Source organism: Acidisoma sp. S159, assembly GCF_009766125.1.
GTDB lineage: Bacteria > Pseudomonadota > Alphaproteobacteria > Acetobacterales > Acetobacteraceae > Acidisoma.
The window spans coordinates 1-57,671 of the sequence record NZ_LMUG01000017.1; the positions used below are offsets into that span (position 1 = coordinate 1).

46 protein-coding genes and 6 pseudogenes (1 of these 52 running past the window's edge) are annotated in these 57,671 nt (G+C 59.2%); 35 read left to right on the forward strand and 17 right to left on the reverse strand.

The window, feature by feature from the left end; all coding sequences use genetic code 11:
- The first annotated feature begins 465 nt into the window (after positions 1–465).
- The 3 genes from GSQ92_RS06845 to GSQ92_RS06855 all read left to right on the forward strand — a co-directional run bounded on the left by GSQ92_RS06845 (position 466) and on the right by GSQ92_RS06855 (position 2,547).
- Positions 466–1,173, forward strand: coding sequence for an ABC transporter permease subunit (locus GSQ92_RS06845; protein ID WP_256367082.1), 708 nt, complete (start codon positions 466–468; stop codon positions 1,171–1,173).
- A 77-nt stretch (positions 1,174–1,250) separates the two neighbouring features.
- Positions 1,251–1,487, forward strand: coding sequence for a TOBE domain-containing protein (locus tag GSQ92_RS06850; RefSeq protein ID WP_158801648.1), 237 nt, complete (start codon positions 1,251–1,253; stop codon positions 1,485–1,487).
- Between the two features lie 79 nt (positions 1,488–1,566).
- The gene (locus GSQ92_RS06855) at positions 1,567–2,547 is read left to right on the forward strand and encodes a sugar phosphate isomerase/epimerase (protein WP_158801647.1); all 981 of its coding nucleotides are present in this window, start codon (positions 1,567–1,569) and stop codon (positions 2,545–2,547) included.
- A 148-nt stretch (positions 2,548–2,695) separates the two neighbouring features.
- Here the strand turns inward: GSQ92_RS06855 and GSQ92_RS06860 are convergent, their stop codons facing one another.
- Genes GSQ92_RS06860 through GSQ92_RS06875 form a run of 4 tightly spaced genes read right to left on the reverse strand, consistent with a single transcriptional unit; the run spans position 2,696 to position 7,077 of the window.
- Positions 2,696–4,081, reverse strand: coding sequence for an ABC transporter substrate-binding protein (locus tag GSQ92_RS06860; protein ID WP_158801646.1), 1,386 nt, complete (start codon positions 4,079–4,081; stop codon positions 2,696–2,698).
- An 18-nt stretch (positions 4,082–4,099) separates the two neighbouring features.
- Entirely contained in the window at positions 4,100–5,257 is a 1,158-nt protein-coding gene (locus GSQ92_RS06865) for an ABC transporter ATP-binding protein (RefSeq protein ID WP_158801645.1), read from the reverse strand.
- Between the two features lie 39 nt (positions 5,258–5,296).
- Complete coding sequence (locus GSQ92_RS06870; RefSeq protein ID WP_158801644.1) at positions 5,297–6,181, reverse strand: carbohydrate ABC transporter permease; 885 nt, start codon at positions 6,179–6,181, stop codon at positions 5,297–5,299.
- Positions 6,178–7,077, reverse strand: a complete 900-nt coding sequence (locus GSQ92_RS06875) for a carbohydrate ABC transporter permease (RefSeq protein ID WP_158801643.1) — start codon at positions 7,075–7,077, stop codon at positions 6,178–6,180. The genes GSQ92_RS06870 and GSQ92_RS06875 overlap by 4 nt, the downstream gene beginning before the upstream one ends.
- A gap of 515 nt (positions 7,078–7,592) precedes the next feature.
- On the opposite strand from GSQ92_RS06875, the gene GSQ92_RS06880 reads away from it, so the two are divergent.
- Genes GSQ92_RS06880 through GSQ92_RS06895 form a run of 4 tightly spaced genes read left to right on the forward strand, consistent with a single transcriptional unit; the run spans position 7,593 to position 11,391 of the window.
- Complete coding sequence (locus GSQ92_RS06880; protein ID WP_158801642.1) at positions 7,593–8,738, forward strand: mandelate racemase/muconate lactonizing enzyme family protein; 1,146 nt, start codon at positions 7,593–7,595, stop codon at positions 8,736–8,738.
- The gene (locus tag GSQ92_RS06885) at positions 8,641–9,969 is read left to right on the forward strand and encodes an amidohydrolase family protein (protein WP_159013242.1); all 1,329 of its coding nucleotides are present in this window, start codon (positions 8,641–8,643) and stop codon (positions 9,967–9,969) included. The genes GSQ92_RS06880 and GSQ92_RS06885 overlap by 98 nt, the downstream gene beginning before the upstream one ends.
- Positions 9,966–10,361 (forward strand): Rieske (2Fe-2S) protein, encoded by a 396-nt coding sequence (locus GSQ92_RS06890; RefSeq protein WP_158801640.1) that lies wholly within the window; start codon positions 9,966–9,968, stop codon positions 10,359–10,361. The genes GSQ92_RS06885 and GSQ92_RS06890 overlap by 4 nt, the downstream gene beginning before the upstream one ends.
- On the forward strand, positions 10,351–11,391 hold the full coding sequence (locus GSQ92_RS06895; RefSeq protein ID WP_158801639.1) for a LacI family DNA-binding transcriptional regulator: 1,041 nt from the start codon (positions 10,351–10,353) through the stop codon (positions 11,389–11,391). The genes GSQ92_RS06890 and GSQ92_RS06895 overlap by 11 nt, the downstream gene beginning before the upstream one ends.
- A 124-nt stretch (positions 11,392–11,515) precedes the next feature.
- Here GSQ92_RS06895 and GSQ92_RS06900 read toward each other — a convergent pair whose 3' ends face one another.
- Both GSQ92_RS06900 and GSQ92_RS06905 read right to left on the reverse strand, forming a co-directional pair.
- Positions 11,516–12,034, reverse strand: a complete 519-nt coding sequence (locus GSQ92_RS06900) for a hypothetical protein (protein ID WP_216856765.1) — start codon at positions 12,032–12,034, stop codon at positions 11,516–11,518.
- Positions 12,035–12,250: 216 nt separating this feature from the next.
- A complete protein-coding gene (locus GSQ92_RS06905) occupies positions 12,251–13,066 on the reverse strand; it encodes an SDR family oxidoreductase (protein WP_159013243.1) in 816 nt (271 codons plus the stop codon).
- A 106-nt stretch (positions 13,067–13,172) separates the two neighbouring features.
- Here GSQ92_RS06905 and GSQ92_RS06910 point away from each other — a divergent pair, with 106 nt between their 5' ends.
- The 10 genes and pseudogenes from GSQ92_RS06910 (at position 13,173) to GSQ92_RS06945 (ending at position 27,547) form a co-directional block, all read left to right on the forward strand.
- The gene (locus GSQ92_RS06910; protein ID WP_158801636.1) at positions 13,173–14,135 is read left to right on the forward strand and encodes a GlxA family transcriptional regulator; all 963 of its coding nucleotides are present in this window, start codon (positions 13,173–13,175) and stop codon (positions 14,133–14,135) included.
- 1,584 nt (positions 14,136–15,719) lie between these two features.
- A pseudogene (locus tag GSQ92_RS31610) lies at positions 15,720–16,019 on the forward strand (transposase); the annotation flags it as partial.
- Positions 16,013–16,210, forward strand: coding sequence for a transposase (locus GSQ92_RS31615; RefSeq protein WP_371417961.1), 198 nt, complete (start codon positions 16,013–16,015; stop codon positions 16,208–16,210). The pseudogene GSQ92_RS31610 and the gene GSQ92_RS31615, both read left to right, overlap by 7 nt.
- A gap of 187 nt (positions 16,211–16,397) precedes the next feature.
- Positions 16,398–17,594, forward strand: a complete 1,197-nt coding sequence (gene repA, locus GSQ92_RS06920; protein WP_159013244.1) for a plasmid partitioning protein RepA — start codon at positions 16,398–16,400, stop codon at positions 17,592–17,594.
- A 19-nt stretch (positions 17,595–17,613) separates the two neighbouring features.
- On the forward strand, positions 17,614–18,591 hold the full coding sequence (repB, locus tag GSQ92_RS06925; protein WP_158801634.1) for a plasmid partitioning protein RepB: 978 nt from the start codon (positions 17,614–17,616) through the stop codon (positions 18,589–18,591).
- A gap of 430 nt (positions 18,592–19,021) precedes the next feature.
- Positions 19,022–19,948 (forward strand): replication protein RepA, encoded by a 927-nt coding sequence (locus tag GSQ92_RS06930; RefSeq protein WP_158801633.1) that lies wholly within the window; start codon positions 19,022–19,024, stop codon positions 19,946–19,948.
- Positions 19,949–21,088: 1,140 nt separating this feature from the next.
- Positions 21,089–22,516 (forward strand): alkaline phosphatase family protein, encoded by a 1,428-nt coding sequence (locus GSQ92_RS06935; RefSeq protein ID WP_158801632.1) that lies wholly within the window; start codon positions 21,089–21,091, stop codon positions 22,514–22,516.
- A gap of 567 nt (positions 22,517–23,083) precedes the next feature.
- Complete coding sequence (locus GSQ92_RS30815) at positions 23,084–23,965, forward strand: efflux RND transporter permease subunit (RefSeq protein WP_254065496.1); 882 nt, start codon at positions 23,084–23,086, stop codon at positions 23,963–23,965.
- Positions 23,962–26,210 (forward strand): annotated as a pseudogene (locus GSQ92_RS06940) (efflux RND transporter permease subunit). Before GSQ92_RS30815 ends, GSQ92_RS06940 begins: the two are co-directional and overlap by 4 nt.
- Positions 26,207–27,547, forward strand: coding sequence for an efflux RND transporter periplasmic adaptor subunit (locus GSQ92_RS06945; protein ID WP_158801631.1), 1,341 nt, complete (start codon positions 26,207–26,209; stop codon positions 27,545–27,547). The pseudogene GSQ92_RS06940 and the gene GSQ92_RS06945 overlap by 4 nt, the downstream one beginning before the upstream one ends.
- A gap of 124 nt (positions 27,548–27,671) precedes the next feature.
- On the opposite strand, the gene GSQ92_RS06950 is transcribed toward GSQ92_RS06945, so the two are convergent.
- Complete coding sequence (locus GSQ92_RS06950) at positions 27,672–28,580, reverse strand: helix-turn-helix domain-containing protein (protein WP_216849923.1); 909 nt, start codon at positions 28,578–28,580, stop codon at positions 27,672–27,674.
- A gap of 166 nt (positions 28,581–28,746) precedes the next feature.
- On the opposite strand from GSQ92_RS06950, the gene GSQ92_RS06955 reads away from it, so the two are divergent.
- The 3 genes from GSQ92_RS06955 (at position 28,747) to GSQ92_RS06965 (ending at position 33,467) form a co-directional block, all read left to right on the forward strand.
- Complete coding sequence (locus tag GSQ92_RS06955) at positions 28,747–29,295, forward strand: carboxymuconolactone decarboxylase family protein (RefSeq protein ID WP_158801630.1); 549 nt, start codon at positions 28,747–28,749, stop codon at positions 29,293–29,295.
- A 505-nt stretch (positions 29,296–29,800) separates the two neighbouring features.
- Complete coding sequence (locus tag GSQ92_RS06960) at positions 29,801–31,501, forward strand: cation:proton antiporter (RefSeq protein WP_158801629.1); 1,701 nt, start codon at positions 29,801–29,803, stop codon at positions 31,499–31,501.
- Between the two features lie 733 nt (positions 31,502–32,234).
- Positions 32,235–33,467, forward strand: coding sequence for an MFS transporter (locus GSQ92_RS06965; RefSeq protein ID WP_254065491.1), 1,233 nt, complete (start codon positions 32,235–32,237; stop codon positions 33,465–33,467).
- Positions 33,468–33,585: 118 nt separating this feature from the next.
- Here the strand turns inward: GSQ92_RS06965 and GSQ92_RS06970 are convergent, their stop codons facing one another.
- Positions 33,586–34,014 (reverse strand): hypothetical protein, encoded by a 429-nt coding sequence (locus GSQ92_RS06970; protein ID WP_158801628.1) that lies wholly within the window; start codon positions 34,012–34,014, stop codon positions 33,586–33,588.
- A gap of 362 nt (positions 34,015–34,376) precedes the next feature.
- The gene (locus GSQ92_RS06975; protein WP_158801627.1) at positions 34,377–35,444 is read right to left on the reverse strand and encodes a LacI family DNA-binding transcriptional regulator; all 1,068 of its coding nucleotides are present in this window, start codon (positions 35,442–35,444) and stop codon (positions 34,377–34,379) included.
- 136 nt (positions 35,445–35,580) lie between these two features.
- Here GSQ92_RS06975 and GSQ92_RS06980 point away from each other — a divergent pair, with 136 nt between their 5' ends.
- The 4 genes and pseudogenes from GSQ92_RS06980 to GSQ92_RS06990 all read left to right on the forward strand — a co-directional run bounded on the left by GSQ92_RS06980 (position 35,581) and on the right by GSQ92_RS06990 (position 39,198).
- Entirely contained in the window at positions 35,581–36,405 is an 825-nt protein-coding gene (locus tag GSQ92_RS06980) for an ABC transporter substrate-binding protein (protein WP_158801652.1), read from the forward strand.
- Between the two features lie 84 nt (positions 36,406–36,489).
- A pseudogene (locus GSQ92_RS32095) lies at positions 36,490–37,101 on the forward strand (amino acid ABC transporter permease); the annotation flags it as partial.
- 171 nt (positions 37,102–37,272) lie between these two features.
- Positions 37,273–37,965 (forward strand): amino acid ABC transporter ATP-binding protein, encoded by a 693-nt coding sequence (locus GSQ92_RS32100; protein WP_216849927.1) that lies wholly within the window; start codon positions 37,273–37,275, stop codon positions 37,963–37,965.
- Between the two features lie 105 nt (positions 37,966–38,070).
- Positions 38,071–39,198 (forward strand): FAD-binding oxidoreductase, encoded by a 1,128-nt coding sequence (locus GSQ92_RS06990; protein ID WP_159013245.1) that lies wholly within the window; start codon positions 38,071–38,073, stop codon positions 39,196–39,198.
- 594 nt (positions 39,199–39,792) lie between these two features.
- On the opposite strand, the gene GSQ92_RS06995 is transcribed toward GSQ92_RS06990, so the two are convergent.
- Positions 39,793–40,248 (reverse strand): MarR family winged helix-turn-helix transcriptional regulator, encoded by a 456-nt coding sequence (locus GSQ92_RS06995; RefSeq protein ID WP_158801624.1) that lies wholly within the window; start codon positions 40,246–40,248, stop codon positions 39,793–39,795.
- A 122-nt stretch (positions 40,249–40,370) separates the two neighbouring features.
- On the opposite strand from GSQ92_RS06995, the gene GSQ92_RS07000 reads away from it, so the two are divergent.
- The 3 genes from GSQ92_RS07000 (at position 40,371) to GSQ92_RS07010 (ending at position 44,131) form a co-directional block, all read left to right on the forward strand.
- The gene (locus tag GSQ92_RS07000; RefSeq protein ID WP_158801623.1) at positions 40,371–40,610 is read left to right on the forward strand and encodes a CDGSH iron-sulfur domain-containing protein; all 240 of its coding nucleotides are present in this window, start codon (positions 40,371–40,373) and stop codon (positions 40,608–40,610) included.
- Between the two features lie 196 nt (positions 40,611–40,806).
- Positions 40,807–41,994, forward strand: coding sequence for a hypothetical protein (locus GSQ92_RS07005; RefSeq protein ID WP_158801622.1), 1,188 nt, complete (start codon positions 40,807–40,809; stop codon positions 41,992–41,994).
- A 1,510-nt stretch (positions 41,995–43,504) separates the two neighbouring features.
- Positions 43,505–44,131 (forward strand): glutathione S-transferase family protein, encoded by a 627-nt coding sequence (locus tag GSQ92_RS07010; protein WP_158801621.1) that lies wholly within the window; start codon positions 43,505–43,507, stop codon positions 44,129–44,131.
- A gap of 1,088 nt (positions 44,132–45,219) precedes the next feature.
- Here GSQ92_RS07010 and GSQ92_RS07020 read toward each other — a convergent pair.
- Positions 45,220–46,155, reverse strand: a complete 936-nt coding sequence (locus GSQ92_RS07020; RefSeq protein ID WP_158801620.1) for a LysR family transcriptional regulator — start codon at positions 46,153–46,155, stop codon at positions 45,220–45,222.
- A 112-nt stretch (positions 46,156–46,267) separates the two neighbouring features.
- On the opposite strand from GSQ92_RS07020, the gene GSQ92_RS07025 reads away from it, so the two are divergent.
- The 4 genes from GSQ92_RS07025 (at position 46,268) to GSQ92_RS07040 (ending at position 49,254) form a co-directional block, all read left to right on the forward strand.
- A complete protein-coding gene (locus tag GSQ92_RS07025) occupies positions 46,268–46,969 on the forward strand; it encodes a peroxiredoxin-like family protein (protein WP_158801619.1) in 702 nt (233 codons plus the stop codon).
- Between the two features lie 28 nt (positions 46,970–46,997).
- Entirely contained in the window at positions 46,998–47,636 is a 639-nt protein-coding gene (locus GSQ92_RS07030; RefSeq protein WP_158801651.1) for a glutathione S-transferase family protein, read from the forward strand.
- Between the two features lie 444 nt (positions 47,637–48,080).
- A complete protein-coding gene (locus tag GSQ92_RS07035) occupies positions 48,081–48,818 on the forward strand; it encodes an SDR family NAD(P)-dependent oxidoreductase (RefSeq protein ID WP_158801618.1) in 738 nt (245 codons plus the stop codon).
- 136 nt (positions 48,819–48,954) lie between these two features.
- Positions 48,955–49,254, forward strand: a complete 300-nt coding sequence (locus GSQ92_RS07040) for a putative quinol monooxygenase (protein ID WP_158801617.1) — start codon at positions 48,955–48,957, stop codon at positions 49,252–49,254.
- A gap of 279 nt (positions 49,255–49,533) precedes the next feature.
- On the opposite strand, the gene GSQ92_RS07045 is transcribed toward GSQ92_RS07040, so the two are convergent.
- Positions 49,534–49,746: a hypothetical protein gene (locus GSQ92_RS07045; protein ID WP_158801616.1), complete on the reverse strand. Its 213-nt coding sequence runs from the start codon at positions 49,744–49,746 to the stop codon at positions 49,534–49,536.
- A 768-nt stretch (positions 49,747–50,514) separates the two neighbouring features.
- Here GSQ92_RS07045 and GSQ92_RS07050 point away from each other — a divergent pair.
- A pseudogene (locus GSQ92_RS07050) lies at positions 50,515–50,746 on the forward strand (transposase); the annotation flags it as partial.
- Positions 50,747–50,851: 105 nt separating this feature from the next.
- Positions 50,852–51,022: a hypothetical protein gene (locus GSQ92_RS07055; protein ID WP_159013246.1), complete on the forward strand. Its 171-nt coding sequence runs from the start codon at positions 50,852–50,854 to the stop codon at positions 51,020–51,022.
- Positions 51,023–51,063: 41 nt separating this feature from the next.
- On the opposite strand, the pseudogene GSQ92_RS30820 reads toward GSQ92_RS07055, so the two are convergent.
- The 5 genes and pseudogenes from GSQ92_RS30820 to GSQ92_RS07090 form a co-directional block, all read right to left on the reverse strand.
- Positions 51,064–51,561, reverse strand: a pseudogene (locus GSQ92_RS30820) (transposase); the annotation flags it as partial.
- Between the two features lie 10 nt (positions 51,562–51,571).
- Positions 51,572–52,219: pseudogene (locus GSQ92_RS30825) on the reverse strand (IS5 family transposase); the annotation flags it as partial.
- A gap of 486 nt (positions 52,220–52,705) precedes the next feature.
- The gene (locus GSQ92_RS31625; protein WP_371418542.1) at positions 52,706–53,728 is read right to left on the reverse strand and encodes a helix-turn-helix domain-containing protein; all 1,023 of its coding nucleotides are present in this window, start codon (positions 53,726–53,728) and stop codon (positions 52,706–52,708) included.
- Between the two features lie 358 nt (positions 53,729–54,086).
- A complete protein-coding gene (locus GSQ92_RS07085; protein WP_216849921.1) occupies positions 54,087–54,704 on the reverse strand; it encodes a response regulator transcription factor in 618 nt (205 codons plus the stop codon).
- 80 nt (positions 54,705–54,784) lie between these two features.
- Positions 54,785–55,156 (reverse strand): response regulator transcription factor, encoded by a 372-nt coding sequence (locus tag GSQ92_RS07090; RefSeq protein WP_216849920.1) that lies wholly within the window; start codon positions 55,154–55,156, stop codon positions 54,785–54,787.
- Between the two features lie 697 nt (positions 55,157–55,853).
- Here GSQ92_RS07090 and GSQ92_RS07095 point away from each other — a divergent pair.
- Together GSQ92_RS07095 and GSQ92_RS07100 are read left to right on the forward strand one after the other, a co-directional pair.
- Positions 55,854–56,486 carry an MEDS domain-containing protein gene (locus tag GSQ92_RS07095; RefSeq protein WP_158801609.1) on the forward strand — a complete coding sequence of 211 codons (633 nt, stop codon included), beginning with the start codon at positions 55,854–55,856 and terminating at the stop codon, positions 56,484–56,486.
- A gap of 1 nt (position 56,487) precedes the next feature.
- Positions 56,488–57,671: the 5' portion of a PAS domain S-box protein gene (locus GSQ92_RS07100; protein WP_159013247.1), read on the forward strand. 1,297 nt of this gene lie beyond the right edge of the window; only the first 1,184 of its 2,481 coding nucleotides appear in the window; the start codon lies at positions 56,488–56,490; its stop codon lies off the right edge, out of view.

Here is a 57,671-nt window from a genome sequence, read left to right on the forward strand (position 1 = left end):
CCATGATCCATGTCGCCATGGGAAGCCTGCTTTTACGCCGGATCGCCCATGACTGACCTTTCTCAAACGGACTGTAAGACCCGCAACGATCCTGGTGGCAGGATTGGCGAACCAAATCTGAGCGGAGAGAACGGCGACTACCTATCTGTCTGACAAGGTTGCGATCCTCCTCGAGGTTCCTGATACGACCCGAAACAAAGGCGGAGCCTACTCGCGCTTCGCGAAGAAGAACTGCGGCGCTGAGCAAAATCCTCACCGCGTATCCCATCAAATCGTGCGCCGACATTTCTTGACGTCGATCAGATTTCGGGTCTCGGCACGCCCAAAGCGAGACCCGCGAGCCCGAGGAAGTCGTCGCCCGCTCCCTGCAGGATCACCTTCCCCTTCGTTCATCCCATAGCGATTTCTAGGAATACGGCGCCGGAACGCTGAAGTGGTTGACGCGGCCTTGCAATCACCATCGGCTTGAATGCGCTTGGGGTCCCCCGCAGGCTGTGGAAGATTATCGCCGGCCACACGATTCTGACCCTTCCGGTCGTGACTCTTCTCGTCCTCGTGCGGCTGGAGGGGCTCGATCGCAACCAGGAGATAGCGGCGTTGGACTCGGGAGCGCGACCATGGCGCGCTTTTCTGACCGTATCGGTGCCGCAAGCCCTGCCGGGCATACTCGCCGGCACGATGATCGCCCTGGCGATCTCGATGGATGAGTTCATCCTCACCTTCCTCGTGACCGGCTCGCAACAGACCCTGCCGCTCTATATTTTTGGATCGCTGCGGATTCGTGTGACGCACGAGTTGAACGCGATTGTCGCGCAGCAGCGCGTGGTGCTCGCTCGTGCGCTAGTAAAGCGGCCGGCGGTCCTCCTGCTCGACGAGGCGCTAGGCGCGCTCGATCTCAGGGTGCGGCGCCAGATGCAGGATGAGCTTGTCCGCATCAAGCGATCCACCGGAACCACGCTGGTCCATGTCACGCACGATCAGGAGGAAGCTTGCGCTATCGCGGACCGCATCGCGGTCATGAAGGACGGGTTGATCGCCCAGGTCGACACGCCCGAGGCTTTATGCAGGGCGCCTCGGAGTTCCTACGTGGCCGGCTTCATCGACGCCGGAACGATCGTTCGCGGCAGGAACACCGTCGCGGAAGCTCCGTCGAGATATCCCACCCCGACATGACGTTGACAGGGAAGATTCCATCATACCTAAATGAGGCGCAAACGATCACTGCAGTGCTTCCGCGCAACAGGATCAAGGTGAGCCTCGCGAAGGGATCGAGCGATCAAGCAAATGCGGTGCGGGGAACTGTCGAGCGTTTTGTCTTCACCGGCTCCGTCTTCAATACGCACGTGCGAGTGATCGAAGGGCTGGAGGTTCGCGCGGCGCTGACGATCGAGGAAGTTTCGATGTTGGGCGAGGAGAGTCTCCACCCGGACTCATACTTGGAGTTGCATTGGCGCCAAGAGGACATCGTTTTCGTGGAAGACTCGTAGATCGCTGTCACCCACCGGGTTGCTCGGCTACTAAGCCGTTCTCAACGGCGAGAGGACTGGATAGAATATGCCAAACGACTTGCGGATCGGCCTCGTCACCGAAGCTCTGATCAAGTGGCCCTTACCCGATGTCATGGACTGGCTCGAGCATGACGTGCCCGAGATCACCGACCTCGAAATCGGGACCGGCGCCTACGCACCCACCCAACATTGCGACATGCCTCAACTCCTGGCGGATAAGAGCGTCCGCGCCGCCTGGCAGCGGGAGATCGTCGCTCGCGGCTTTCGCATCGCCGCTCTCAACGCATGGGGCAACCCGCTGCACCCTGATGTCGCAATCGCACAGGCGCACGACAAGGCCCTTCGTGACACGATCACGCTTGCGGCGGCGCTTGGTGTGGACAGGATCGTAGCGATGGCCGGCTGTCCTGCGGGCGCTCCGGGCGATGTCACGCCGGTCTTCGCCGCCGGCGGCTGGCTTCCCTATCTGGAAAATGCCCATCTCAAGCAGTGGCAGGATGTCACCATGGGTTATTGGCGCAACCTGAGCGAATTTGCGCAACGCACCCATCCTGGGCTTCTGATCTGCCTTGAGCTTCACCCCGGCACTGTCGCGTACAACGTCGAAAGCTTCGAGCAGTTGGCAGGGCTGAGCCCCATGATCGCCGCGAATATCGACCCGAGCCATTTATTCTGGATGGGCATGGATACCGGCGCCGTGGTGGACCGACTCGCTGGACGTGTCGGCCATGCGCACGCGAAAGATGTCGTCTTCAACACGAAGCAGCTTGCGCTGAACGGACTGCTGGACCGCCGCTGGCCGATGCCCCCAGAGGAAATGCCCTGGACCTTTGCGACGGTCGGGAGCGGCCATGACGCTCATTGGTGGCACGGTTTCAAAGCGCAGTTATCCACCTTCGGCCGCGCCCGCACCATCGCGATTGAACACGAAGATCCGTTCGTTGCGCCCGAACTTGGTATCAAGGCCGCCGCGAAACTCTTGGCAGTCAAACCTGCCGCGGGTACTGCTTCTGCCTCTCCTCACCGAGCCATGGAGTGATATGCAGCCTCATGTCGCTTCAAGCGGCGGCTACGCGACCGCACTGGCAATGTAAGCCAGGCGGCCGTGCGCCGGCCCCGAGCGGAAGGGAGACCGGCATCACTCTCGCGGGGGTTTGACGCACGGTTCCCGTAAAAGATAGTAGCTGTTACTGCATGGTCTCCACCTCATCCGCACCAAGTTGATTTACGACCGTGTCATGCAGGGTCTTGAGTGCCGCCGAGACCGATGTCGTCGGATCTTGCGCGATTTGGCCGGTGGCCTCTTCTATACCACGGGCCCAGACAGCGAATCCGTCGTTCGAAGGAAGTAGCTTGTCATAAGGAAGAAATGTCGCGAACTCGCCATTGAATGGCGGCGCATAATTCACGTAGTCGGGCGATTTGGCGACCTCGGTATCGGGCGGAACGAAACCCGCCTTGGTGGCGATAAAGACCATGTATTTTCTTTGTTGGAGGAGATTGACCAAGTCCCAGGCCAGATCGGGATTCTTGCTTGCTTTCGAAATCGCGACATCCCATCCTCCCAAGGTACCACCTTGACCAGGGGACTGACCCTGTGACGTCGGAAACGCTGTCGCGCCCGCCGCTGTCGCCGCCTCGGCCCAATGCCGATTCTTCTCCTTCCAAGCACCGCCATACCAGTTGGACCCAAGTGCGATCGCCAGCTTTTGCTGCGCCATTAGGCTGACCGGTACCGCAACTGCTTTAGGCGAAAACAGATCGGAAAGCTGCGCCCCGAGCCCCGCCGAATACACGTCTTTGTAGAATTGCAGGACGTCCCGCAGACCGGGGCTGTCAATCACGTATTTTTTCGTTTTCGTATCATAGATGATGGGCGTTTTGGACGAAAAGATGACTGCACCAGAACCTTGCAGGACACCGGTCGGTCCCGCGCTGGTGCCAGCGGCGATCCACAGTGGAACAACCCCGGGAACCTTCTCTTTGATCGCCCGGGCCGCCGTCAGAATATCATCCCAATTGTGAGGGCTCCACGGCACGGCAATGCCGGCCTTCTGCAGCATCTCCTTGTTGTAATACATGCCCGTATTGTTCTCGCCAATGTCCGCGGCATAGACACTTCCGTCGATCCGGCCTTCATCCTGGATATTCTTTGGAAATCGGTTCCAAAACGCGCTAGAGCTTAGATACTTATCGAGCGGCAACAAATAGCCGGAGCTTTGGAACTGACCGATATAGGTTGTGGGAAGCTGGATGACGTCAGGCGTTGTGGATGGCGAGCGATACTGCAGGGCAATCGCGTTCATCTCATCGGTGTCGGTGCCGCCGTGCGGCTGCAGTTCCAATGTCACGTTCGGATGTGCAGCCTCGAACTCCTTCTTGATGTCATTCCAATATGAGACCGAGTCCGCATCTTCGTCGAAGACATAGGCGGAGGAGTACCCGACCTTGATGGTCGTTTGGGCCGAGGCGGCGCTCGCCCAGCCATAGGTAGCCAGCAAAGCCGCGACTGCCGTGGCCCCGCTCAACATCGCATTCCGCGACGTCAGCCTACGTGTTCCGAGCATCTTCATCTATCTCCTGTTATGGTTCTAGTTTGCTCTAACCTCAGCAAACACCTCCGGCTGCCACGTCTTCACCGGGCCCGATGTCGTCGGCAATAGTAGGCTTTGCTGTGTTGTCTTATCGAATAAGTGGAGATGCTGCGTATTGATTTGGATCCTAATTCGGTCGCCGATCGCAATCGGAGTACGGGGAGGCACGCGGGCCACTAGCGTTGTGGTCTCGTCACAGCGAGCGGTAACGAGGGTCTCGGACCCCAGCGGCTCGACGACTTCAACATCGCCGTAAATGGCATCTTGTGGATTCCCTGGATCGCATAAGACGTCCTCGGGTCGAATCCCGACAAACACCTCGGCGGATGAAGACGAGTTGGGAGACACAAAACTCGCCGGGTCCATCCGGATCGTCCGGCCCAGGACCTCAAGCACGGGCGAATTGTCGACGCTACCTAATCGTCCCGTCACGACATTCATCTTCGGCAATCCGACAAAGGTCGCGACGAACAGATCCGCTGGGCTATCGTAGATCTGCTGTGGCGTACCCACCTGAGCAAGGTGTCCTTTGGACATCACGGCAATCCGAGTAGCCATCGTCATGGCCTCCGCCTGGTCGTGGGTCACGTAGACGATTGTAGCATTGAGCTTCGTGTGCAGCCGGATGAGTTCGGCGCGCATCTGCGCCCTCAAAGTGGCGTCCAGATTTGACAGAGGCTCATCCATCAGAAACACCTTGGGTCGGCGTAGCAATGCCCGCCCTAGCGCTACCCGTTGGCGCTCACCCCCCGAAAGCTCCGCGGGCCGACTGTCGAGCAAGCGTTTAAGGCCGAGCAGTGTCGCGACCTCGTCCAATTGTCGGTTCATTTCGGCTTTGGGCACCCGCCGCAACTTCATCCCGAAAGCCAGATTCCCACGGACGGTTTTGTGCGGATATAGCGCGTAGTTCTGGAACACCATGGCGACGTCGCGCGCTTTCGATGGTAGCGCATTGACTGTCCGCTGCCCTATCGCAATGCGCCCATAGGTCGGCCGTTCCAGACCCGCTAGCATTCGCAGGCTCGTCGTTTTTCCGCAGCCTGACGGACCGAGCAGAACCAGAAACTCGCCATCTGCAATGTCGAGTGACAGGTCGTTGACCACGGGATGGTCTCCGAACAGCTTATAAACGTGCTCGAACTGCACATCAGCCATCGACGTTCGCCGTCGCTATCATCGCGAAGTTCCATGTCATCAGCCACGCACCCCCCCACCGAAGGCAAAGCCACCCCTGAAGATCCTGGCGATCAGGAGATAGAGAACCACGACCGGAAGTGAAAACAGTAGAGAGAATGCAGCCAACTGGCCGAACTGTATGTAGCCATGCGATCCGAGGAATTGATATATCGCGACCGTTCCAGGCTGGTCGTCGGGATTGGCATCCAAAACCAGGGGAACGACAAAGGCCCCCCACGCACTGATGAAGTTGAAGACCGCCGCGACCGCGAGCCCCGGCAGAACCAGCGGCAGGACAACATGGAGGAGGACGCGCAGGGTGCCAGCACCCTCAATGCCTGCGGCTTCCTCAAGCTCCATCGGCACCGCGTCGATATAATTCTTCAGCAGCCAGATCGCGAATGGCAGCGCGCTCGCGGCTAAAAACAGAGAGGTGGTGAACCTGGAGTCCAACCAGTGCAGCGTCGCGTATATCTGATAAATGGGAACCAACATCATCGTCACCGGCAGGCCGGAGGCAAAGAGCACCAGGAGCATCACCGTGCGTTTCCCAGGCACGTGCCGCCGCGACAGCGTATAGGCAGACAGCAAGGCAAGTCCGGTTGCGACGACCGTCGTCACCAGAGCCAGATAGAGGCTGTTCACAAATGGCTGCAGGCCATGGGCGGTTAGAACCGCCCGAAAGTTCTCGATGGTCAAGTTCGGCAGGCGGATGCTCCAATCCGCGTTTTTATCGACGGCTGCCAGAACCAACCAAAGGAGCGGCAGGGCAAAGGCTACTCCAACAATGACCAGGGTCGTGTTGGTGGCGATGCCTGTCGGAGAAAGTCTCGGATAGTCGACAACGATCAACGGCCCGGTAGGCTGTAGCGTCGGTGGGGCCTTCCGGTTCAAAAACCTCATGCCGCCGACCTCGATGTTCGCACGAATAAGAGCGACAGCGCTGCCCCGATAAGGATCAGCACAAGCGAAATCGTGGTGCCGTAGCCGAGCTCATAGTAGTTGAAGGCCTCCTGGTAAATATAGACCGGCAGAGTCATAGTCGAATTTCCTGGACCGCCCTGCGTCAGCGTGTAGATCAGCGTAAAATCTGAGAGATTGAGAATCGTCACAAGCAATAAATTGGTCACAAGTGTCGGCCCGAGCAATGGAAGAGTGATCGACCAGAGTCTTCGGAACCGGGAAGCGCCCTCGACATCAGCCGCCTCCAACACTTCACTGGGTATGTTGCGGAGCGCCGCAGAAAAAACGAGCATCGAAAATGCCGTACCGCGCCAGAGATTGGCGACAGAGACGGTCGTCATCGGAGCGGAAAACAGAAAGTTGGTGTGCGGAGATCGCGTCAATATGCCTAGCGTGCCGCCGGCCTGCGAGAAGGCATACCAGACAAACGCTGCGGTAACCTCGGGAATGACCCATGCCGCGACAACCAATACTCCGACCGAGAGCCGGATCGGCATCAACGACCGCCGCATAAGTAGTGCAAGAGCCAATCCGACCAGCGTTTGGCCCACCATTCCGGAACCGACGACGAAGATCAGAGTGAGCTTGACCGAAGTGAAGAAAACCGTGTCGTGCATGAGCCGGGTCGGGTTGGCGAGCCCGGTGAACCACCATCTCTGCGCATGCGGGCCGATAAGCTGCAGGTTCGTGAACCCGAGAAATAGCGCATAGACGATCGGCCCGACGAACAGGAAGAACAGAAAGCCGCCAGGTAAAGCCAAAAGAGCGGCGCTGCTGAGCTCAAAGCGCGGCTTATCCTGCCGATGGCCTAGTTGGAACCTTGTATCGCTTCCCATTGATGAAGCCCGTCCCGACAAATATCGTTCAGCTCAGCACGTGCGTCGATCCTGTCTCGAACTCGCAATCCCAACGCACCTGCGACCCACCACTGCCGATCAATCGACCGGTTTGTGGCGGACTACCTCCGAACGGCAACAAAACCGCTTTGGAACGTGACAGAACGGTAGGGACAGCCCGGTTTCCCTGTCAAGCATTATGCCAGGACTGGCTCACGATTGTGTTCGCCCGATCTGGGACGCCCTTGTGCGATCGAGAGCCGATATTCCGATCCGACCGACTTGCTTCGAGGCACTCAGGGGAAATCCAGCCAAAACAACCCGATATTTTCGTCGCCCAGGAAACTCAAGTTGCAGCTCCCTCGCATCTGATCTATCTCGTGGAGCGTTCCACAGCTGGGGCGACGAATGGGTGGAAAGCTCTCGGTTCTGAAAAGCATCGAGATCCGGCTCATCTACTCGCGCGCTCGAGCCGCTGATCCTGCCTGCCATGAACAAAGCATGGAATGAGTGTGATGCGCATTACTCGCGTGCATAGCCGGGTCGTCGACTTGCCACTGCCCGCTCCATTCCATCCCGCCTGGGCGCGCGGACGCAATCAGACCAACGTCCTTCTGGTTCTGGTGTCGGTGGAAACCGATGCCGGACTCATCGGTCACAGCGCGGCGCATGCTGGGCTCGAAGCCGCCATCACTGTCGAACGCTTCATATCGCCATATTGGATCGGCCAGGATCCGACCGGGGTCGAGCCTCTGTCCGCTGTCCTCCGAGATGCCGAGATTCTCGGTCCCCCGGCGTATTTTATGGAAATTGCGCTCTGGGACATTATCGGCAAGCAAGCTGGGCTTCCGGTCTACAAGCTATGGGGCGGTGCGCAGAACCAAGTGGCCGCCTATTGCGCCACAGCTGAGCTGCGTTCGCCGGAGCAGCGGGTCGAAGATATCCATCTTATGCTCGACCAGGGCTATCGCGCGGTGAAACTCCGTTTCCATCATGATGATGTCCGGCGCGACCTGGGAGTCGTGGAAGCCATCCGCAAGGCCGTCGGCAACCGTATCGAAATCATGATCGATGCCAATCAGGCCGGGATCGAGCCGGGGCTGACTGCGCACCGCATCTGGGGCTTCCAACGCGCGCTCGCCGTCGCACGCGAGTTGGAACAACTCGACGTGCTCTGGCTGGAGGAACCGCTGCCTCGATACGACTATGCTGGCCTCGCCCGGCTGCGCGAGAAATTAGACGGAATCAAGATCGCTGGCGGCGAAGACAATCACGGCATTCACGAATTCAAGCTTCTGATCGACCGCGGCTGCTTCGACATCCTTCAGCCCGACGCGCTTCTTTCCGAGGGCATCTTCCAATTGCGCAAGGTGGCCGCGATGGCCGAAGCAGCACATCTGGAAATTGCGCCCCATACCTGGGGCAACGGTATCGGCCTTCTCGCCAATCTGCATTTGGCCGCCTCGACGCCGAACTGCACATGGCTCGAGTTTCCGCACGACCCACCCAGCGGCTTCACCGCGTCCAGCCGGGACCAGATGCTGCGAGAGACACTATCGATCGATGCGCAAGGCTTGGTCGCGGTTCCCGACAGGCCCGGTTTCGGCTTCATCCTCGATGAGGATCGTATCAGCCACTACACCGTTGCCGAATTCGGGTAGACCTCTCACATGCGCCGGCACGATCACTCGCGCCACAGATACCCTTTTGCTTGACATTTCTAACCAACAAAAAGTATCCAACGGGAGTTTGGAACGATCCAAGGGGCGCGGCAAGATGTACGATGGCCCGATGATTGACTGCGACGTGCACCACGCGCGCGCGACAGACCAAGAGCTTCTGCCCTTTCTTTCTCGGGGCTGGCACGAATTCATCTCAAATCGCGGACCGGCCGGCATCATGCCGCTCACCGTACAGGATGGGCTGCCGAACCCACACGGTTTTATGCGTGCCGACACTTTTCCTCCCGATGGCAGTCCGCCAGGCTCGGACTTCGAAATGCTCCGTCAGCAGGTCTTGGACCGTGGCGATGTGCGCCGCGCCATTTTGACCTTTGGCGACGACAGCCATGTGGCCGGCCATCACAACCCCTATTTCGCCGCGGAACTGGCCCGTGCGCTGAACGACTGGTCGATCGATCGTTGGCTCAGCCGTGACGAACGCCTTGTCTCATCAATCATGGTGGCCACTCAACTCCCCGAGCAAGCTGTCGCCGAAATCCGCCGTCATGCCGATAACCCGCGGATGGTCCAGGTGATGTTGGTGGATAACCCCCATCGCTATCCGTTCGGCCATCCCGTGTTTCATCCGATCTATGCGGCCGCGGAGGAAATTGGGCGCCCCATCGCGATCCATGGCGGTGCCGGCGGATGGGCCAATCCCGCCAGTACTGGTGGCGGCAAGGTCAATTTTTATTTCGAGGCGCATACCCTTTGGCCTCAAGTCGTCATGACGCATCTTGTCTCTTTCATCAGCCACGGTGTGTTCGAGAGATTCCCTCGCCTCCGCCTGCTGCTGATTGAAGCAGGCGCGGCCTGGTTGCCCAGCCTGCTCTGGCGATTCGACACTGACTACAAAGGTCTGCGCCGGGAGGTTCCTTGGCTCAAGAAACTGCCGAGCGAATATGTCCGGGACCATGTCTGGCTGACGACACAGCCGCTCGAGATCTCGCCAAAGCGGGAACAGGTGGCCGAGTTGCTGGGATGGGTGAATGGCGCCGACCGTCTTTGCTATTCGTCGGATTATCCACACTGGGACGCCGACGAGACGAACTATATCGCGAGCCGTTTGCCCGCATCTTGGCACCGCCGCGTTTTCTTCGAGAATGCCTTGAAATTCTATGGCTGGCAGGAAGCCGATGTGGCGCCGGTAGGCGGGAGAAACGCGAAGTGACGACGGATGTCGGCCCGGTCGAGAGTTTTCCTGACGGCCAGGTCTCAATTATCACCCTTGGACGTATCGAGGTCGGCATCATCCGATGGTCTGGCAAAGTCTATGCGGTGAGCGGAATTTGCACACATCAAGGCGGCCCGCTCTGCCGCGGGGTTCTTTCCGGCCGCCTCGCCGGGACCGCGCCTGGAGACATGACGCTCGAAGACGCCGCTCCTGTGATTGCCTGCCCCTGGCATGGATGGGAATTCGATGTCTGCACCGGAGAGGCGATCTGGGACCCGGCCGTGCGTGTCCGCACATTTCCGGTCAAGATCGTCGCCGACCGCGTGCTAGTCGAAATCGGCGCGGGCTCGAGGCGTTGGTTGGCAAGCCCACGAGCGGATGAAACGTAAACCTTTGGAGCCCACAAGGCTTCCCACCATTGTCGATGTCGCCCGGTTAGCCGGAGTCTCCAAATCGACCGTCTCGAACGTCATCCGTGATGCCGCCTGCGTCGCGCCAGCGATGCGTGCCCGCGTGACCAATGCCGTGGCCGCGCTGAACTACCGCCCTAATGTATTGGCGCGTCAACTCGTACAGCAGCGCACAAAGATATTTGGGGCAGTGGCCGGCGACCTTGCCAACCCCTTCCACGCGGAGATGGCAAAGCAGATCGAGCAGCATGCAGCCGCGAAAGGCTATCGGGTCATGTTCGTCAATACGCATGCGGACGAGGTCGATGAGGCGAGTCTGGAGCAGCTCTTGGAATATCGGGTCGCGGGAATCCTATTCCTCGCCCATGCCGGCATGTCCGAACGCGCGCGCCTGCTCGTGTCGGGCAAGTTGCCGGTCGTTTTCGTCACCTGCAGCGCGGATTGGGGCGATGTCGTATCGGGCGACGACCATCGGGGAGCCGAAGTTGCCACGCGCCACCTGATCTCCCTTGGCCACCGGCGCATCGCCTATTTCGCCGACCCGATCGTCGAGGATGCCGCGGATCGGGCGCGCAGGGCAGGTTATCGCGCGGTCATGGAAGAGGCAGATCTCCAGCCAAACGTGTATCGCTGGCGCCGCTCCCCTCCTGGGCTGCTGCGCAACAATCGCGAAGTCTCGCCCGAGAGTCTTCTGCTGGGGGAACGCAGGGTTACTGCCATTTTCTCCTCCAACGACCTAGGCGCCATCGAAATATTGGATTGCGCCGACCGGCTTGGCATTCGGATTCCCGAGGATCTTTCGGTGGTCGGCTTTGATGATATTCTGCTGGCACGGCTTGCACGCATCAATCTCACCACGGTCGTCCAGCCGCAGCACGCTCTCGCGGAGCTGGCAATCGACACGCTCTCGGCGCGAATCGCCGGAAGTCTCCCCACCACACCCGTCCGACGCACTGTTGAATTGCACCTTGTCGTTCGCGGATCGACAGCGCCACGCTCGCCTGAGTGATGTGCGAATACTGACGCCGGCGATTGGGAGCAGGCTCACTACTTCAGGATGCGGGCGCGGATTGACGCTCCAAGCTCAGCCGGTATGGGTACGTTGCGCCCGGCTCGGATGGCACTTGGGGCGCCTAGCGCTCCGCGGCACGTGCCGGCGGTACCGGCAAAATGATTTCGGAAGCGATCTTCCAGTCCTTTCCGACGCTAAGCCAATTGATGATCATCAGAAACGGCTTGGGTGCTCCACTCTGCCCCGCATATGAGACCGTAATGTTCATAGGCACGTACGACTCCGCGACGTCGCTTGTCAGGCCAACGACTTTGAGCTTCGAATAGTCCGGCTCGAGCACGACCGGGCCGGAGGTGCCGATGTCGTGCAGCTTCTGATCGATGGCCTTGTTGCCCCAGAAGCCGGCCCAGTTCCCCTCGGACGGGATCGCGCTCTTCGCCACCAGAAGGGTCGAGGGCGATTGCCAGAACATCCCGTGGAGAGCCTTGAAATCGTGCTTGTTGGCCAATTCCATGAGCTTGCCGAACTGCGATTTGATCGTTTTCAGGGTCACAAAATTCAACGGCTCATTGCTGACGGCGGGAGCCGCCACGACAGCCCGAGTGGAAAGAACCAGAGCGGTAACGGCGAAAAGAAGCATGTTGCGCATCTCGGCATCCCTTTGCAGGTTGAACCATCGCTTACGAAGGAACACGATCCACGCCCGCTTCTCGGCGATGTTCGCGCCCCAGAGCGAGCCCGGATTGACGAGTCCTCGCAAAGATCGAGCAACGCATTGTAGAGCTGGCGCGTGCCCTCCGCTGACATGTCCGGCAGTCGGAATCGCGTAGAGACTGCCGCACGGGCTCGCAACAGGTCAAACCGCCTTCGGCGAGGTCAGATAGCGTGGAGCGGGATGGGAATTGCCGAGATGGCCGCTTAGAACGCGGCGAGCGGCCTCGTAGGACGTCCATTCCTGACCGTCTTGCAGAGGAGGGATAGTAACTACCTCGCCGGCGTCAAAGCCCGCGAGTGCGGCGGCAACCAGATCCTCGACGCTCATGACGATCTCGCCCGGCAGGTTATGGTGACCGCCGACGCCGGGGATGTCCCAGAAGGCGGTCGCGGTCGCGCCGGGAAGCACTGCCTGGATCCGGATCCCCTTCTCAGATAGCTCGTGCTGGAGGGACTGGGTCAGCGCGAGCACATAGGCCTTGGTTGCGCCATAGGCGCCGTTGAGGATCTCAGGGCCAATGGCAACGATCGAGGCGATGTTGATAATCGCTCCGGTGCCGCGTTCGACAAAGGCCGGCGCTGCGGCGTAGGTCAGTCTGGTCAGCGCGGTGACGTTGATCCCGATCATCTCCTCGATCTTGCCGACGTCGGACTGCAGCAGTGGCGTTGCTGCGCCGAAACCGGCATTATTGACGAGGAGCGCGATCGTTGCGTTCCTACCCAGGACATCCTCGATCCGGCGCAGATCGGCGGCATTGTTGAGGTCGGCCGTCATCGCGTTGACCGCGCGGCCAGTCTCGTTGCTGACGCGCCGAGCGACCGCCTGCAGTTTGTCAGTGTTGCGCGCGACCAGAATCAGGTCGTAGCCACGCCTCGCCAATCGGTCGGCGTAGACGGCGCCGATGCCGCTCGAGGCGCCAGTGATAAGAGCGGTGCCCCTGCTTTGAGAATTGGTCATTTGTCCCTCCGTCGCGGCCGTCATGCCCGGTCGAGAGAGGCTAGCCTTGTCCGTCTACGGCTTGAATGTCATATAAACGGCAATTCAGGACATTCTGGAGCGAGTGATGCGGAAGGTCGGGTTCATCATTCATCGGGGATATTCGCCGATGGGCTTCGCCGTCAGCACAGCCTTCGAAGTGGCGAACCTCGTCACAGGTGGGATGCATTACGACGTCCGTATGCTATCCGAGCACGGCGGCCCCGTTCGAACTTCCTTGGGTTTCGAAGTGGTGACGGAAGCCTTCGCAACCACGCCTTACGATCTCATCGTCATCGGCGGTGCGATGGAGGATGCGTCATCGGAGACCGTCGATTTTGTCCGGTGTACCCCACAGTTCGCGCGACGTGTAGCTGCGACTTGCGTGGCGGCCTTCGTCCTGGCCGAGGCAGGGCTGCTCGACGGGCGGCGTGCAACCACCCATTGGATGCGCGCCCGTGAGTTGCAGACGCGCTATCCGAAGGTGCGCGTCGAAGAGGACCGAATCTACATCGCCGACGGTCGAATCTGGACCTCCGCCGGCATGACGGCAGGCATTGATCTAGCTCTGGCGCTGATCGAGGAGGATCTCGGGATCGAGGTGTCGCGCAGTGTTGCGCGCAAACTCGTGCTCTACCACCGGCGGGCCGGCGGCCAGTCGCAATTCTCATCATTGCTCGAACTAAATCCCAAGAGTGACCGGATCCAATCTGTTCTCACCCACGCCCGCCGCCATCTGACGGAACGGCTAAGCGTCGAGGACCTTGCCGAAGTCGCACATCTGTCGCCGCGCCAGTTCAGCCGGGCATTTCACAACGAAACAGGCCAGTCGCCGGCAAAGGCGATCGAACATCTGCGTCTCGAAGCCGCGCGGACCCTGATGGAGGACACGACTCATCCGATGGACGTGGTGGCGCAGCAGACAGGCTTCGCTGATCGTGACCGGATGCGGCGCGCCTTCCTGCGGACCTTTGGACAACCACCACTGGCGATCCGGCGAGCCGCCGGCGGCGGCGATGCTCAAGCCGTAGCGCACGCGTTGCCACGGTAACTGAGGCGTTTCCTCAGGCCGCCGCCACAAGGCCGCAATGCGTGCCGCCGTGATTATGACCGACAGGCTAAGGAGCTACGATGCAGCGAAGCGGCGGGTCCTGCCGACGTCAATCATCGACAAAGCCGCTATTCTGAACCACGGGGCCGAAAACTCACATCGGCCGAGACGACCTCCGGGACGGCAGATGCGGCAATTGTAATCGCTCGAGCAGGCTCCGGACTTCCTCTCCTTATACGCGTCCATTTATGGCCACTTTCATCCACACCGGCATCGACTGGCAGCGGATCCCGATCGCGCGATTCGGTCCGGGTGGTTGAATGCCTTGCAGCGGCAGCATACCTGCGCCGGCACACGGCTCGGTCGGCGCGGCAAACCCGCCCGCGACTGCGAGTCGCCCGCCGCCTGTTATTGCTTCAATCTCAATTGCGGGAGTTCGGCTCTCCACTCCCCTCCTCTTCCCGTCCTCCCGACATCGAAGTGAGCCCGGTCGGCGCTACTGCCGTAGCGGCGCGAAATGCACCGCATCCTCAATTACGTCGTCCCGGCTCCCTCCGCGTCCAGACGCAGCGAACGATCAATTCGGTATAGGTCATTGCTAGACTGATATGAGATGCGGGTCATCATGCTCGGCAATCCTGAGAAACAGCGTAGCGGGAAACGCGCGCGAATACTCAAGCTGGATTATCGATTGCACTACCGGCACAACGCAACAGGGCCGCTAAATTCGCCTGTCAATTAACGCAGCCATCTCCACTCGTGAGCCGACACCAGCAGTCGCTAACAAACTTGCTAGCGGGCGCTGTCTCATTGGAATTTGAACGCGCGGCATCGAACAGCGATTTACTAGCAGGGGGACAATTAAATGGAGTCATAAGACGGCGACCTGAGCTACGCGCAACAATGCGGCTCGCAAGCGAGCCGTTCGAGGAAAGAACGATCGCGGCCAAGTTCGTTTGGCCCAAAAAGACAGGCGAGCATGCCAATAGCATGCTCGTTTGGCGAGCCGCGCAGATCAATAATTCCTGTTGTTGCGGCCCTCTACGTCGCCCCTTTGGCCCAGCCAGCCCATGTCCAGCTAAGGTCTCCAACCCTCTGCCGCACACCCTTTTGACAGGTGTCAATGCCGACACGGCATCAGCGTAGCGATAGTCGCTAAGAGACGATCGGTCCGCCAAACCAGCTCCGTGGGTTGAACCCATGACAGAAATGCCGCCGCACAGGAGTGCGGATGACAGCAGTGTAACTAGGTTCAGGACCCTTTACACGGTTCGACGCGGTGTGATTCTGGGGGCAACGGAGGTGTTCGATGTCCCGAGTGCCACTGCTGACCGAGGCGCAGATGCGCCGGATCGAGCCGTTTTTCCCGATCTCGCGCGGGCTGCGGCGCGTCGATGACCGCCGTGTCATCAGCGGGATCATCTAACGTGATCCGCAAACAGCCTGCAGTGGAAGGACGCGCCTACGCGGCTACAGCCCGCACCAGGACGCTCTATAATCGCTTCGTCCGCTGGAGCCGGCTCGGCGTGTTCGACCGCATCTTCAAAGCCCTAGTGGCGCGGGCCGCGCATACCGGAACGGCTGATGATCGACAGCACCCACCTCAAGGCGCACCGGACAGCCGCCAGCTGGCAAAAAAGGGGATGCTTCACGCTGCATCGGACGCACCTGCGCGGCGGGCCGAACTCGAAACTTCATGCTGTCTGCGATGAGAAAGGCCGGCTCGTCCGCCTACTGCTGACCGCAGGCCAGACCAGCGACCATAAAGGCGCTGCGATGCGCCTGCCGGTTCTCCCACAGGCGCGCGAGCTGCTCGGCGATCGCGGCTACGATAGCGCGGACTTTCATGCCGACATCCTGGCGCGAGGCATCCAGCCCTGCATCCCGTTCACCAGAAAGCGGAAGACCGCGATACCGCACGACAGCACGCTCTATCGACACGGCCACACCGTATCGAGAACGCATTCGGCCGCCTCAAAGACTGGCGCCGCATCGCCACGCGCTACGACCGATGCGCCCACACGTTCTTCTCCGCCATCTGCATCCCCGCAACCGTTATCTTCTGGCTGCCGTAACGAGTCCTGAGCCTAGCTAAACGATGGCGCATTGGCAGCAACTCGCTTTTTGACAGGTGTCAACTACGCCACGCCTCGCAGCGTTGGCTCCTGGTCGCTCTGGACAACAAAAAAGAGAACCTGTTGCGTTTTCACTGCGCGATGATTAGTAACGGAGAATGGGCGAAACCAGGAAAGTTTAGCGTAGATGCCAGATCACGGTGTAGCGCCCGAGTTTGAGCCGGTTGATGAGGCGATCCGCGCCGACGCCGACGCGTTGAGCGCAGAGCTGTTCAATCTGCGGGCGCGGCTTTTCCCACCTTCAGCAGCCAAGCCACTTAGACTTTTTTCAAGTGGCGAAGCCGCTGCTCTTATCGGGATAAGTGACGCCTATTTACGCCAACTTTCGCTTGCGGGTTTCGGCCCTCAGGCAATCAGCGTCAATGGAGGACGCCGATCTTATTCCTTGCAGCAAATCAATGAATATCGCGGCCACCTTTCCCGCGAAGGGCGCGACTATTTTCCCAGACGTCGAGCTGGAGATCAGCTCCAGGTGATCGCGGTCACGAACTTCAAGGGCGGCTCAGGCAAAACCACCACTTCGGCGCACTTGGCGCAGTACCTCGCTTTGCGTGGGTTCCGAGTCCTCGCGATCGACCTGGACCCTCAGTCAAGCCTTTCGACCTTATTCGGGTTTCAGTCAGAGACCGACCTCGCCGAGAACGAGACCCTCTATGCCGCAATTCGCTATGATGAAAGACGGCGCCCTCTACAGGAGGTCATTCGGACGACGTATTTTACCGGCGTCGACCTAATTCCCGCCAATCTTGAACTTCAGGAGTTCGAGCACGATACCCCGAGAATCCTCGCTGCCGGTCAGCGGGGAAAGCACAGTCTCTTTTTCAATCGGCTGCGGGAGACTCTGTCGGAAGTAGAGAGCAATTACGACGTCGTCATCGTGGATTGTCCTCCTCAACTAGGTTTTCTGACTCTTGGAGCGTTGTGCGCAGCCACAGGCGTTCTTGTGACCGTCCACCCTCAGATGCTTGACGTCGCGAGCATGTCTCAATTCCTGCTTATGACCGCTGATTTGCTGAGCGTCGTGCGCAAAGCTGGCGGCGAACTCCGATACGATTTCCTCCGATACCTCATTACACGATATGAGCCTCAAGATGGCCCGCAGACTCAGGTCGTCGGCTTCCTGCGAAATCTCTTCGCGGAACGAGTGCTCACAAATCCGATGCTTAAATCGACGGCCGTTTCAGACGCCGGCCTGACAAAACAAACGCTCTACGAAATTTCTCGTCAGAGCATGGGACGATCGACGTATTCCCGTGCGGTTGAGGCTTTGGACGCAGTCAACGGGGAAATTGAAACGCTTATTTCCAAAGGATGGGGCCGCTGACATGACAAGACGTAGAGACATGCTGCGGGCCGCGTTCGACAAAGACCAGCCTGCTCCTGACACGGGTTTGGTCCCCCAGGTGCCCGATACCTCCATGCGAGTACCCTCGGCTGCTGTGCGCGCTATGGGACTGACCTTGGGCCGTATCGAGGAAGATGCCGCTCGGGTTGACGCTTTATCAGATAGCCTCGCTCGGGGGGAGCTGGTCCACGCCCTTGATCCCGAGGTCGTGGAGCCATCATTCGTCGACGATCGGATCGACCGAACCGCGGACCCCGATTTCCGGCGGCTGGTGGACAGCATCCGCTCCTCAGGACAGCAGGTTCCCATCCTGGTGCGGCCGCACCCCACCGCCAGCGGCCGGTACCAGGTTGCCTATGGCCATCGCAGGCTCGGAGCCTGCCTAGAGCTTAAACAGCCCGTGAAGGCGCTTGTCCGCAACCTCAACAATGAAGAACTGGTCGTTGCGCAAGGGAAGGAGAACGCTGAACGGAGGAATTTGTCATTCATAGAACGAGCCGTGTTCGCCGCTCATCTCGAACAACAGGGCTTCGAACGGGCCGTCATCCAGGCCGCCCTTGCTGTTCATCCCGCCGAGATGACGAGACTTTTATCGGTGGCCAAGGGAATCCCTCAAGCGGTGATAGCCGCCATCGGTCCGGCACCCCGAGCAGGACGACCGAGGTGGATGGAACTTGCCGAACTCTTGGGGCACCCGAAGGCACACGAGGTGCTTCAAGATCTAGTCACCAAGGCATCCTTTAGGCAGGTCGGTTCAGACACTCGGTTCGACCTCGCTATCGGCTGTTTGCGCGCTACAAGGACCGAGTTAAACCCACCCGTTTTATTTCATGACGCTAAAGGTCGTATCGTCGTCAGGGCGGAAAGCAGTGCCCTCGGCTACCGATTTCTCGTCGATGTCAACGCTGCGCCTGGTCTCGACAGATACCTGTTAGACAAGCTTCCTGAGCTCCTCGCCGGTTTCAACCATCGATAGCTGTGTGGACTTTGGCGATGCGGCCGCTCGCGACGACCGATAGCCCCTACCCAAGCCGCATCTAGGTCTCACTGTGTGGACTCTCGCGAGGCAAAAGGGGCTTGCGTCCGCGGACTCCGCAGCCGTGGACTGTTGCGAGGCTGGCCTATCGATCGGTATCTCCATCCCGAGTCGCCCCCAACAGCTGTCAAAGACCCGTGGAAAACGCCAACAGCCCGAGTATGGACTGTAGCGAGATAGCCGTGGACTTTTGCGAGAAGCAACCAAGGGAAATCAACGCTTTACGCGACTTATCCTGTGGACTTTAACGATTATACTAATAGTAGTCTTCTAATAAGCTTCGAATAGGCTACCTCGCAAAAGTCCATGCGGACGGCGACCTCGGCTTCTGGCAGGCTAATGTCAGTTGATAAGTGTCCTAGGTGATCCAATGGGAACGGTGCATACGTTGATTGAAAGCAGAGGCCGTTTAGGGGCCCTTGGTTTCGATTTTGACCGTCGCATTGTCGAAACTGCGGCCAACTACATGGCAGACGAAGACAACGGAATCGGCTTTGTCTATTCAGGGTGGGCGCAAGCTGCACTTCCTCATCGTCGTCTAAAAGACGATCAGACATGGCAGATAAACTCTGACCACGTTAAACTCCTCATAGAACCCGGTCGCCGGGCAACGGAGGTAGGTGATCCAATCTGGGTGGGAGTACCATATGGATCCCGCGCCAGGCTCATCATGCTCTATCTACAAACCGAAGCACTGCGAACGAATTCGCGGGAAATAGAGCTTGGGAAATCACTGCGCAACTGGCTTAGCCGGTTAGGTATTCCCATCGGCGGAAAGTCACTCAAGGACGTTAGGGAGCAGGCTGAGCGGATTTCCCGGTGCAGGCTAACGTTTCATGTTCAAGCGGCCGGACGGGCGGGCCTGGTGAACCAAAACATCATGGATACCGCGATGTTTGTGGATGGGGCCGACCCAGCCCAGGGCAGTCTATTTCTCGAAACTGCAAAGTTGTCGGAAACATTCTACGAGCAACTGCGAAAGCACCCGGTCCCCCTAGAGGAAGCGGCGATCAGAGCAATAAATAATAACTCTATGGCGCTCGACCTTTACTGCTGGCTGGCCTATCGTCTTCATGTGCTTACTGGGCCACGCCAAGTAACGTGGAAGGCACTTATGGGTCAGTTTGGTGGCGGGTATAAGGAGCAGTTCCACTTTAAACCGCGATTTCTAGAGAACCTGTCTCTCGCCATGGCGGTCTATAGGGATGCAAAGGTCGACATCGACGAAAAGGGGCTGACACTTCGGCCCTCGCGACCACCAGTACCTCAAAAGCAAGGTGTCGCCGCGGCCCGCTGACCGGGCTGGTGCGACTCGCAAGAGTCCACTCCAGCTTGCTCTCAAGAGTCCACACTCGATCGACCAGTTCGACCCGCTGACGGGTACACCCATCGCCGCAACGATCGGCTAGCCCGACCGACAGCGGCGATGTAGGCAAGTGTAATCCGAGTCGCGCCTGAGGTGACCGCAATACGCCGCATAGTTCAACTCGATGTCCCGTTTCAGCCTCTGCGACCGGCATGCAGCTGCGGTTCCTCACCCAGGAGCTCGAGACCATCAGCTAGCAAACCGTTGATAGGAGTGGGCGGGAAGTGGGAGAGCGAAGGCGCGCCAATGACAAGCGAACAGCGCAGTTGGTCGAGCTCTAGGCAACAGAATCTGTCCGCACCCGTCCGAATTCTGACCAACCGGGGCTTAACTCCGGGAAGGGTGGCTGCCTGGTCGATCAGACGACGATTCACTATTCCGCTCGCGAGCAACAGACGTCAGGCCGTCGTGGGCGTACAGCCCTATTTTAACCACCGACTATCAGCATTTTTCTGCGGGACAGGCACGGTAGATCACGTTTACCGTGCCTGTCCGCGCAAGAAGGATCAATTGCCATAGTCACCGGATGGATTCAGACTGGCACGGTGCCGACGGCGTCGTGAGCAAGTGTGCGGGGGCTTTGGGGCAGCATGGCGGCTAAGACGGGCATTGCGGCTCTGCCGCTTACCGCGGACCAGCCTTTACCTGCGGCGCGCCGCTAAAACCGTGGCCGCCAGCACGACCAAGCTGCTGGATCTCTGACGGTGACCGAGACGCCCGCCGAGGCTCGCACGCAGGGCTCAGAAGACTTCGTGCCGGGCGGGGGGCGCGCTCGCGCTGCCTCAAACCGACTGGCTGCGGCACGACCTCGCGGTCACCGGACCGCCGGAGGACGTCGCGGCCCTGCGGCAGGCGGCGGAAAGGGGCAGGGAGCCATTCCCTGGCATTCGGGTGCTGATCTTCCTGCCCAGCACGAGGTGTCTAGTTTTTGTTCGCGGACGTCCCAGCTGATACGGGCGACGACAAGGGCGATTTGCGAGCCGTTCTCGCGTTGCTTTTGCCAGTCGCGCGCAACCGGATCGGTGTCACCTGCAAGGCTACGGCGCTTGCCGCGTATCAAGTGGAGACCTCATGGCGGCCCCGATAGAACATATCGTCGTGCTCATGCTGGAAAATCGCTCCTTCGACAGCATGCTTGGCTGGCTCTACCCTGACCGCCCCGATTTCGACGGACTGACAGGGCGGGAGACCAATCCCTGGCACCGCGATGGCGGCGTTGTGACCGTGCCAGTGTGGAACGACCTTGGCATGAGCCGGACCGAAGCCCGCGGCCCCGACCCCGATCCAGGCGAGCTGTTCGACGATATCGAGGCACAGCTATGGGGGGCCGACAGCGTGGGCATCAATGGCCACGGCCAAGGCACGCCATCAATGAGCGGCTTTGTCGACAACTACATGCGTCAGCCCCGCAGCCCGGATGGTGCCGAGCCGAACCCCGCCGCGGTCATGCACTGCCATTCCCCCGCTCAGGTGCCGATACTGAGCCTCCTCGCGCGCTCATTCGGCGTTTCAGACCGCTGGTTCGCTTCGGCGCCGTGCCAAACCTGGCCCAACCGCTTCTTCATGCACACCGGCACAGCTGGCGGCTGGGTCAACAACGATCCGCCGCATTGGCCCTATCGCATGCCCACGATTTTCCGCCGCCTCTCGGATCATAAGCGCGATTGGGCGATCTATTTCCACGACCTGCCGAACACCGCGATGCTCGCCGATATGTGGAGCAAGCTTGCGACGACGCATTTCCGACTGTTCCACAAACAGTTTGAACAGGATGCGCTGAATGGCGAGTTGCCGTCCTACACCTTCATTGAGCCGCGCTACTTCGTCTCACGGGTCCACAACAAAATTCCGAACGATCAGCATCCGCCCACCAACCTAGTGCATGCTGAGGAACTTATCGCCCGAACCTACAACGCGCTGCGGCAGGGACCGAAATGGGATAAGACGCTGCTCGTCATCACCTATGACGAGCATGGCGGCCTCTATGACCACGTGCCGCCACCATCCGCGACGCCGCCCGGCGGCCCCTATCCGGACGGCTTCACCTTCGACCGCTTCGGTGTCCGCGTTCCGGCCGTGATCGTCTCGCCGCACATCCCCGCCGGCAGCGTCTTGCGTCCGCCACTTGACGAGGATGGTTCCGGAACACCTTTCGACCACACCTCGATCATCAAGACGGTGCAGGAGCTCTTTGGTCTCGGCGCGCCGCTGACCGAGCGTGTTGCCGCAGCACCGTCACTGCTCCCCTTGCTGGGCGATGCCGGCCCGACCAACGCCGGACCGCCACGCGTCGACTTCGTTCCCGTGTGGCCGACCCCGGCGGAGGTGCAGCGTCTACGAAAAGTGGATAATGAGAGTGGCTTGCAACTCAGCATGAGTGGCATTGCGGCCACCCTTCTCGGCACAACTGCTCGCGTTGCCGCCCACTTCCGACATGGGATCAGAAAAACCGCCTCCAGCGCTGGCTTCAGCCGGTCACGGTCCGCGACGCGACCATGAACGGCCAGTCTAAAGTGGCGTCTCGTTCCATTCGCCACGACGAGATCAGTGCCGGTCGGCTCGTCCCACCTTCAAAGATAACCAGAGGCCGACACCCCCGATTGGCGTGTGGTGGATGCGTTGGCGTGAATCCGCCCGCCACCTGCCGTGCGCCTTGCGGCAACCTCGTTGCGTTCTGCCACCTGTTCCCGAGAAGGCACTGGACCCACCGCTTCGCCTAGGGGCAGTAGCTCCCGGCACCTCTTGGCCGGGCTGGAGCTCGCGCGCGAAGCGCTCTGCCCCGCCTCCTGCTGCGTTAGATGGTGATGCCGGAAAGCCCCCATTCCGCCGGGAGGGCACAACCAGCCGCGCTAAGGCCTGGCGTGGGGGCCGAAGTAGGCTCTTCTTGGGAAGCTGGCCGGGCTGTGACGCTTTGTGACTAAACGACGCCTTGGAACCCTCAAGTGACCGCCTCACCTGCAACCAGCATGAGAGGCTTTACTTGTTGGGAGAGATTACCGCCGGATGGGCTTAGTCGCATATGCTCTGAAGTTCCGCATTACCTTCTACGTTATCGCCGTGCTGGTGATGCTGGCAGGGATAGGCGCGGCCGTCGTGATGCCGAAGGACGTTCTGCCCGAGGTCGACATTCCTGTCATCACGCTCGTCTGGACATTCACAGGCCTTGATACGCCCGAGATGGAGAGCCGGGTTACAACCTACACCGAGGTTTCAATCAGCAACAATGTCAGCGACATCAAGTCGATGCAAAGTACTACTTTGCAGGGAATTACGATCCAGCGGATTTATTTTCAACCCAGTGTCAGTATAGACCTCGCGATCTCCCAGATCGTTGCCGCCACAAACTCGGTCCGTGCGGTTCTGCCTCCTGGAATTCAACCGCCGGTGATCATGCGCTTTACGGCGTCCTCAGTACCGGTCATCCAGTTGGTCATGTCTTCCTTGAAGGAGACGCAGCAGCAGCTTTACGACTACACCCAATACCGCATCCGTCAGACGCTCGCGACCAATCCCGGCGCTACTATGCCGCCGCCTTATGGGGGCACACCGCGTCAGATCATGGTCGATCTCGACCTTCACGCCTTGCAGGCGCGCGGCCTGACGCCGCAAGATGTCACCAACGCGATCACTGCCCAGAACGTCACCGTCCCCTCCGGACTCGCCAAGATTGGCACGACTCAGTTCGTCATTCACATGAACTCCGTGCCAAGCGTGATAAGCGCGCTTAACCAAATCCCCATCAAGCAGATCGATGGCGCGCCCGTGCTGATGCAGGACGTTGCCTATGTTCGGGATGGCGGACCGCCGCAACAGAACATCGTCCGTCAGGACGGCAGACCCTCGGTCCTGCTCACGGTTCTAAAGAACGGCGATGCCTCAACTCTATCAGTGGTCAACAACGTCAAGAGGATGCTGCCCTCCATCCAGGCGGCGGACCAAGGGACATGAAGATCACCCCGGTCTTTGATCAATCTGTCTTCGTCTCAGGCGCCATCGGGGATGTGATCCGGGAGACCGTGATCGCGGCCACGCTGACGGCCCTGATGATTCTCTTGTTTCTAGGTTCATGGCGCTCGACGTTGATCGTTCTGATCTCGATCCCACTGGCGATCCTGACATCCCTCGCGATACTCGGCGCGATGGGCGAGAGCATCAACATCATGACGCTGGGCGGCTTCGCGCTGGCCGTCGGCATATTGGTGGACGACGTCACAGTCGCCATCGAAAACAGCTATCGCCTCATGGATCAGGGGAAACCCTTCCGAGAGGCAGTGGCCAAAGGCGCGGCCGGCATCGCGAAACCGGCCCTCATCTCCACCCTCTCGATTTGCGGCGCCTTCGTCTCATTGCTCTTCCTTACAGGAGCACCGAAATACATCTTCACCCCGCAGGCGCTCGCCGTCGTCTTCGCTATGCTCGCCTCGTATTTCTTCTCTCGCACACTCGTGCCGATCCTTATCGATGTGCTGGTCAAGCGTGAATACGAGAAACGCGATGCGGCGCGCCAGGATGACCACACATCATCCGGCAAGAAGGGAAGCTTCGGCCGCTTCCATGAGGGTTTTGAGCGGCGGTTCCAGGCCTTCCGAACAGCCTACATCGGCCTCCTCTACGCCATCTTGCGCCATCGCTGGCGACTGCGATTGTCGCTGGGCTCACTCTCCTCGTCGGCGGTAGCCTGGTTCCCTTCATCGGTACCGATTATTTCCCCCAAGTCGATTCCGACCAGATGACGCTGCATGTTCGCGCGCCGCCCGGTACCCGAATCGAGGTCGCCGAACAGCTTTTTCAGGGAGTCGAGGACAGCATCCGTCAGGTGATCCCAGCGAAAGAACTCGGCACCATTATCGACAACATCGGCCTACCGTCGATCAACTACAACCTCGCCTTCAACGATGGCTCCTTCGTCGCGTTCTACGATGGCCAGGTGCTCGTGACCCTCAAGGACGGCCATAAATCCTCCATAGCCTACATGAACACGCTGCGCCCCATCCTGCGCGACAGGTTTCCCAACACTGTCTTCTATTTTCAGCCCGCCGACATGATTACCCAGATTCTCGATTTCGGGTCCCTCGCGCCCATCGATATTCAAGTCACCGGCCGTCATCTGGACAAGGACATGGCAGTCGCGGGCAAGATCCAGAGAGCGCTCACCCATGTCGAGGGCGCCGCCGACGTGCACCTCCAGCAAATCAATTATGGTCCAGAATATTTCGTGGATGTCGATCGCCAACGCGCCTCCGAGCTTGGCCTGACGGAGCAGCAAGTGGCCAACAATCTCGATGTCTCGCTATCCGGCAGTTTCCAGATTACCCCCAATTTCTGGAACGACCCTAAAACCGGGGTGCCGTATCAGGTCTGGGTTCAAACGCCGGAATTCCGCAACGATTCCCTTGCCGCGCTCGAAAATACCCCGCTGCTGCTAAGTTCTGTCGGCAATGGCGGCACGGTTCAGCTATTGTCCAATGTCGCGACGATGACCCGGCGCGCCGAACCGACGGTCGCGACTCACATCAACATGGCACCAACCTTCGACATCATGGCGAACGTGCAGCAGCGCGACCTCGGCAGTGTCGAACGCGCAATCGACCGCATCGTCGCCACGGCGCAGAAAAGCCTCGCGCCGCCTGACAAGATAGCGATACGCGGGCAGGTGGAGAGCAAGGACCAGTCGTTTCAGAACATCGCCATTGGATTGATGATTGCGGTGGTCGCCGTCTACCTGCTCATGGCGGTCAACTACCAAAGCTGGGGTGACCCCATCGTCGTGCTTTGCGCTCTGCCAATTGCGTTCTGCGGCATCGCGGCCAGCCTTTTCATCACCGGCACGACGTTCTCCATCCCATCGCTGATGGGCGCGATCATGAGTGTCGGCGTCGCCTCCGCGAATTCCATCCTCCTTGTGACCTTCGCGCGCGAGCACAGGGAGCGTAATGGCTCTTCCGCCATGGAGGCCGCCATCGCCGCGGGTGCCGAAAGGCTGCGTCCCGTGTTGATGACGGCGGGTGCCATGTTCGTCGGGCTGATCCCCATGGCGATCGGCATTGGTGAGGGCAGCGAACAAAACGCGGCGCTCGCCCGCGCGGTCATGGGCGGCATCGCCGTCGGCACATGCGGCACTTTGCTTTTCGTCCCCTACCTCTATGTCCTCCTACGCCAGCGCGCCCCAAAAACGCCGGAGAATTACCTGTGACCGACGCCCAGCTGTCGCAGCCTGAGAAGGACGACCCCGACTCCGGCTCGGATCACGACGAGAGGGCATCGGATGATAAGACCACGCAAAAGGAGACCTCGGAGGAACCGCCCCCCGCACCGCCGCGCGCGCACGTTTTCATCGGCGCTGGACTGGTGATCGCTGGTCTATTGGGCCTCGGGGTCTACAATCGCGTGCAGCGTGGCGCCGCCGCTTCCGAGACACAAAAGGCGACCGCAATTTTCGCTCCAACACTGCATGTCGCGACAGTGCGCAGCGATAACTCGCCGATCCGGCTGACTTTGCCTGGCGAAACCATGGCCTACGACACGGCCTCGATTTTCTCGCGCGCGACCGGCTACGTCTCGCAGCGTCTTGTCGATATCGGCAGCCGCGTAACCCGAGGACAGCTTCTCCTCCGCATAGCCGCGCCGGATCTCGACGCCCAGGCGGATCAGGCGCACGCCCAGCTCGGGCAGATGAAGGCGCAGCTCGTGGTGGCGCAGGCGCGTCTGGCGCAAGCCGAGGCCGATTCAAAGCTCGCCAAGGTCACCAATGGCCGCACAGGGACACTCGCGGCCGAGGGCTGGGCGACCAAGCAGAGTGCCGACAACGACGCGGCCAACGTCAGCGCTCAGGGGGCTAATGTCGCGGCATCCCAGGCGAGCGTCCAGGTGGCCCAGGCAAATGTTGAGGCGCAGACCGCGACGCTCAACCGGCTCCAGCAGCTCACCAGTTTCGAGCGGGTAGCGGCGCCCTTCGACGGAGTGGTAACGGCGCGGAACGTCGATTCCGGCGACCTTGTGACCATGGACGCCGCCTCGGGGCAACCGCTTTTTGTTGTCCAGCGGGACGACATTTTGCGGGTCGTCATCGATGTCCCGCAGAGCGGGGCGGTCAACCTGCGGGAAGGGCTGAAGGCGACGATTTCAGTCCCGGAACTTCCAGGGCAGCAGTTTGACAGTGTTATTTCCCGAACGGCTGTGGCGCTTTCCGCCGCATCTCGAACGTTGCGAGTAGAGGCCGACATCGACAATAGGGCGCATCGTTTGAACCCCGGACTTTACGCCAATGTCTCGCTAGCTATCCCGCGCGTCAAACCCGGCTTGATTGTGCCCTCCGACGCGCTGGTATTCGACGCACAAGGAATGCAGGTTATGGTCGTGAAAAACAAGATCGTGCATCTACACCGCGTATCGATCTACCGTGATTTCGGGACTACCGTGGAACTTCTGGGTGGAATTGCAAAGGGCGACCAAGTCGCGCTTACGCCGCCGGCGGATTTGAGGGACGGGGACCATGTACGAGTGGCGTCATCTCCAGCGTCGGCACGATAGGCCATCTGAGCCCTCCGGTGCCCGACCTACAGGGCTGGTGCACGGTTTGCGGCATCAGGTGACCGAACGCTCCCGGGGCTAGTTCGCACATTTCGACCGAAAATCCCGGAATGGCAAAGCAAACCTATGTCTGAATGGTCGCTCTCGGGAGTCTGGCGTGGGATCTTGTAGAACGCTGTTGACTCTTTCGCGGCCGTCCCATCAGCTTTCGATGCTGCGTCTCAGTAGTGGAATCCGCTGGATACATGCACTCAATCCGAAGTTCTTGGGCCGCGATCGTTAGCGGTGTTCCAACCGTCGTGATCATTGAGAAGTAACTCAATGTACGACCGTTTCTCATAAATCCAATCGGTATCATGGGTAAGGCGGGCGCAAGAGCGGTGACACCCTGGATGTTTCTAGCTTCGCCACCAGAATAATCGAGCAATGCTTGAATCAGTTCCGTCGTTTTCCGATCGACTATTTGCCCGATCGCCTCACGGTGAATACGTGCGAGAAGGCTCTCCGAAACATTGCCCCAATTGGAGATAAAAGGACGCATTCCGTTGGGATCGAACATCAGATGCAGCAGATTACGCGGTTTTGGGCGCGACTCCATGTCGATGAATTTTCCAAAGAAGCGCGGCGCAGCGTCGTTAGTCATGACCACATTCCAGTAGCGGTCCATGACTACTGCGGGAAATGGCTCATGTTGATACAACACGCGTCTGAGGGCATTCACAATGCTCTCCATCTCTGGTCCATCGAGCGGACTCTCGGGATAGATGGGCGCATACCCGGCTGCCAGCAGGAACCCATTGCGCTCTCGGAGCGGGACATGCAGCCCCTCAGCGATGTGCATCAGTTTCTCCCGGCTCGGGATGCTACGCCCGCTTTCGATGAAGCTGATATGTCTTTGAGAAACGCCAGTTTCGAGAGCCAGATCGAATTGGCTCTTGCCGCGCGCTTCACGCCAGTAGCGCATGAGTTTGCCCAGCCCGCTCTCGGGGCGCCCGGCCCCGCGTCTGTCAGGCCCCATCGCGTTATTTCTCATTCCAGTCTTCATTCCCCGCTGTCTACCACGATAAAGCTTGGGCTCGATTACCTTTCATGTAATTGAATTCATTCCTGCCAAGCTCTACTCAGAGTGTCGAACGAGCAGTCACTGCGCGATGTGCCCGTGACTCCGTTCACTTTCATCTCCCTGGAGGCAAGCGCACATGACAGACTTTCCGGTTAACACCATCGATACTGCGCCCGAACGTTCGAAGGCTGCTCTCCAAAAGTTGCAAGCGACCTTCGGGATGATTCCCAATATTTTGGGGTCCATGTCGACATCTTCAGTGTTGATCAATAGCTTGGTCGGCCTGTTCGAAAATGTCCATGGCGGCAGCTTTACTGAAGCCCAGATACAGACACTGCTGCTGACCAATGCAGTGACCAATGAGTGTTCCTGGGCCGTCGCGTTCCATACGGCCCTGGCGCTCAAGGAAGGACTGGACCCGTCTGACGTTCAGTCCATCCGTGACCGACGACTGCCCAAGGACGAGACGCTTGCTGCCTTGTCGGCTCTCGCAAAGGCGTTGATCCAGAAACGGGGTCGACTCGAGGATCAGGACATCGAGCGCTTCATCGCCGCCGGGTTCGGCAAGGATCTTGCGCTTGAGGTGATTGCTGTGGTCGCCGCGTCCACGATCACAAACTACACCGGGAGCGTCACGGAAACGCCGCTAGAAAAACCCTTCCAGCCACACGCTTGGCAAGCGTAAGGAGTGGACATTTTGGCTGGCAACACGTTCAGTGCTTATTAAAAAATCTGTAGGTAATCCCCGGCAGAATCGGCCTCTTCATCGCGGCCGAGCTCGCGTTCGGCTTCATGACAAGCATCTTCACTAGCGCTTCTTAAGATATATCACGATGCAGCTTTTCGGAAACGCTACATTCAAACGGCGGCCCCTACGGATGGGCCGGGTGGGTAGTCCGCGTGCCCGCTCAGCCAGTTCAGCCACTCGGCGGCCGTTGGTCGATGGCGCATTCAGATCTCCTGGTGGACTTGCGGTCACCCGTCCATTTGACCAAATCTTAGGGTTGGCTAGCATGGCATCCTGCCCGCCTGGTCTTTCTAGATCGTAGCTTTAGCCCGGTTGGCCTGAGCTGCCGTGAGGAGGTGACGTCATTGCGGCGGGTCGTTGCAGCGGCTTCTCGGATTAGCCGAATCGCCTGTGCTAGGACCTGTCGACCCCACAACTTCCAACAAATGAGCTCATTTACACGATGGACAACCCTATCCTTGCGGCCCTGGTGCCTGTCATCCTCTTGCTTGCGTTTGGTGTTGTGGCGGTAATCGCAAGTCGCGCAGGAAGGCTGAGTCCCATTGTCGGCTACCTGGTGCTCGGCTTGGCATTACGAGCCGCCGGCGCGTCAATGGTTGTCAACAGCAGCACCATCGGCCTCCTTGCTCAGCTGGGAGTCGTCTTTCTTTTGTTTGATATTGGCCTCCATTTCTCGCTAACCCACGTCCGACGGCAGGCCCGAGACATCTTCGGCTTTGGCCCGGTGCAGATTTTGTTTGGCACAGTTCTACTTGGTATCCTGGCATTTGCGACCGGGCTGGCGCCGCTGCCGGCCCTTTTCCTGGGAGCCGTTTTAGCGCTGAGCTCGACCGCCGTAGTTGCGCCTCTGATCGCTGAGCGTCACCAACAGAGTTGCCCTGTTGGGTTAACGGCTACCGCAATCTTGGTCTTTCAGGACGTAGCAGCAATATTCCTTCTCATTGTAGCCGGGGCGCTAGGTGGGGGCTCGATTCTTCCAGTAGCGATGTTCGCTCTCGTCAAAGCTGCCGCAGCCTTTGCGGTTGCGGTGGTATTGGCGCGCCTAGTTGTTAAGCCACTCTTTAGGCTTGTCGCTCACACAGGACAGGAGGAAGTCTTTACCGCTATGGCGTTGCTGGTCGCGCTGGCGGCGGCCTGGGCTACGGGGCAGATTGGGCTGTCACTGACGCTGGGAGCCTTCCTTGGTGGGATGGCCGTAGCCGAAACACCCTACCGGGCCGTTATCCAATCTGAAATCAAACCATTTCGAGGATTGTTGCTCGGCTTTTTCTTCATCTCGGTGGGCTTGTCTCTTGACGTTGGTCCGCTTCTGCGACTGTGGCCTGCGGTGATCGGGGTCAGTGCGGCCCTCGTCGCGGCGAAAGTCCTGACCAATGCGGCGGCGAGTTTGGTCTTCCGCTGGTCGGTGCCCGGATCTTTGCAGTTGGGCTTCCTGCTGGCTCAGGGGTCCGAATTTGCTTTTGTTGTATTAAGCTTGCCTGCTGTTCGAGCGCTTCTGGGGCCAGTTCGGGTCTCAATCGTCGTTGCGGCAGTGGCGCTCAGCCTCGCGCTTACGCCAAATATCGCGCAGATCGGAAGGCAGGTGGCCGGTCAATTGCGTCGTCGAAAAGCAAGAATCAACGACCCTGAGCTGGAGCTCAAGGAGCTCGCGGCCCCCGTTCTGATCATCGGGATGGGCCGGATTGGGCGAACATTGGCCGATGGATTGAAGGAATTCGATATCCGCTATATCGCTGTCGAGCGTGATCAGCGCAGGTTGAGCGAGGCCATTGCCGATGGTTATACCGCAGTGTTTGGCGATATGGCCGATCCGAGACTCTGGAATTCGATCGCATCGCATGGTCGGAAAATCAACGCCTGGACTGGCGTTTCCCACGAGACAGCCCAGGAAATCATACCCTTCAGCCGGTCGCTCTACCCGGGTCTCACGCGGTTTGCGGCGGTGATCGGAGAGAGCGAAGTCGAGCGTTTTGACCTGCTGGGCGTGCGCGCCGTCGTAGACCGTAGCTTCCCACCAGGCCTGGATTTTACAGCAGCGATTCTGAACGCACTCGATGTTGAAGGCGACGCGATCAATAACTGGATGCGGCACCAACAGGAACGGGCGCTCGTAGGCGCTGCACGTGGTTCGGCTGCCGCGTGAATGAATGAGGGTTCTGTTTAGTCCCGCATCACAGCAGAACACTGCGGCGCCCCATGCATCGCCGACCTCCCCGCTTGTCGGCGCCATGATCTCGCTGAGCATCGGCTGCAGGAGCAGGATCAGTCGCCGCTTCTGATCGGCAGAGAATTTGATCGGTGGATCGGTGTCTCGCAGGTATCACGTGCCGGGGGTTGCTGCTAGGTGGTCCTCAAAGACGCCATAACAGCACGCCGAGACAAAGTCACTCGAAGCTGCCGATCTAGAGTCGAAGGGTTTTCGGGAGTGGCACCAAAATCATGCTCGGAAACTCGCCCTGATAAGATTTGCGGCTGATCTCGGCGACACGGACGCGCACCAAGCGTTGGTCGCGCCTGCAAATGCTGGTAAAATGGCATGTTGAAGATACGTCCTTAGTGACTGCTAGCCGCCGTCAAATTGACCCAAGCTTCGCCGAAGAATGCTCGCAGCTCGGGCCGCATGTTCAACTGCGGTACGCGATTTCTCGATCGCCGCCGACGAAGTCGCGTTGCGTATACGCGCTCCGGGCGTCAGTCATCGTGCCGGATGGTGCGCGATTTCTTGCCAATTGCCCCGGGGTCCGGCGTAGTGGCGCCGACGAAGGCCCGATCTGCATCGTGACTCGAGCGGGCGGCGTTGCTCGTTGCGGTCAATACCAGGGACTGGTAGGCCTCAACTAATCCTTGCCGCTGCTTGCACTTCGGAGCCATTCAAAGTGGATACCCATCGCACTGCTATCGTTCAGCCTACTGTTTACATGGGGGTGCTAGTCGCCCTCGGCCTCTCCCATCTTCTAAACGACACCATCCAATCACTTATTCCCGCTGTGTATCCGCTGCTGAAAGCGAGATTCGAGCTAAATTTCGCTCAGATTGGGATCATCACTTTGACCTTTCAGATAGCCGGATCGCTCCTCCAGCCCGCGGTGGGACTTTACACGGATCGAAATCCTCTTCCTTATTCCACCGTCGTCGGGCTTGTCTTCACATTTTTTGGTTTGATTGGCTTAGCTCACGCCTCGAGTTACTTCCTGACACTTGTCTCGGTCACCTTCGTCGGTATCGGATCATCAATATTCCATCCGGAGGCCACGCGGTCGGCGCGCTACGCTTCCGGTGGGAAACAGGGTCTTGCACAGGGTATCTTTCAGGTTGGCGGCCAGACAGGGGGTGCCCTCGGTCCTTTGCTCGCAGCTGTCGTTATCATGTCTCGTGGACAGACGAGTCTTCAATGGTTTTCACTAATGGCGATCTTCGCTATGGCGCTGATGACCTGGACCGCGCGCCACCATGCGGGGATGCGCGCGCACTTCGAAGCCGCGACTGCACGTTCTGGCAAACATGAGACTGATGGGCGGCCATCACGAAAGACGGTTTTGATTGGCTTGATCGTGCTTATTGTTCTCATGTCGTCGAAGCTTTCTTATCTCGAGAGCTTTCGTTCGTTTTATACGTTCTACCTCATCGAAAAGTTTGGCGTGTCTATTCCTACCTCTCAGGTCATGCTCTTCGTATTTTTTCTGTCATCCGCGATTGGGGTTCTGCTTGGTGGAATCGTCGGGGACCGAATTGGCCGCTATCGCATTATCTGGATCTCGATCCTAGGTCCTCTTCCGCTGACGCTGCTACTTCCCCATGTCGATTTTGTTTGGACCGGCGTGCTGACCGTGCTCATCAATATCATCATGGCCAGCGCGTTTGCTTCCATTATGATCTACGCCATGGATTTGGTTCCCGGCCGGATCGGGCTTATCGGCGGAATCTTCTACGGCTTGAATTTTGCTGTAGGTGGTCTAGCCGCCGCCTTTCTCGGCGGACTAACTGACGTGATCGGCATCGAAAGCGTGTATCGGATCTGCTCATTCTTGCCCCTGGTGGGACTGCTGACGGCCTTTCTTCCAAGGCAACGCCTGACCAGAGAATCGCACCAGGACCCGGCAGCGAACTGAGCCCTTTCGGCAAATGGACGAGCGAGCGCCAAGTCGTAGCCGGTAGCCGTCGCGAAACCTGTTAGGTCCGCCGTCAGACGAAGGGGCTCTCGCGGAACATCTGGCGTGGCGTGGCGGACTATTGAGTGTCAACACCCCGATGAAGTCCCAAGGCCACGGCCTTGTAATCGTAGGTCGGATAGAAGTCGGTCCTAAACCCACCCCAGGCGGTAGTTTCGATGGCGCGATTCACCTCTCTGAGCTTCGCTGCAGGAACGCGTAGCGTCACCACCTGGCCTATCCCCATCAGGACGTACCAAGACACCACATCTACGCCTGGGGGCGGGAAGGCTGCGAAGAAACCTTGCTCCTTCAGCTCCTGGTTAATCTTACCAAGCGGCTTCGACTCGTCGTGCCGCAGGAAGATAGTCAGCAGGAAAGTGTCATCGTTTGCCGGCGTTACAAGCGGCGCGATTTTTGGCATTTCTGGCGCAGGAGGCGTCTGCGCCGTCGCGGTTGCGGCGGTGGCGGCGACCAAAAAGGCCGCCGCGAAGCGGAGGAGGCTCATCACGTTGGTCCTGTCGGGGGTTGGGGTTGAGGAGGCACCAGTTTGCCAAAGGACCGACGCAGCTGTCGAGCTTGATCGATGATAGAGAAGACCCAAAGTGCCGGGTGTCACAGTGCATGCGCGGTTTGTTGATTTGCCTCGGAATAGGCCGCCATCACCATCAGGCACTCTGCCTGGGGCGAAGCGAATGAAATCACCTCAAGCTCGGGGGATCTTTCGCCGCAGCTCATGATAGGCGCTGCATCGGCTTTTAGTAGAGTCTCCACTCGTACACAATTTCCACTGGAGGCGCCGCTCGATTATGTCGGGGGACGTTGCCTCCGATTGCAGCTTAAACCCTGTAGGCAGGGTCTTTCCCCCCTCTACTTCGGGGCGGAAACGGATTCGCGCTCGATCAAGCGTGTCGGGAGTTCACGCCGCCTTGGCGGCTCAGCCAAGCCTTCAATGCGTTCTATCAGCATACTAACAACTTCCCGACCAAGGTCGTACGCCGGCTGTGCCACGACGGTCACAGAAGGTGTGGTTGCACTCGTCCAGTCGGCGTCGTGGAAGCTGATCAGTGAAATGTCTCTCGGTATTATCAATCGGACATCCTTCGTAGTGCGTAGTATGGCAAGAGCTATGAGGCTGTCAGACGCCAATATGGCAGTAGGTCGGTCGCTCAAATTTAAGAGGTCAGCGATGACATGCTGGGCACCTTGGCGATCCGTGACGCCGAAGCGGATATACCGATGGGGATCGGGAATGCCGGCGTCTGCTAAGGCCTCTGAAAATCCCGCAATACGATTGGCAACCGTGGACAGACCGATTCCTGTCGCATCGCAAAGCGTGTGCTGCTTCATGCCAGCTGCTGTAATGTAGGATAGGCGAGTGTGGCCCGCAGCGATCAGCAGCTCTGTTGCGCGCTTCGCGGCGGCTTTGTCGTCTAGCACCACGGCATCGAACCCAAGCGCTGGGATTTCGCGATCCATCAACACGACCGGGCGTCCGATCGTGGCGATATTCAGCAGGTGCGCGGTATCCCCTGAAGCAGCCGGCGCGATAATGAAACCGTCGATTTGCTTACGCACCAAAACCTCGAGGGCGGCTTTTTCCTCGGCCACATCCTCTCCGGAGTTCACTAAGACGACATTGAAGCCGCGTGCCTTCGCACCGTCGCTCACGCCTCGAACGGCCAGTCCGAAATACGGGTTCTCGATATCGCCCACGATGACGCCAATCGTCCCGGATCGTCCAGTCGTCATTGTCCTTGCAAGGTCGTTGGGAAGGTAACCGAGGGCGGCCGCGGCGGCGGTGACCTTGGTCATGACTCTCGCGCTGACCGCCCCATACTGGCCCAGCGCTCTCGCAGCTGTCGCTTTCGAGACTTCCGCCAGGTTTGCAACGTCCTGGACGGTAGCGGGTCTGCGTAGCCCCTGATCCTTGGCCATTCGGCGCCCTAACTGAGTTTCTGGGCCACCGTCAAGGTCCTCTCGGTTACTAAAATTAAATGTTGAGACCGGTCTCAATCGATGGCAAGGTTAGATGTAGACAGACCTCAACCAGAGCCAGAATGGAGTCGTGACGATGAAGCAATGCTCCCGAAGGTTTTTCGGCGCTGCCGCGTTCGCTGCCGTCACGGCACTCTACTGTGGCGGTAGCCCTGCTCAAGCCGCTCCGCCGAGCGGCAATCCCTACCACCTTATCGACCGGTCGGTGATCAGCGTGGGCACCGTGGGTGACGCGAAGCCCTACGCCTTCATCGATGCGAGCGGAAATTTCACCGGCTTCGACGTGGAGTTATTCCGAGACGTCGCGCAGCGGATAGGCTTCGACAGCGCGCACGTTACCTTTACCGGCCAGGACTTCTCGGCGTTGATCCCATCGATCGCAAACGAACGCTTCGACGTGGCCGCTGCCGCCATCGGCGCGACGGCCGCACGCGAGAAAACGGTCGATTTTTCAGACGGCTATCTCGCAGGCTTCCTCTCAGTGATCACAGCCGAAAACGGCATAAAGGTTCCTGCGGATCTCGACGGTAAGAGGCTCGGCATTCTACAAGGCTCGCTGCAGGAGATTTATGCGAAGGCCCATTTCAAGAAGGCTAACCTGGTCGAGTTTCCCGATAATAACTCGGCCATTTCGGCTCTGAATAATGGCACGATTGATGCGCATTTCCTGGATTACGAGCAGGCGAAGCAGACGGCACAGCGCTACAAGCTTCGGATTGCGATAAATGTCCCGTCCTTCGACGCGCCCGCAGGCTTCGTTGTAATGAAAGGTAACAATGCCTTTCGCCAGGCGATCAATAAGGCTCTGCATGCGTCAATGCAGGACGGTACTTGGGAAAAACTCTTCGTCAAGTGGTTCCCGGGCTCGCCGCTGACACCGCAATATCTGCCCCACCACTGACGCCAGACGCGACAGATGGGTTGGTTAGACACGCTGCAACAGACTTTCCTCGACTGGCCGTCGATGCTGGCGGTTCTACCCAACATGATTACGGTCGGGCTGAAGAACACCTTGATCCTAGCGGTCTGCTCGACCGCAATCGGCGCCGTCATTGGCCTTGTCCTGGCGGTAATGGGGGTCTCCCGCTCGCCTTGGATCAAGGTCCCGGCACGAGTTTATACGGACATTTTCCGTGGCTTGCCTGCAATCGTGACAATCCTCCTCATCGGCCAGGGATTCGCGAGACTGGGACGAATGCTATTCGGGCCGTCACCCTTTCCGCTCGGCATTCTGGCACTGAGTCTTATTGCCGGTGCTTACATCGGGGAAATCTTCCGTTCTGGTATTCAAAGTGTCGAACGCGGTCAGCTTGAGGCCTGTCGTGCGCTTGGGATGAGCTACCCAAAAAGCATGCGCCTTATTGTCATCCCGCAAGGGGTGAGGCGGGTCTTGCCGGCGCTGGTCAATCAATTCATTGGCAACATTAAAGATTCCAGCCTTGTCTACTTTCTAGGCCTCCTCGCGTCCGAACGTGAATTATTCCGGGTAGGGCAGGATGAGGCCGTGGTCAGCGGCAATCTTTCCCCGCTGCTACTGGCTGGTATCTTCTATCTGCTCATCACGGTGCCCCTGACCCATGCCGTCAACTTTCTCGACAATCGGCTGCGGACCGGACGGCGACCAACCGATGTCGTCAGCGGTCTACAAGAAGTGACCGAGACGGAGGACGCGAAAGTCATTTCGGGGCGCGACAGCGCGCGAAGGCCAGCGGTTGATAGACGGGACAGCGACCAAGTCTTTGGGCGGCTGGAGGCAATTGGGCTGGAGATGGCCTACGGCCCACTTCAAGTTCTGCATGGCATTGATCTCTCGGTCGAACCGGGAACCGTAACCTGCATCATCGGGCCCTCAGGATCTGGCAAATCTACCTTGTTGCGTTGCCTCAATCGCCTCGTCGAACCATGCGGAGGCGACATCCGGCTCGACGGCGAAAGCATGCTAACAGTGAGGCCAGACGTGTTGAGAAGACGCGTCGGCATGGTGTTCCAGCATTTCAACCTTTTTCCAGACCACACGGCACGCGCCAATATCGCACTTTCGCTGCGGAAGGTGCAGGGAAAGAGTAAGGCCGAGGCATTCTCTATCGCAGATTCTCGCTTGGCGGATGTAGGACTTTCTGCTCGTGCCGATCATCGACCGATCAACCTGTCCGGTGGCCAACAGCAGCGCGTGGCAATCGCGCGGGCGCTCGCGCTTGAGCCGGAACTCATGTTGTTCGATGAAGTGACTAGCGCGCTCGATCCCGAATTGGTCAAGGGCGTGCTCACCCTCATGGCCGAACTCGGCCGCCGCGGCATGACGATGATCGTAGTAACGCACGAGATGAACTTCGCCAGGAAGGTCGCCGATCAGGTGGTCTTCATGGACGAGGGAAGGGTGGTAGAAGCCGGCCCCCCGGAAGAGATCTTCGGCAACCCCAGAAGCCCCCGACTGCAACGATTCCTGTCAGAGGTTCTGTAGCGCGGTCTCTTCGCTCTCATCAACAATCAGCGTCCTCCGCGGCGACGACGCCGATAGGGCCACGATGCCGTCTCCCCATCGAGATTCCTAGAAGGCAAAAGCAAAATGACTGAATTATCCAAGGGTTCCAAGGTTGTCATTATTGGCGGTGGCATTTTTGGCGCGTCGTCAGCCCTGCATCTCGCACGCCTTGGAGCCGAGGTTACTCTTGTCACTGAAGGAAAGCCTGGCGATGGAGCCTCGAGTCGGTCTCTCTCCTGGTTGAACTCATCTCGTATGCGTTCAAACGAGTATCATCGTCTCCGCATGCTCGGGATCGACCGCTACCGGACCCTCTCGGCTCAGCGTCCCGGGGTGAATTGGCTGCGCTTTGACGGTGGTCTAACATGGGATGCGGATGATGAAAGCAATAAAATCGCTAAGGTCTTCGATCATGAGCGTAGCATGGGTTACGATGCCGTCCTGCTGGCGGCGGACGAAGTCGCAGGGGTAACCCCGGGAGTCGATGCTAGCGCAATCTGCAAACCCGGCGCGATATTCAATGCGGGCGAGGGATGGGTTGACCTGCCCTCGCTGATCACCGTACTGCTCGCTGAATTCGCAAGACTTGGCGGCAAGGTCATTAGCGATTGCGGACCTGCCTCGGTTGCGGTCACTGCAGGACGGGCGAGCGGCATAATAATGGCCGATGGACACCGTATCGCCGCGGATGCGGTGCTGGTTGCTACTGGCGCTGCTGTGCCGAAGATGGCGGCCGCAGTTGGAAAACGTATCCCGGATGGAACGCTGATCTCGTTGCTCGTCAAAACGAAGCCGATCGACGTTCCGCTACGCGCCGTCTTAAATGCGCCGCGCGTTGCGATCCGGCCAACGCCCTCTGGCGCTCTCGTGCTCGATTCCGCCTGGTCCGAGCGAGCCGTCAGCGCGCTTCCGGATGGCTCATACGATGTGAAGAACTGGGTCATCGAGGAACTTCTTGAGGAGGCTTCGGCGGTGCTCGTTGGGCATCCGGCACTGGAACTCGACGATATCGCGATGGGAGCAAAGCCGATACCGGAGGACGGTGTGCCGGTGCTCGGCCGGCTGGACGAGGTTCCCGGCTATTATCTCGCGTTTAGCCACAGCGGAGCGACGCTGGGTCTGATCGTGGGAGAACTCCTAGCAGGCGAAATTATGACCGGCGCACCGCACCCCCTGCTAGCGAAGTTCCGTCCCGGGCGGTTCGTCGGCTGAGCGACAGGAAAGCAGCCGATTGGTCTGGAACGGAAGATCCTCAGATCGGGTGGTTTCGTGTAATCTCCAGCTGCACACTGGCCGAGGGTCATTAAGGCAGGGGATCCGATTATTACCGTGTCTACGAGCGTTGCGGAGCATGCGGTGACAGAATAGAGCTGACCGCGATGAGAATTCCTATCGCACTACAGCTCGAAAAGTTCACCGTCTCGTCGGTAATGACTGGCGGGCCGAACAGTGGGTCGGGAGCAGCGCGTGATCCATCGAAGTGAAAACTGACGGTCAACACGCGATAAGATCCCTCTCGCGTGTTGGTGGGTGTTTGGCCTTCGAGCGCTCGGAAACCCCCTTGCTTGCGATAGGGAGATTGGGCGACCCGGCGGGTCGCCGATCGACTGACGCTTAATGCGTGGGCGGACCGACCGGTTCAGCTTGCGGCTGGTGCTGCGGCTTGAGCTGGCGAAGTTGCGCTGATGGAAGCGTCCCTAAGAACGCAGCGAGGAGGGGAGGGCGGCCGGGTGAGGCATCGCTCTACCGGCCGGCTATTCCAATCCGCTGGTGCGTTCGGGCGGGTGCCAGAAGCCACCTCAGTATTCAGCGCGTGTGCATGTCCTCAAGAGCGGCGGCAAGCTCTATGAGATCCCGCTGCAATCGTGATACTCGTGATTTGCCAAGCTTTGCGACGGCAATGGCCTGTAGTTCATTTTTCACCTCCGCACAGGCCGCGCGTATGTCGACCCCACGCTTCGTCAGGCGCACGATCTTGGCGCGTGTGTCGGTTGCGTCGGGCACCTGCTCGACATAGCCGCGTGCTTCCAGCTCGCGAACCAGCTGACTAATCGCCTGTTTGGTGATTCCGGCTCGCTGCGCCAAGGTGGTGGGTCGGGCGCCGGTCGCATCAAGTAGGGGCATGAGGCTCGCGAAGGCGGGGGTCATGTCTTTGAACCCACAACTAGCAACCTTGGCCATCATGGTGGCGGTTAAGGCACGGCTGGCGGCAGCCAAGGCCGGTGCAAAGTTGACCCCCTTTTCTTCCTTTGAGCTACTCACGAGCGCCCACGTCGTCGCCGAACCAAAAAATCATCAAGGCTCTTGACCATATCATCAAGGTGCTTTACTTTCATTAGTCAAGGTAGTTTACCAGAACGTGAAGCGCAAGCAAAGGAGATTAAATGTCAGTACCAACGATCGCGCAAAAAGGTCCATATCCCGTTCAAGTTGAAGCAGGCGCGAGCTACTACTGGTGTTCCTGTGGATTGAGCAAGACGCAGCCCTTCTGTAACGGAAGCCACGCCGGCAGCGGCCTCTCTCCGATAAAATTCGAGGCCATAGAAACCAAGACGGCGTACCTTTGTGGCTGCAAGAGCAGCAAAAGTGGCGTCTTTTGCGATGGCAGCCACACCAAGCTCTAAAGATCGTTGCGACCTGGCGACGAGGCGGCCGCGGCGGAAGCGGAACGCTGCGGGGGTCGAAGTATTGACGCAAGTCGGATCTTCACTATCCGGCTTATTTTCTTCCGGAGCGACAAGCGTCGTGGCCTGACCCCGTCGTGCGCAATCTCTCATCTATCTAATTAAACGGCCGCTGTTAGCGACGATGGAGGTCATCATGAAAACGCTTGAACAAATCACCCCGCAAGCGGCGGGGGCTCTGGCCTTCAGCCCTGACGGGGTCCTCTTCGTCGGCGACAACAAGCTCGGCGCCGTCTTCGCCTTCGAGACGGAACGGGGCCAGGCTCCAGTCTCACTTGATCCCTTCCTCTTCGAGTCGATCGACGAGAAGATCGCCGGCGTGCTGGGCGTGGCGGTGAAGAGCTTGGTGATAAATGGAATGGCCGTCCACCCCGTCACGCGCGAGCCATACCTGTCCGCCGGAGTGCGCAACGGCGATCGCCTGGAGCCTGCGGTCGTGAGCGTCTCGCTCGCCGGAGAGGTCCGGCCCTTCGATCTCTCATCGTCGAAGATGACAGTACACCGCCTGACTGACGTTCCCGACGAGGGCAAGACCTTTAGGTCGCGGGCCGGCTCTTTCCCATATCCGCCGGCGGCGGTCTTCGACGAGAAGGCGCGTACGCCGCTCCGGTCCATGACGATCGTGGATCTGAAGTTTCACAACGGCGACGTGTACGTCGCCGGCGTCTCGAACCAGGAGTTCTCCTCCACGCTGCGACGTATCCCCAATCCGTTCACCGGGGCCGCCAGCGAGACCCAACTGGAAATCTACCATCTCGCTCACGGCCTCTACGAAACGCGTGCGCCGATCCGGACCATGCAGTTCGCCACCATCGATGGCGAGGACACGCTCGTCGCCGCCTACGCTTGCAGTCCGCTCGTCACCATTCCAGTCTCCGAGCTGAAGCACGGCGCCAAGGTGAGGGGCAAGACGATCGGCGACATGGGCAACGGCCAGCCCATCAGCATGGTCGCCTTCCGTGATGGGGACGAGGACAAGCTGTTCATCACCAATCTCAGTCGCGGCCCCATGATAGTTCCGCTCTCCGGAATCCGCTCCGCTGAAGGCTACACGCCCGAGAACCGACCGACCCAGGACAAGATGCTGGACCAACACCCCAGCATGCCGGCCGGGCCGGTCGGCAAGCAGGTGCTGTTCGTCGGATCGTCGTTGCGGGCCGACCTGTTCAGCGACCGCTTCTTCGTCTCGCTGACCCGCTATGCAGATACCGGCGATCTGGCACTTGAGACCCTGATGACCAGCCCGCTTCCCGGACGGCTAGACAAGATCTGGGTAGAATTTGATTTCCCGGGCGCCCAGTTCCCGCCGAAGCAGGCGGCGTGACCGAAGGAAAGCGAGAGGGAAGCAGTGGAAACCGCGGCGGGGAAGCGCTTGACGACGATGTCGGTTCACCGACACGCCAGGCGAGCGTTCGGCCGTCCGTACACGGTCGAGCGTCATTTTGCGAGAGCCGCGAATTGAATGACTGAGATACCCATCCGCATCTCTCCCCAAGCCAAGGTGCTCCCTGCCAACACCCTGCGTTTCTATATACATTTCCCGAGGCCAGGAGAGGCGCACTTCGATCGTGAGCGACTCTGGCTGCTGAACGAGGAGGAGCAGGTGGTGCGAGACCCTTTCCTCGTCCTGTCGCAGGAGCTCTGGTCGCCTGATGGGCGTCGCCTAACGGTGCTGATGGAGCCAGGAAGGATCAAGCGCGGTCTTGGGGCGGACCCGGCTCACGAGCCGGCCCTTGTCGTCGGGCGGTCATACAGCCTTGTCGCCACGGCGCTCGGGCAGACGGCTCGCCATACCTTCCGCGTAAGCGATCCAGTTCTAGAAGCGCTCAAGGAGACCTGCTGGCGTATTGTCTCACCGACGGTGGGGAGCCTAGATCCCGCTGTTGTGCACTTCGACAGGGTTATGGACGCGGCCCTCTGCGAGAATGAGATCGGAGTCCGGACCCCTTACGGAGAGGTCGTTCATACTCGTGTTTTACTCACATCGGATGGAACAGCGGCGCAGCTTATCCCAGGCCACCGTTGGAGTGCCGGGGAACACCGCCTCGTCGTCTCTGAGCGTCTCGAAGACGTTTGTGGCAACAGGTTGGGCGAGGCTCTAGACCATGACCTGGGTGCCGTTGGACGACCGCGAGCCGGGATGATCAAATTCGCTCCGCGCGGCCGACACGTCCTCGTCTGCTTAGGCCTTGAGCTTGAAGCGGTCGGGACGCGGAGCAGCGCAAGTACCTAGCCCGAAGCTGCCTTGATCTTCTATTGAGCCTAATGTTGCGATGCAGCACGACGGGAGCTGTTCGGTGGGCGTATTTGATGCGATGAACACTCTTCTCACTATTTTTTCAGGGTTAGCTCGACAATATCGTCGAGGCCGGGAAGACCGGCGTGCAAATCGTCAAGATTATCGGCAAATTGCAAATGAGCTCTCGATGTATACCGATCACGAGCTTCGTGAACTTAGGTTAAGCCGTGTGGACATTCACGCTGTTGCTTCAGGCACCGATCGTCCACGAAGAAAGAACGATGGCGGTCTCGCGTCGGGCGTACCCGGTGACCGGGTGGCCTGAGTCGCCCATATCTGCTCAACGGTGTGAGGAGGGCCATTCCGCGTCAGACAAATGTGCCGCGGTCTGCGCCTGCGGTGGCTTAGAACGCAGGGAGCGTCCGGAGGAGGTATGTTAGCGCGGTGCGATCTTGACGCTGAGCTCCTGCCAAGAGGAGCTCAGTAGGGACGTGGTATGCAAACCATCTGACCCAGCCACGGCGGATCCACAAGTGTTGCTGTTGGGTGGCCGAGGCTACGGCTGGTTGCATACGAAAAGTAAGGGTGCCGCGGTATGATCCGGATCTGGGGCCGTTCTTCGTCTTCTAACGTAATGAAGGTTTTGTGGTTGCTGGACGAGCTCGGCTTGGACTTCGAGCGGATTGATGTGGGCGGACCATTTGGCGGAACGCACACGCCAGAATATCTGGCGATGAATCCGGCTGGTTTGGTGCCGACGTTGGAGGAAGATGCGTTCTCGTTGTTTGAGAGCAACGCGATCCTGCGCTATTTGGGCAGCGAATACGCATCTGACAGCAACTGGTATCCGGCTACATCGCGGCTGCGCGCTCATACGGATGCGTGGCTAGACCTCCAGCAAACGCTGCTGACGGGGCCGTTGAACCGGGTCTTCATCGGGCTCGTGCGGACGCCATCGGAGAAGCGCGATCCGGCAGCAATTGCGGCGGCAGCCCTCGAGACAGGACGGGTATGGACAATTGTGGAGGCGGGGCTCGCTGGCTGTGAGTTCCTGGGCGGCGCTCAACCGTCGATCGCCGATGTGGCGTTCGGGCCGTCCTTGCACCGCTGGTTTATGCTGCCAATTGATAGGCCGGAGTTGCCGATGTTGCGCGCTTGGTACGATCGATTGTTGACCCGACCGGCTTACGCGAAGCACTGCGCGCAGCCGCTTTCCCCCTGACGATGCGGATCTACGAGTAGCGTGACGAAGCAGTATTTCGCTCCACTTCGCCGCCGAGCTTGACGGCATGGCTATAACCGGCACGAGCTGAGGTCTCGGATTCCGATTCAGCATGCACTGGGACACGCTCGATGGTGCGGCCCCGCGTTGAGGTTCGAAGCCCACTGCCGCTGGCCTGCGGTGTAAAATACTAACCTGCGCTCTGGCGGCTGCGGGTTTGCGAATAAACGAGGAAGCGTAAAAAGTCGCCGCGCCGGCTGTTTCGGGCGAACTTTGCTTCTGGCACAGCGACGGAGTTATTTAGCGGTGACGTGCGACCGCGACGCCCATCGATGCCGTGATCCGATCCAGATGATTGCGCGCAAAGTCAGGCCTTTGTCGACTTCATCGTGGACGCTTTCGCGCGGTATCCGTGCCTCCCGGGGGCAAATGACGCTTCTTCTGCTGCTGGCCTTAGAGTGCATTCCAAACAGGAATAGAGATTATTACCATTCACGACCTACAGGGCTTCTCCTCGATCTCATAATCGAGGCTCTGGCGCCCGTCCCGACGACTCAGCTCGACATCAAACGCGAGAACGGCTGGAGTTGGAAATATATCTGCAATTAGATCGGCGGTCACTCCGAAGTGCTGATCGTCGGCGCCATACTGGGTCAAATGAGTCGACCGAGCCACAGGCGGTTGCGGCTACAAAGTTGCTTAGCTTGTCCGAGGGCGAGCGAACCAGGCTCAATGAGGTGCCGATGCCCGGTGAGGGCGTAAAAATGCCGCGGAGCGATCCGCTAGCTATCGCCTCTACGAGTAAGTGATGATCGACAGACTGGCCTGGAAGCGCTACTCGAGTAAGAATTCGGCGACGGCATAATGTCCGCGATCGACTTCGACTTCGACATGGAGCGACCGCCGAACCCAATAGGTGATCGCGTCAAACTCACGATATCCGGCAAATTCTTGCCGTTCAAACATACGGCGCGATTGGCAACAACATCGAGTATGGGTACAAAGAACAGTAGCGGTGAACCTTCGGTCGGGCTGGCACTCGTCGCACTAGCAAGCTTTGGGCTTTCAGTAAGGGGTCGGCCGCTTAATCAGCCGGTAGCGACCACTTCGTCGCCGGCCTCCTTCTCGTCATCGGCGAATTTCGATCCGAGCTCCTGTTCGATAAAGCTCGCAAACGCCCGCGCCTTCGTGCTGACGTTGCGCCCCGACGGGAATACGGCCCAGAGATCAATCTTCGGCAACGACCAGTCCGCTAGGACGCGTGCCACGCGCCCAGACGCAATCTCGGGCGAGAACATCCACTCCGAAGCGACCGCAAGGCCTATCCCCGAGATCACTGCCTCCCGCACGCCTTCAGCTGCCGTGAGGCGAACCCGACCCTTGAGCGTGACGGCGCTTTCGGCCGTGCCTTGGGTGAACGTCCAGACGATGCCTCCGCCGCGCCGGTCGTAAATTACCGACTGATGCGCCACGAGGTCCGCCGGCGTTACCGGAATTCCGGCTTCCTCGAGATAGCTGGGCGCACCAACGACGACACGCGGGCTGCTGCCGATCTTGCGTGCCGTTAGTGACGAATCCTGTTGGTCACCCATCCTGAGCGCAATATCGATGCCGGCCTCGACCAGATCGACGTCGCGATCGTCGAGAAACACCTCGAGGTCGAGAGCCGGATGCATCGCCATGAATTTGCGAAGCCGTGGCACGACGTGGAGCCGAGAGAAGGTGACAGCGCCGCCGATTCGCAGCCGGCCAGAGAGCGCTGCGGCCGCCCCGCGGGCCTTGACTTCCGCTTCGTCGGCCTCTTCGACCGACCGCTTGGCGTGTTCGTAGAAAGTTTCGCCAGCTTCCGTCGGTGTTAGCCCTTGGGTCGAACGCAGCAAAAGCTTCACACCAACCCGGTCCTCGAGCTGGGCGATGATCTTGGAAATCGCCGGTTGGCCGACGCGGAGCTGACGCGCCGCACCGGTGAAAGAGCCGGTATCGACGACGCGCACAAAGGCGTCCATGGCGGCCAGTCGATTCATCGTCATTCCCCGTCGGAATGAAGGATATCTCCTTATGCAGCCTCCTCTCGTCAAGTGCACATGGGCAGATACGGTTGAGACGCTCTTCGAACATCCAACCGAGGCTCCCCCGATGTCTTTGAAGTCGCGACTGGCAGCGCTGCGCAGCCAAGCCGAGAGCGACCTTCCCCCGGGCACCTTCGACCGCTTGCAGGCGGAAGCGGCGCGCCTGCGCGCTTCGGGTATGCTGCGGCGAGCACTCAGGGCAGGCGACACAGTGCCGGATTTTCGGCTGCGGGACGGGCAAGGCGCCCTGGTTCGGCTCCGCTCTCTATTGCAAGGCGGACCCGTCGCTATCTGCTTCTATCGAGGTGGCTGGTGCCAATTCTGCGCTCTCGAACTCGAAGCCCTGACCCGCGTAACTGGCGAAGTCACCGTCCTCGGAGCCTCCCTCATCGCGATCGCCCCCCAAGTCAGTAAAGTTCGACTTCTGTGCCAAATAGTGCCCACGCCGTTTCCACTGTTGGCCGATGTCGGCGCCAAGGTGGCCACGAGCTTCGGCATTGCCTTCATGCCGGCCGACGAGCTCCACAATGACTACAGGGCACTCGGCCGTCCCGACAGCGCCTGCTGTCGCACGCCGCTTCCGATCCCCGCAACCTACGTAGCCGATTCGTCCGGGCGGATTGTCTTCTCGTACCTCGATAGTGATTTCACCAAGCGGATCGAGCCGGCCGAGATCCTGATCGCGTTGCGCCGCCTGCAGTCCACGCGCGTTGCTGCCACTGCAGTTTCCGCAGCTGCCAACCCGCCGCCCTCCAGGCGACGTTCCTGAGTCCCACCCCGAACAGACGGAAGCACCGATGTACCAAGTTTATGCCTTTTCGACTCCGAACAGCGTGCGCGTGCCGATCGCGCTTGAGGAAATGGGGCTTCCATACGAGCTCAAGCCGATCAACGTGCGCAAGGGCGAACAAAAGCAGCCCGACTACCTCGCCGTTAATCCGAACGGCAAGGTCCCGGTATTGGTTGATACCGAAGGACCTGACGGCCAGCCACTGACCCTCAGCGAGTCGGGCGCCATTCTGATCTACCTCGCGGAGAAGAGCGGCAAGCTGCTGCCAAAGGACGGAGTCTACCGGGCACGGGTCTTCGAACAGATGTTCTTCCATCTGACTGGCATTGGCCCGGCGCTCGGCCAAGTCGGGTTCTTCAAGCGTCAGGCTTCTGAGCAGGTCCCGTTAGCGATCAACCGTTTCCAAGCCGAGTCCGAGCGCGTCTTCGCTGTGCTCGATGGGTTGTTGGCTAAGCGCACATTCGTCGCCGGTGACGCATTCAGCATCGCAGACATCGTGCATTTCGGCTGGTTGTGGCGTCGGGAGTTCGCTGGCATCGACTTCGACAATTCGCCGAATATTGCGCGCTGGTATGAAATGATCGCGGCACGGCCGGGCGTCCAGGCTGGTATCGCCAAAGTCACTGCCCTCGTGCCGCCGGCCTGATCGTCCAAGCCCTCGTGCCGGCGGATGTGCGGCAGCCAGCCGAAGCGGGCGGCCTCATGAGAAGCTGTCGACATGGAGGACTTCGAGAAGTTCCCGATATTAACCTCGTGATTAGCCTCGAGCCCGTCGTCGGGCGCCAGCGACGTTGCTGATCCGGCTGCGCGGGACGAACTCGCAATCACCGATCTTCGGCATGCCCCCACCTCGACGATGCTCGATGCACAGAGCATCGGCGTTTTGAAACGCGGCGGCACCAAGCTGTCGCTGATCACGCTCGGTTTCGCATCATTCCAGAGCAGAATAAACTTTAGTCTCGTCTCCGAACTACAGGCTGTCCCCTCGATCTCTTATTCTCAAGCTCTGGCGCCGATCCCGGCGCCCCGACGCCCCGCGCCGCACCAGTGACGAGCGCGTGGGATAATAGAGATCGAAGGATTCGCTTATATGAGCAGAAAACTAGAGGGCAAGGTCGCCGTCGTGACCGGGGCCAGCGCCGGCATTGGCCTCGGTATTGCCAAGGCGTTCGCCAATGAAGGTGCGCGAGTGTTCCTCACCGGCCGCCGGCAGTCAGAACTTGATAAGGCCGTGGCCGAGATCGGCAATGGCAGCGTTGGCATCCAGGGCGACGCAGGGAAGCTCGCCGATCTCGACCGCGTTTACGCGACGGTCAGGGAGAAGGCCGGCCGTATCGACGTGCTGATGCTGAACGCCGGGTTCTATGAATTCATGAAGGTCGGCGAGATCACCGAAGAGCACTTCGACAAGACCTACGCCGTCAACGTCAAGGGCCTGCTCTTCGCATTCCAGAAGGCGCTGCCGCTGCTGCCGAAGGGTGCGTCGGTGATTTTCACCGGCTCGATCGCCGGCTCGATCGGCATTCCCAACATGTCGGTCTACGCGTCGACCAAGGCAGCTGTCCGTAACCTGGCTCGCGGCTGGCTGCATGACACAAAGGAACTGGGTATCCGCATCAACGTGCTGAGCCCTGGCCATACGCTGACCCCGGGTCTTCAGTCGTTGATCCCACAAGAGGCACATGCCGGAATCATCAATATGATCCCGCTCTCGCGCCTTGGCACGCCCGAGGACCTGGGCAAGGCGGCCGTGTTCCTAGCCTCCGACGACAGCGCCTACATCACCGGCATCGAGCTTGATGTCGATGGCGGCGTCTCCCAGTACTGATCGACCCCCAAAGGGGACGGCCGGTTGGACCCGACCTGCCGTCCCAGCAACTTCTGGCCGTCCGCCGAGGCGGCCGTTCCGAGACCCCCGCCGAACCGGCGGCGGTCCCAATTTACTTCGAACAGGAACCATGCCGATGAGGCGCTTTGCCCTTCTCGTCAACCTCAAGGCCGCTGTCGGCCACGAACAAGAAGTCGCCACCTTCCTGGCCTCCGCACGAACATTAGTCGACGGGGAGCCCGGCACGATTGCCTGGTTCGCCGGTCGGCTCGACACGAAGAGCTTCATGATCTTCGACACGTTCGACGATGAGGCGGGACGGGACGCCCATCTCAACGGCCCCGTCGCTGCGGCGCTCGGCGTCATATCGAGCGACCTTCTTGCGGCTGCGCCCGAGATCCATAAGGTCGACCTCATCGCGGAGAAACTGCCGTGACGCGCGCGGCCGTTCTCATCAACGGCGCCAGGGTATCGGCGAGCGCTGCCCGATCGGCTGACAAATCGAGGCGCACGGGTCATCTGTCTCGCACGCGGCCGTTCGGACCATTTCCCGGGCGAGCTCGTCAAGGTCGACCGCGTTAAAGCGGAGTTAGATCTGACTTATTTCAGCAACCGTACGCTGGGAGTGAGCTTGTCGATCCTCGTAGCCTTTGTCGCATCGATCACGCCTGCCAACGCGCGTGGCTGCTTTTATACCGGCTCTGCGGGCATGGACCTACAGCCGGACGTTCACGCCCTCGGACAATGGCGGTGGCAACTTCGGACGAACGATCACCGCGACCCGCCCGAATGGCGCGACAGCGACGAGCTCGTTCAACCGAAGGGTAACCAATTGGACGATAACCGATAGCCGAGCCATCACCGGGTTCAACGGTGCGACCTCAACCGGCACAGTGGCGAAAACCGGCCCAAACGGGCATAGCGTCACAGAGACGCGTCCGCGAGCAAAAACTAGACACCTCGTGCTGGGCGGGAAGGTCAGCACCTTCGAGACTTGCTCGCCTATTTGCACGTCCCCTGGCCGACGTTCATTTGGGGGCTTGCTCGGCCTGAAGCCCGCGCTCGACGGCGACGAGAGCCGTCACACGGCAATCGCCGACACCGGAACACGTCCCTCAGCGCTGGAAAAAACGCCCGCAAGCTACATTGCCGCGTACGCACCCGATGCGGGCGCCCACGCCCCAGCAGCGCGAAATGGCTACGCGCGCACACGCGCATACGGTCGAGATAGTCAGCAGCCATGCCGGTATCTTATCCCATCCGAGCCAGGTCGCCGCGTTCATCGAGCACTCCGCCGCTGCGCCCCATTAGTGCGCGGATGGACGGCAGGTAAAAGAGGTAAGAATTTCATAGGCGGGCATGCCCTCGACCGGCCGCGAGTTACAATACTTGCGAGCACGACGAAAATCCGGTCGGAACAATGTCCGAAGGCCCTCTGTGCTCGCCGGGCATTTGAGGTTGGATGCTCCAGCCCGGCGGACCAGGTTTATCAAAACTTCATACTGATTACCGCACCCGTCCTCACTAGATCGATATAGTCGTTGAGTTGGTCGAACCTGATGGTTGTTATCGTATGGCGGATGCGGCCTGAACGGCTAATGCGATGAATTCACTAAGTTTCGGTCCAAGATCATCTTGAGTCTTGAGAGACGATTATGATTCGATAGCGGCTGCCCCGATTCGCTGGAGCCCCCCGATGTGGATTGTCGAGAACCGCGCTCGCTATAACTGGAGCAAACTGCGCTACCCGAGCGACCTAACAGATGAGGAATGGGCTCTGGGCAAGACGGAGATCCCGCGGGCCAAGCGTGGCGGGCAACAAGCGGATTGTGAATGTGCGCGATGTGACGAACGGCCTGATGTATGTGCTGAGCACTGGCTGTCAGTGGCGCGCGATTCCGAAGGACCCGCCGCCGCGCAGCACGGTGGATCACTCACATGAGGAGTTTCCGGTCAAGAAGTCTTACCAAGGCGACATTGGTCAGTCTCCTATGGTGTTTCAAATCGGCACCTAAGTTCTGAGCGCATTCGATATGACGCTGCCCGTTCCGAGCACGATCAAGCTCACATCCGGTCGCCGCTCCAACGGCTACACCAATATCTCGCTTGCGGCGGGCAAGGCTCGAGAGAACGAGACCATTCTACTTATCGGCTGTTCAAGCCATATGTTCATCGGTTCGTCCAGTTGGATCCGCCAGGACTGATCAGGTTCTAAAAGATTGCGAAATTTGGTTCACGCCTATCGTCAGGCGGTCTTCATCACAACCCTATCGATTACGACACCAGCGGTCACATATTTCCAAAGTGCGACCAGCAGCTTTCGCGCCATTGCCAATCGTTGTTTTCTTAAGATGGCCGCCGCTGCGCGTGACCCGTTCCTTGAACCAGTGGCTGAGCGCTGACTCTGGCTGATGACGAAGCCAGAGCCAGGCGAGCTGGAGCAATGTTGTTCGTAGTCTGGGATTGCCGGCCTTCGATACGCCCCGTTCCCGATCGATCGATCCGCTCTGCCAAGGCGTTGGAGCCAGGCCCGCATAAGCCGCAACTTGTCACCGGTTGTCGAAATGTCGGAACGGCCCCTCCAACCACAGGACAGCGGCGAATTCAGACCCGATGCCCTTGATGTCGAGCACACCATCGCCGCCGGCGTAGCGGCGCGTTCAGCGTCAAGCAAGGTATCCCGCTCGACCTCCACCATTTTGATCTGCGCGAGCAGTAGTTGCAGGCGATCGAGTTCGCGGGTTGCGGCAGTGATAAGGGAACGGACTGAAGGCGGGAATGTTGAACCTTCGTTGCATAGGCTTGACGTTGGCCCAGGCGCCACGGTCCGTCAAAGTCCCCGAAGAGCGTCACTGTCGTAGGCCCGATCAGCCAGAAGGATTTGACCCGCGCCGATGGTGTCCAGCATGTCACGCGCGCTCGTGCCGTCATGGGCTTGGCCTTCGGTCAGCTTGAGGGCAATGGCATTGCCGTTGGCATCGACGAGAGCGTGGATCTTTGTCGTCAGTCCGCCGCGCGAGCGCCCCATGCATCGGGATGGAGTGTCGTGACCTTCGTCGGTTTCCGGCGGGCCCCCTTTTTGACGTTCGCCGCATGCTGATGGACCCGGATCGAGGAAGAATCGATCATTTGAAGATCACCGTCAAAGGCTCGCGAGACAGCCTCGAAGACCTTGTCCCAAACACCCACCTTCCGCCAGCGGACGAAGCGGTTGTAGCAGGTCGTGGGAGGACCATACCGCTCTGGGATATCTGCCCACGGTGAACCCGTGCGCAGCCGCCAATAGATGGCATTCAAGACACGGCGGTCATCGGCGCGTCGTACGCCACGAGGCTTATTCGGAAGCAGTGGTTCAAGATCGACCACTCAAAGTCCGTCAGCTCATATCGGCGCGGGGTCATGTTCGCTCCCTACTACAAGCAGCTTGAATCAGACTTCCTTGCCAGCGGAATTCCGTTTATGAGTTCGAGACCTAATTGTTTAGTCCCGCATTGTGATGGTGCGGGCTGGTTTTGAAGCGCTCGAGCTGGATCGTCCATCGCTGACAGATGAATTCGCAGGCGTTTGAGCTTCGCGGTCGCGATTGCCGGTCGCAGGGACCCCGGGCTCCTTGATCGCGCGGCCACTCCCCATCCGGTTTGACACACGACGGCAATGCACCTGCTTCAATCGGATGTAGATGTATGACTACGTCTCGCCGGGATGCCCGAATAGCCGGACCAGGCAGCACGAGAACACCGCGGCGTCGCCTGCTCTAGGTTTAGGCGATGGCGCGGGCGCATGATGCGAGCGACAATCGGTGACATGGAAGATGTGCAGTCGCCGATAGCCGAACCGGCGCCGCTCCATGGCCAGTGCCCGCAGACACTCTCGGGGCGCCGCGTCGTTCAACCTCGGCACTCCCGGCGCCAGCGACCTGGAGTCGATCCCACCGACGAAGAGAATACTCGAGTAAAATGCGCTTGGTCAGCGAAGCCGCAATTCAAGGCAATTTCGGCGATTTGCATCCCAGTCTGCAGAAGTAATTCTTTCGCTAAATCGACCCTTAGGCTCATTAGCCAACGATGTGGCGGCAATCCTGTGCTACGTGCGAAGGCGCGGCTAAAGTGGCCTGGGGACAGCCTGCATTCGGCGGCGACTTCCGAATACCGCATCGCGCCATTTAAATTTCCTCTGATGAGCTCCTTCGCCCTTCGTAGCTGCCAGGGCGCCAGACCGCCGGACGTGGCGATTTTGCCAGCGACTGTAGCGCCGTATTGGCCCGTTAGATGAGCGAGCAAACCGTAAGCGATGTGATCGACAAATAGCTCGTTAACTTCATGTTGGCGCTCCATAGCTGGCAGTAAGCTTGCAGCTAGGCCGGCGATCGTAGGATCGGATACCGTAGACCCGAAACTGACCATTAAACGGTCGATCGACCTTTTGTCGGTCTCACGACTGACCTCGTTCAGAGTATCTCTGTGAATGTAGAAATTTAAGCTATCTATCGGCTCGCAAATGGCAAACCTGATCTCGTCTGTTAAGTCATAGAAGGCTGAACTGTTCTTTGGACGTTCCTCGTCAGGTTGAAGCCGCCCGCCGATCCACGCCCGCGACTGCGTCACGTCGCGCAGCCTGACAGTAAGTGAATATGCGTTCTCGGTCGGTGTCGGTGCGGTAACGTCGCAACGAGGTAACTTACAATCAATTCTAGTGACGGCGAAGATAGAGTTGCGAATCTCTCGAACAATCGTGGGAGGAGGCTCGGAGATGCCAAAGCGGCGGGTAACCGCAGCACCGTAGTAAGCATTGCGGCCGGAGACTGGTTTTGGCGCGGCGATGCTTAGGCCGGTTTTGTATCGAGATTCACAAGCGGTTCTCATTGCAGAACTGCCGCCAGCGTCACCAACATACCCGCCGCACATAATCATATTTCCCAGATCGTCTATCGTGTATGCCAAGCCTCTTAACCGGCCCGTGAATGAAAGGCTTTGCGATAGATGAGGTCAATGAGACTATGGTCTACGTGAGATTGACGACGTCGATGGTTGGCGCAGATGTTCGAGATTTTGCATCGAGACGTGGAATATCATTCGTCGAGCAGGAACGGAGTGTAGAATACTGCGGCTCAAGCAGATGTCCTTGAAGTGCCACTAGTGGCGGAACGCAACGGCCGGCGCAGAGATGGGGGTTAGCTTAGAAGAAGTGTAGCGGTCTAAGCGTTTTTCGCCATCGAACAGTTTGCGCAGAACTATCGCTGAGTTTGTCTCGCGGATAGTCGCACTGCAGTCACCCAGGTACTTCAAGTTTGGCCGCGAGCTTGACCAGATCAGCGAGAGAAGCGGCCTCCATCTTCCGCATGAGACGACCGCGATGCGCCTTGACCGTAATTTCGCTTATGCCAAGTTTGCCAGCGACTTGTTTGTTCATGAGCCCGGAAACGACCAACGCCATGACCTCGCGCTCGCGGCGGCTGAGGAGGTCGTAGCGACACCGCGAGGACTGCATATCCGCCGCCGTCTCCTGCCGGTTGGCGCTGCGCTCCAGAGCGCCGCGGATTGCGGACAGAAGCGCCTCGTCCCCGAAAGGTTTTGTCAGAAACTCGACAGCGCCTGCCTTCATCGCGCGCACACTCATTGGAACATCGCCATATCCCGTTATGAATATGATTGGCATGTCCGCCCGCTCGCCAGCGATCATCTGTTGAAGATCGAGACCATTCAGATCCGGCAAAGACACATCAAGGACAAGGCAGTTGGGAGACGCGGCAGGCGGCGAAGCAAGGAAATCGGATGCGGAAGCGAATGCGGATGGCTGCCAGCCTGCTTCGAGGATTAGGCCTTCCAGCGATTCCCGCACCGAGATATCGTCGTCAACAATGTAAACGACCGAGTCGGCGCTTCGCATTGACAAATGATCCGTCTTATTTTCTGTCACGACAAGTTCACCCATACTCCTCGCTAATCTTTGCACGCAAGGAGATTGAACTATTTTGGCTTCAGCGCTGTTTCCAGAGCCGTCAGCAGCGCGGTATCGCTAAACGGCTTGAGGAGGCACGCGACGGCGCCGCGTTCGCGGACCGTCAGACGGATTACCTCTTCACCGTGTGCCGTAATAAACACGATCGGCACATTCCGCTTTCGCTGGATCAGCTCGCTCTGGAGATCGAAGCCGGACATCCCCGGCATTGCATAATCAAGAACCAAACACGCGGCTTGCCTTAGCCGGTCCGACGTCAGGAATGACTCGGCGGAAGAGAACGCTTGGGCATCGTAGCCGAGTTCCCGCAGGAGGTCCGGCAGAGACTCCCTTACGGACTCGTCGTCATCGACCACCGCAACATAAGGCCGTTTCGGCAACGTTATTCCACTCCGCCAGTGCAATGAGATTGGGCTGGAGCGAACGACGTGCACGCGATCCTCCCATACACAATTCGGGAACGAAAAAGCAGCCTCAAGGTGTCAGTCAAAGCGTCGAGGCTTCCGCGGTGTACGAGAATTCGAGCCATAAGCATTCCGGTCTTGGGTATCGGGAGCCATCTCTGCCAAAGCGTGTTCAATCAAATCGCGACGGTTCCCGGAGGAGACGGTTTGCGCCTCCGGTCCAAACTCCTCTTGCTGTTCGACAATGCCCCAGATGGGGCTTGCACGGGCATTATACCTAGGTGTTGGTTTTGAAGTTTTGTCGCCTCGCCGGGCCTGTGAAGCCCAAGTCTTTCGCAGAGGGCGGCTTCTAAATTGCTTCGAATCAGGCGCGCTGGGTGAGGATCCCGCTAGGACCTTTGGAAGCGATGGACCGTCTTGCGCAAATCACTCCGGCTCAAGTCCACGCACAGGAGCCTGCCCTAACATATTGAACATAGAGTGATTCCCATGCCGGCGGGATTAAGGACGGCCTGGTCGAGAAATCGCGGCGATTGACGAAGGGTAACGGGGCATGAAGGGTTGACACCGTCGCCCGGGAGAGTTCAAAGCACTATGTACGGCTGCTCAAAAAATAGGCTATTCACCTAGACGCAACTTGCGCGACGGCAAATTCCGGTAGAGGGAGCGCTCATTGAAGCACGCTGCGCCAGAAATCCGGTTTGCCGGATCGAAGCTTGATAGGGCGCGACATGTCTGCGCCTTCTTCAATAGCAACGAGGAAGAATACGACGTTCTGCTCCCTTTTATAAAGGAGGGGTTTGAACTCGGCGATAGGGCAGTTCATGTCGTCAATCCGGGCCAGCGCGACGACCATTTGTTGCGTCTGACCACGGCGGGCATCGACGCAGCGGCGGCCGAACGACGTGGTCAATTCGAGCTCAGAACCAATGTTGAGACCTACCTGCGCGACGGGCATTTCGATCAGAACCAGATGCTACAAACTTTCGAGCAACTGGCCAAGGGAAGCGCCGATTCACCGAACGGCCTGAGTCGGATTGTCTGCCGCATGGATTGGGCCGCGGAAGATCGGTCGTATATTGACGACCTGATCGAATTCGAATCGCGCGTCAACGATGTGTGGTGTCAACACGACGATGCGGTCATCTGCACATATCATTTGTCGAAATTCGGCGGCGACACGGTGATCGATGTTATGCGGACGCACCCGATGGTCCTGATCGGAGGCATTCTGCAAGAAAACCCATTCTATTTGCCGCCGCAGGAGTTTCTGCGTGAATTCCGCGGCCGTCGATCCGGGGCGTAAAATGGACGATTCTCTGCAGCGGGCTGCGGCAGAGACCAGGCGCCTTCAGAATTGCATCAGTGATCTGGTCGGCGTACTCGCACTTCCGGCCGTTTGGGCGGGTTGCGAGCCGAGACAAATCGCCAAAATTCTTATTGACTCGCTTTATGGCATGCTTCAGTTGGATTTCGCTTACATCAGAATGACTGATGTATCGGCTGAAGCTCATGTCGAGCTGGCTAGAATGAGGGCGGGAACCCGCCCACAACCTTCACCGCAGGAACTGGGCGAAATCCTCCGTCGTTGTTTGGGAGACGAGCCACGAAGCTGGACCGCAGGGTCATGCAGAGTCTTCGCGGATGACGCCATTGTAGCCGTGCCCTTGCAACTGGGGCTCCATGGCGAGTTCGGTATGCTGGTGACCGGCTCTGCGCGTCCGGATTTTCCGCGGGATCATGAAACTGTCGTGTTACGATCGGCCTCAAACCAGGCGGCGATAGGACTGGACGGAGCGCGGCGGTTGACGGAGCGTAAGCAGGTAGCCGAAGAACTCGATCGACGAGTGGCGCAGCGGACCAGCCAGCTCGCGTCCGCAAATGAAGAACTGCGGCTCCAGGTCGGTTTGCTGCAACATCTTCCGGTCGCGGCATGGACCTTCGCGCCTGATGGCACACCGGACTTCGTCAATCAGAGCTGGCTGGAATACACCGGGCAGTCGAGTGCCTACGTTCAATCTCAGCCTGAGGCCTGGATGACTGCCTTACACCCCGACGATCGGGATATTGCATCGCGAGCCTTCTGGAAGGGGGTAGGTTCGGGGCGCGATTTTACCTTCGAAGTCCGCTTTCGTCGGGCTCGGGACGGAGCCTACCGCTGGCATCTTAATCGCGCCGTAGCGTGGTATGGCGCTGATAGAAATGTCCAGAGATTTGTCGGTACATCGACCGATATTGAAGAGCTCAAGCAGTCGCAGGAAGATCTTCAGCGAGCCGAGGAAAGAACAAGTTTAATCATCGACACTGCCTTGGATGCGGTGATCACCATGAATGCGGGAGGAATGATAACGAGCTGGAACGGGCAAGCCGCGCTCATGTTCGGGTATAGCGCCAGCGAAGTTATTGGCCAGCGTATGTCCGAGGTGGTCATGCCGGCGCGGTATCGGTCGGCTCATGAAACTGGCCTGCGGAAGTTCTTGCTCACGGGCGA

Bases quoted from the DNA above. Each gene is read 5' to 3' on its own strand.
- GSQ92_RS06860 (WP_158801646.1), bottom strand. From the start codon at position 4,081: ATGAAGATGCTCGGAACACGTAGGCTGACGTCGCGGAATGCGATGTTG.
- GSQ92_RS06865 (WP_158801645.1), bottom strand. From the start codon at position 5,257: ATGGCTGATGTGCAGTTCGAGCACGTTTATAAGCTGTTCGGAGACCAT.
- GSQ92_RS06870 (WP_158801644.1), bottom strand. From the start codon at position 6,181: ATGAGGTTTTTGAACCGGAAGGCCCCACCGACGCTACAGCCTACCGGG.
- GSQ92_RS06875 (WP_158801643.1), bottom strand. From the start codon at position 7,077: ATGGGAAGCGATACAAGGTTCCAACTAGGCCATCGGCAGGATAAGCCG.
- GSQ92_RS06880 (WP_158801642.1), top strand. From the start codon at position 7,593: ATGCGCATTACTCGCGTGCATAGCCGGGTCGTCGACTTGCCACTGCCC.
- GSQ92_RS06885 (WP_159013242.1), top strand. From the start codon at position 8,641: ATGCGCAAGGCTTGGTCGCGGTTCCCGACAGGCCCGGTTTCGGCTTCA.
- GSQ92_RS06895 (WP_158801639.1), top strand. From the start codon at position 10,351: ATGAAACGTAAACCTTTGGAGCCCACAAGGCTTCCCACCATTGTCGAT.
- GSQ92_RS06900 (WP_216856765.1), bottom strand. From the start codon at position 12,034: ATGCTTCTTTTCGCCGTTACCGCTCTGGTTCTTTCCACTCGGGCTGTC.
- GSQ92_RS06905 (WP_159013243.1), bottom strand. From the start codon at position 13,066: ATGACCAATTCTCAAAGCAGGGGCACCGCTCTTATCACTGGCGCCTCG.
- GSQ92_RS06910 (WP_158801636.1), top strand. From the start codon at position 13,173: ATGCGGAAGGTCGGGTTCATCATTCATCGGGGATATTCGCCGATGGGC.
- repA (WP_159013244.1), top strand. From the start codon at position 16,398: ATGCCAGATCACGGTGTAGCGCCCGAGTTTGAGCCGGTTGATGAGGCG.
- repB (WP_158801634.1), top strand. From the start codon at position 17,614: ATGCTGCGGGCCGCGTTCGACAAAGACCAGCCTGCTCCTGACACGGGT.
- GSQ92_RS06930 (WP_158801633.1), top strand. From the start codon at position 19,022: ATGGGAACGGTGCATACGTTGATTGAAAGCAGAGGCCGTTTAGGGGCC.
- GSQ92_RS06935 (WP_158801632.1), top strand. From the start codon at position 21,089: ATGGCGGCCCCGATAGAACATATCGTCGTGCTCATGCTGGAAAATCGC.
- GSQ92_RS30815 (WP_254065496.1), top strand. From the start codon at position 23,084: ATGCTGGCAGGGATAGGCGCGGCCGTCGTGATGCCGAAGGACGTTCTG.
- GSQ92_RS06950 (WP_216849923.1), bottom strand. From the start codon at position 28,580: ATGAGAAATAACGCGATGGGGCCTGACAGACGCGGGGCCGGGCGCCCC.
- GSQ92_RS06955 (WP_158801630.1), top strand. From the start codon at position 28,747: ATGACAGACTTTCCGGTTAACACCATCGATACTGCGCCCGAACGTTCG.
- GSQ92_RS06960 (WP_158801629.1), top strand. From the start codon at position 29,801: ATGGACAACCCTATCCTTGCGGCCCTGGTGCCTGTCATCCTCTTGCTT.
- GSQ92_RS06970 (WP_158801628.1), bottom strand. From the start codon at position 34,014: ATGAGCCTCCTCCGCTTCGCGGCGGCCTTTTTGGTCGCCGCCACCGCC.
- GSQ92_RS06975 (WP_158801627.1), bottom strand. From the start codon at position 35,444: ATGGCCAAGGATCAGGGGCTACGCAGACCCGCTACCGTCCAGGACGTT.
- GSQ92_RS06980 (WP_158801652.1), top strand. From the start codon at position 35,581: ATGAAGCAATGCTCCCGAAGGTTTTTCGGCGCTGCCGCGTTCGCTGCC.
- GSQ92_RS32100 (WP_216849927.1), top strand. From the start codon at position 37,273: ATGGCCTACGGCCCACTTCAAGTTCTGCATGGCATTGATCTCTCGGTC.
- GSQ92_RS06990 (WP_159013245.1), top strand. From the start codon at position 38,071: ATGACTGAATTATCCAAGGGTTCCAAGGTTGTCATTATTGGCGGTGGC.
- GSQ92_RS07000 (WP_158801623.1), top strand. From the start codon at position 40,371: ATGTCAGTACCAACGATCGCGCAAAAAGGTCCATATCCCGTTCAAGTT.
- GSQ92_RS07005 (WP_158801622.1), top strand. From the start codon at position 40,807: ATGAAAACGCTTGAACAAATCACCCCGCAAGCGGCGGGGGCTCTGGCC.
- GSQ92_RS07010 (WP_158801621.1), top strand. From the start codon at position 43,505: ATGATCCGGATCTGGGGCCGTTCTTCGTCTTCTAACGTAATGAAGGTT.
- GSQ92_RS07020 (WP_158801620.1), bottom strand. From the start codon at position 46,155: ATGAATCGACTGGCCGCCATGGACGCCTTTGTGCGCGTCGTCGATACC.
- GSQ92_RS07025 (WP_158801619.1), top strand. From the start codon at position 46,268: ATGTCTTTGAAGTCGCGACTGGCAGCGCTGCGCAGCCAAGCCGAGAGC.
- GSQ92_RS07030 (WP_158801651.1), top strand. From the start codon at position 46,998: ATGTACCAAGTTTATGCCTTTTCGACTCCGAACAGCGTGCGCGTGCCG.
- GSQ92_RS07035 (WP_158801618.1), top strand. From the start codon at position 48,081: ATGAGCAGAAAACTAGAGGGCAAGGTCGCCGTCGTGACCGGGGCCAGC.
- GSQ92_RS07040 (WP_158801617.1), top strand. From the start codon at position 48,955: ATGAGGCGCTTTGCCCTTCTCGTCAACCTCAAGGCCGCTGTCGGCCAC.
- GSQ92_RS07055 (WP_159013246.1), top strand. From the start codon at position 50,852: ATGACGCTGCCCGTTCCGAGCACGATCAAGCTCACATCCGGTCGCCGC.
- GSQ92_RS31625 (WP_371418542.1), bottom strand. From the start codon at position 53,728: ATGATTATGTGCGGCGGGTATGTTGGTGACGCTGGCGGCAGTTCTGCA.
- GSQ92_RS07085 (WP_216849921.1), bottom strand. From the start codon at position 54,704: ATGCGAAGCGCCGACTCGGTCGTTTACATTGTTGACGACGATATCTCG.